The following is a 52639-nucleotide window of genomic DNA, read 5'->3' as shown; positions in this document are numbered from 1 at the left end:
GAACACCTTGTCTTTACAGAGGTAATTGTAGCGTTGCTTCCAGATTTCAGGGTGATTTCCTGATAGGCGGTTTCTGGCATGGGGCCATCGGGCGGCTCCACATCGATGGCGCCGGTGGAAAGTGCGTCAATATTGCCAGACGATACAATTTTTGTGAGAACTTCGGCGCTGGTTCCAGCGCGTTTTATGTTCCAGCTCTGCTGCGCTGATGCGACATTGGTGCCAAGCAATGAGCAGATCACCAGCCCAGTGAAAGTCAACGTACGGCGCAGGTTCATATTCATCAACATTCCAAATCCCGTGAAAAGCCAAAACAGATCACATGTAATGCGTATGCCAAAGGTAGAAAATTTAGGGCAATTTAAAGGCAGTTATCGCTTTGGTTGATTTATAGTGTGGTCCAGAGTGTCTGAAAACGGCTGCTCCCCCACCCTTTGGTAGCCGCACATGATCGATAAAAACCCGCGAAGCTGGGGCAATAGCGTTCCAGCATGGCACAACTGCCCATGCTCGATATAGGGGCGAAAGGTTTCTTACATTCCGAAGGTGATGCCGGCGCCTGCGCAGGCGAGCTTGATCATCAGTTGCATGTCGTTACGGGTTTTACGGCGGATGGTGAGTTCGTGAATGATGTGCTGTATCACGGGGGAATGATTTTTTATCGGGAGTTAGAAGCGCTCCCTCCGGCATCCCGTACTTGATACGGGATCCAGTGCGATCAAGTCTTTGATCGCAAGAGACTCTTTCTGCCGCGTAGACGCGCGGCAACTGGACCCCGGCTAAAGGCCGGGGTGAAGGAGGAAGGAGAGGCCCTACCGCCGCAAACTCCCCAAAATACCCCGCACCAATGCACGCCCCACCGAGCTCGCCACAGTGCGCGCCGCACTCTTCATCGCTGCCTCGATCACCGTTTCGCGCTGATAGCCGCCGCCAACCTTGCGTTTCGTGCCGGTGGTGGAGGCCTGTGTCGGCGCCTCGTCGCCAAAGCCGGGCAGCTTCCAGCGGCTGGCGGCAGCGTCCGGTTGGTTTGCCTGTTCCTCAGTGGCACGCTTCGCCGCTTCCGCATCGGCAGCTTTTTGCGCGCGGGCGGCGAGCAGTTCGAAGGCGGATTCGCGGTCCAGGTCGGTGTCGTAGATACCGGCTACGGGGCTGGTGCTCATGATGCTGCGGCGCTCGTCATCGCTGACGGGGCCGACGCGGCCGGATGGCGGGCGAACAAGCGTGCGCTCCACAATGGAGGGCGCGCCCTTGTCGCCCAGCGTCGAAACCAGCGCTTCGCCGGTGCCAAGCGTGGTGATGGCATCTGCCGTGCTGAAGGCCGGGTTCTGGCGGAATGTGTCGGCGGCGGTCTTCACCGCCTTCTGCTCGCGCGGCGTATAGGCGCGCAGCGCGTGTTGCACACGGTTGCCCAGCTGCGCCAGCACGGTTTCCGGCACGTCCAGCGGGTTCTGCGTGACGAAATAAACGCCCACGCCCTTGGAGCGGATGAGGCGGACGACCTGCTCCACGCGCTCCACCAGCACACGCGGTGCATCGTTGAACAGCAGATGCGCCTCGTCGAAGAAAAAGACGAGCTTCGGCTTGGCGGGATCGCCCACCTCCGGCAGTTCCTCGAAGAGTTCCGAGAGCATCCACAGCAGGAACGTGCCGTAAAGGCGCGGGTTCATCATCAGCTTGTCGGCGGCCAAAACCGAGATCGTGCCGCGACCATCGCTGGTGGTGCGCATGATATCGGAAATCTTCAGCGCCGGTTCGCCGAAGAAATGTTCGGCTCCCTGTTGCTCCAGCACCAGCAGCCCACGTTGCAGCGAACCGACGGAGGACTTGGAAATCAGGCCGAACTGGTTGGAAAGCTCCGACGCATGTTCACCCATATAGTTCAGCAGCGCCTGCAAATCCTTGAGATCCAGCAGCGGCAACCCGCCCTGATCGGCGATCTTGAAGGCGATGTTCAGCACGCCTTCCTGCGCCTCGGACGCATCCATGAGACGCGCCAGCAGAAGCGGCCCCATTTCGGCGATTGTTGCGCGCACGCGGTGACCTTTTTCACCGTAGAGATCCCAGAAAATCACCGGAAACTGCTCGAAGGCAAGGTCGGTAAAGCCGATCTGCTCGGCGCGTTTCGTCACCCAGTCCTTGCCCTCACCCTTGACGGCTATGCCTGAGAGGTCGCCCTTCACGTCGGCACAGAACACCGGCACGCCCGCCTTGGCAAATCCTTCGGCCAGCACCTGAAGCGACACGGTTTTGCCCGTGCCCGTCGCGCCGGTAATGAGACCGTGGCGGTTGCCGAAGCGCAGATCGAGATATTCGCCCTTGTTGAGGCTATCGTCGGCGTTGCGGCTCGTGCCGATGTAGAGCTTTCCATCCTGCAACATCAGGCCATTTCCTCCGGTCAGCGGGCATGGGTGCCCTTTATCCAATCTTTGCAATATTCTTATATGAACTGGCTGCGGGCTCAACAACTGTTTGATAAGGTTGTCGAAGCAGGGCCGCAAACTTCGCGGCGGCACCATTTCCCACCTTGTGTCCAAACTTCAGTTGTTTTACGTTGACGTTAACGTCATTTATTCGTTTTCAGGAGGAAACTATGAGCGAAATCGTTACCCAGGTTGCCGATAAGGTTGGTATCGAACACGACAAGGCCGAAAAGGCTTTGGGCATGATGCTGGGCTTTCTTCAGCGCGAAGCGGATGACGCACCCGTCGCCAAGATGATCGAAGCCATTCCCGGCGCGCCGGATCTGGTTGCCCGTTTCAACGGCGAAGGCCAGGGCGGCGGCGGTTTGCTGGGTGGCCTGATGAGCGCCATCGGCGGCGGCGGCATCATGGGTCTGGGCCAGCAACTGATGAGCCAGGGCCTCGGCATGAGCGAAATTTCCGCGCTGGCCAAGGAAACCATCGCCATCGCCCGCCAGCATGCAGGCGACGAAACCGTGGATCAGGTCATCGCATCGGTTCCGGGCCTCAGCCAGTTCGCCTGATCGCTGATTTCAAACTGTCGGGCGCGGAGGGTGTTCGCTGAACGCCTTGCGCGCCTTTTCTATGTCCGCATGGTGCGTTTCCGCCCAAATCCACACGCCGCAAAACGCACTGCCGAGGCTTCTGCCCAGCGTGGTCAGGCTGTAATCCACATGCGGAGGAATGACGGGGTGGATGACGCGGTTCACCAGACCGTCGCATTCCATCTGTCGCAGGGTTTTCGTCAACATTTTCTGGCTGATGCCTCTGACATGATGGCCGATCTGCGTGAAGCGCAGCGTGCCGTGCTCTTCCAGAGCCTCCAGAATGAGCATCGTCCACTTGTCCGCCACTTTGGCGATGATGTCGCGCACCAGCGCTTCGATCACCGGATCGGTCTCGGCAGGCGGTGGTGATTTTCGTTTCTCTTCGATGATCTCATCGGCCAGATACCTTTTCATCCAGACACTCTCCTTCGGGTGAGTATAAATCTTTTGGGTGCCTACTACCCATTGGAGATCAATCTACCTACGTTTTGTCCCAGTAACAAGGAAGGGCACTCCCATGAACGTCACAGGCAACACCATCCTCATCACCGGCGGCGGCTCTGGCATTGGCCGGGCGCTGGCGGAATCTTTCCATACTCTGGGCAATCAGGTCATCATCTCCGGCCGACGCGCCGAGGTCTTGCAGGAGGTCGCCAAGGCCAATCCGGGCATGGCATGGGCCACGATGGATGCGGCGGATGCCGACGGTATCAGAGCTTTCGCCGATAAGCTCATCGCAGATCATCCCGGCCTCAACGCTGTCATCAACAATGCCGGCATCATGAAGAACGAGGATATCAAGGCGGCACCCGATTATCTCGATGTGGCCGAAGAAACCATCACCACCAATCTTCTCGCCCCCATCCGCCTGACAGCGGCGCTGCTGCCGCATTTCCTGACGAAGCCGAAGGCTGCAGTCCTGACCGTTTCATCCGGTCTAGCCTTCGTGCCCATGGTGGCCACACCGACCTACACTGCCACGAAATTCGCCATCCACGGATATTCCATGGCCATTCGCGAACAGCTCAAGGGCACGTCCGTCGATGTCATCGAAATCATCCCGCCCTACGTGCAGACGACGCTTCAGGGCGACCACCAGGCCACCGACGAACGCGCCATGCCGCTGGATGCCTATATCTCGGAGGTGATGGACATTCTGACCAACCAGCCGGAAGCAACGGAAGTGGTGGTGGAGCGCTGCAAGCCGCTGCGCTTTGCGGCACAGAACGGCAATTTCGATCAGGTGTTTGCGATGGTGAATGGGATGCATTCTTGAGGTTGTGAGGGGACGAATAGGTCGCTCCCCTCTCTGGATGTCATCCTCGGGCTTGTCCCGAGGTTCCAATCACGTATCCAAATTTGCAACGTGGCAGATGCTCGGGACAGGCCCGAGCATGACGAAAAGCGGGCGTTTCAAACCGGATCAACCCGTTGACTGAGTTCGCATTTTGCTACTGCAAACCTACTTATCCCACTCCGGTGCCAGATGGCCCGGATTGACGATCCGCCCATCGGCCTTCGCCAGCGCAAAGATCGCCTGCATCTCGTCCCTGGATAGCTCGAAATCGAAAATATCGTAGTTTTCCTTCAACCGGCTTTCTGTCGCCGTCTTGGACAGCGCGATAACATCCGGCTGCTGCACGGCCCAGCGTAGCGCAACCTGTGCTGCGGTCTTGCCGTGTGTTGCGCCGATGTCCTTTAGCACCGCATCGTGTGGCACTTTGCCGTCTGCCATCAGATAATAGGCGGTGATCGAAACGCCGTTTTTGCGGGCGGCTTCGATGACTTTCGTCTGATCGAGATAGGGGTGATATTCGATCTAGTTGTTGGCAATCGGGGCATCGGAAAGTTTTACGGCCTCTTCCGTCAGCGCGACATTGAAGTTGGAAATCCCGATGTTGCGGACTTTGCCAGCCTTGTGCACTTCGTTTAGCGCGCCGATGCGCTCTGCCAGCGGCACATCACTCTTTGGCCAGTGCAGCAGCAGAAGATCGACATAATCGGTCTTCAGTTTTTTCAGGCTTTCGTCGACGGACTTGATGAAATCGGCGTGCTTGTATTGGTCGACCCAGACCTTGGTGGTCAGGAAAATATCGCCGCGCGCAATACCGGAATTGGCGATGACTTCACCGACCGATGCTTCGTTCTTGTAGATCTGTGCGGTATCGACATGACGAAAGCCGAGCTTCAAAGCCTGCGGCAAAATGCGGTGGACATCGTCATCGGGCATGCGGAATGTGCCGAAGCCTAGAGCAGGAATGTTTGCGCCATTGGCGTTCACTGTGTGCATGATTTTTCTCCGTTTTGGGAGTGGGCCCGCGTCGTAGCGGGGCAGGAATGTCATAGGGATAAGTGTGTCGTCTGCGGTTTTGTTCAAGCCGCTGGCACAAGATTCGCCAAATGACAGTCGCGCGCACCGCGCAAAAGCGTGAGTTTCCAAGACCACAGCCGGGTCCATGCAAGATGCGGGCACAAGGCCCGCATCATCGTTTGATCGAAAGACAGGAGTTTATCAGCTGGTCAAACGCGGCGATGTAATGATGCGCTTGAACAGGGCAGCCATGGCGTCGCTGATGCCTTCCGTCGGGCTGACTTCGAAGTAGAGGCCAGGGGAGGCGCATTCCTGCATGCGGGTGCTGATCTGAGACTGGAACGGGTTGATCCAGGTGTTGTACCAGTTGTCGTCAGGCAACGGCAGATAGGTGGTGTAGAGCACCGCTATTCTGTAGCCCTTGACCTTCAATGCTGTACAGAATGTCGTGTCGATCGGCTCCTGGCAGCGCCCGCCATTGAGCTTCTTGGTGCAGCCGACAGGCTTTCGGCTGTCACCGACACCATCCGACACGAAAAACACGACCTTGTCCGGCAAGGCAGAGCTTGTGCCGCTGCCGGCAACGCCCATTTTCGTACCAAGTTGCGTCAACGTCTTGTCGAAATCCGTCAGTTCGCTTTCTTCGGATTTTTTCGACAGCGCCGACATCAGGTCGATAGCCGCAGCCTTCTTTTTTGCCGAGGCAAGATCGGTCGTCAAAGGCACGACTTCCAGCAGTTTGGTATCCTGTGCCTTCTCGCCGAATGTGTAGACCGCCATGCGATACTGATTGCTGACTTTGCGCAGGTCGGTTGCCGTGTCCATCAGCGCTGCCGTTGCCTGCGCAACCACGTTGATGCGCGTGGTCACGCCGAGTTTCTTGGCCAGGTGATAATAGCTGTTGGGGTCATCGACACCGTCCTTGTTCACCACATGACAGGCGAAGGCGCATTTGTCCTTGGTGTTGTCCACCATCATCTTCACGTCTGCCGGTGTCGCGCCAACACCCATGGAGGGCGTGTTATCCAGCAGCAGGTAGAAATCGCTATAGGTCTCTGTCTCGTATTTCGCCGTTGCCATGCCCGATACAGTCACGAACTCCTTGCCGATGATCCGCGTCAGCGATGTCTGGACGGTAGCCTGAAAGGTCACCGATGCCTGTACGACATTGCCGACCTTCTCGACAAAAACGCCGACGGAGTCCACGTCGAAATCGTCACGGCCAACTGCATCGCTTTGAAAGAAATTCAGCGCGTCGTTATTGGCGATCTCTATTTTGCCGTTGCCCACCATTTTTCGGGCTGCCTCGACCTCTTTCGATGCCTTCGCAACAGAGGCCAGCACGGCGGCATCCGCTGCGTTCTGTAGGTCTGCCTTCACCGCCAGCGCCTGGCTGATATCGAGTGCAACACCCGCTGTCCCAAAAATCGGGACGACCATCAGCGCGGTCAAAATACCGAAATTGCCTGATTTTTCTCGCCAAAAATGTCGCACGTCTAAACCCCAGCATCTGAATATGCTGAAATCATACGCGTGCAAGATTGAAGACTGGTTTCGACAGATAACTAATATCTGGTGAAGTTATTGCTTCAATCTATTGTAATCGATGCGTTATCCGGCGCCGTTAAGGTTTCGCAGGAGCACCTATTCTCGCGCTAACCTTTGACCGCCACAATGAACAACCGTGGAAAACGCAGCAACCGCCGCCCGTCTGCCATGGGTGGATAGGCGGCGTCGATGCGGGACAGGTAGTCTGCAAGAAACGCTGCGCGGTTCTCTGCGCCCGCCGCCTCCAGATAGGGTCGGAGCCCGGTGCCCTTGACCCATTCGACGATGGCTTGCGCAGTCTGCATGGGGTGATTGTAGATGCTGTGCCACACATCGACGCGGGCTGATTTCGGGGAAAGCCTGTCGATATAGGTTGCGGGATAGGCGAGAGGTCGGCGGCGCAGCTTGCTGCCTTCGAACGCCGCCTTCCACGGCCCGGCAGCGCCGGTTTCTTCCATGGCAAGATGCGTCGGCTCATCCAGATTATCCGGCATCTGCACAGCCAGAACGCCGCCTGGCTTCAGGTGATCCATCAGCGCTTCCAGGATGTCGATATGGTCGGGTAACCATTGGAAAACAGCATTGGCATAGAAAAGATCGGCCTTTTGCTTGGGCCGCCATGTGGCCAGATCCACCTGCTGAAACTGGGTGTTGCGCAACCGCAGGCGCGCCTTTTCCAGCATGTCTGCATCACTGTCCACACCGGTGATGACGTTGACGCCGTAGCGTTCGGCCAGAAGCTCGGTGGAGTTGCCGGGGCCGCAACCCAGATCGTAACCCGCCGTCAAACGATCCAACGGCACCTGCGCCAGGAGGTCGCGGGCAGGGCGGGTGCGTTCGTCTTCGAATTTCAGATATTGTTGCGCGGACCAGGCCATATCGCACTCCTTCGTGACCTTAAATATCGCATGGCGACAGGTTGCGAGCCAGACGCTGACGCATCAAAAAACGTGATGGGTTGATCGATGCCGTTGCAGCATTGCGCAATAAAATCCCATCAAGGGAATGGTTTTCCGTAACTTTCCATCAAATCCCCGAATGGACCGATTTTGGTCTTGACGTCAAAGGCGAGGAGGCATTCATTCCCGGCCAACGCACAAGGAGAATGTCATGTCCGTCGATACAGCACCCCGCTCCCCCACCTGGACCTATGTCGATGGTCAGTGGCTACCCGGTAACCCGCCGCTGATCGGGCCGACATCGCACGCCATGTGGCTGGCCTCCACCGTGTTCGATGGTGCCCGTTCGTTCAACGGCCTGGCACCGGATCTGGATTTGCACTGCCAGCGCGTCAACCGCTCTGCCATCAATATGGGTCTGAAGCCCACCATGACGCCGGAAGACATCGAGCAACTGGCGCTTGAAGGCGTCACCAAGTTCGACGGCAACACGGCCATCTACATCAAACCGATGTATTGGGCAGAACACGGCGCGCCCGGCAGCGTCGTGGCACCCGATCCCGACTCCACCCGCTTTGCGCTGTGCCTGTTCGAAGCGCCGATGGATGCGGGCGCGCCCGTCACGCTCACCGTCTCATCGCTGCGCCGCCCTTCGCCGGAAACGGCCATGACCGACGCCAAGGCCGGTAGCCTCTACCCCAATAGTGGCCGCGCCATTGTGGAAGCCCGTTCGCGCGGGTTCAGCGGCGCGCTGATGCTGGACATGAACGGCAATGTCGCCGAGACATCCTCGGCCAACGTCTTCATGGTCAAGGACGGCGTGGTCTTCACGCCGGTCCCAAACCGTACCTTCCTCGCTGGCATCACCCGTTCCCGTGTCATGGGCCTGTTGCGCCAGGCAGGCTTCGACGTGCGCGAGGCAACGTTGTCGGTGCAGGATTTCCGCGAGGCGGACGAGATTTTCTGCTCGGGCAATTATTCCAAGGTCTCTCCGGTGACCAAGCTGGATGACCGGGAATTGCAGGCTGGTCCGGTCGCGCGCAAGGCACTGGATTTGTATATGGAATGGGCGGCGGGTTCCGGTGTCGAGGCGGAGTGAGGGGTTCCGCCCCTCGCTCCAACCTCTCAACCCTGCACCAAAACCCCGCGCGCCATATCCACCACCGCCTGCGTCAACGGCTTCAACCTCTCTGCCGCCAGCCGGTTCACCTGCCAGTACAGCGGAATATCCAGCGGCGTCTCCGGCATCAGTTCCACGAGACGGCCAGCGGCCAGGGGATCGCGCACCAGGATATCGGGGTTCATGCCCCAGCCGATGCCAAGCAACGCCGCATCCACAAAACTCTGCGTGGAGGGAAGCCAGTGGGTGGGGTGGACGACGGGTGCACCGAAGACTTTTGAGACCCAGACGTGTTGCAGCCGGTCTTTCTGGTTGAAGGTCAACGCCGGTGCCTGTGAAAGCCGCGCCTCCGTGACGCCACCGGCAAAATGTCGGGCCATGAACTGCGGACTGGCCGTGGCGCGGTAACGCAGGGACCCGAGCGATGTAACGCGGCACCCCTGCACTGGCTTGTCCAGACTGGTCACGGCCGCCAGAACCCGGCCGCGCTGGAGCCAATCTGCGGTATGATCCTGATCGTCCACGGCGATATTCATGAGATAATCCCCGTTGGCCGCAAACCCTGAGACGGCATTCAAAAACCAGGTGCCAAGACTGTCGGCATTGGTGGCAATGTGCAGTGTGACGCGCTGGCCCGGCTCGTCGGGTGCGATAAGCGCGGGCAACTGGCCGAAAAGCTCCGTCTCCAGCATGCCCACATGCTCCATATGACGGCAGACCCATTCGCCTTTTTCAGTGGCGGTGCACGGATTGCCGCGCAGGATCAGCACCGTCCCGAGCCGCTCTTCCAGTTGCTTCACCCGCTGCGAGATCGCGGAGGGTGTTACATGCAGGGCCAGTGCCGCCTTTTCGAAACTGCCGGTTTGCACGACAAAAGAAACCGCGCGAAGTGCTGCATAATCGAGCATTAAGTTAGCCTGCCTTAATCAACATAAGAAACCTTAACTGGATTAACCCAGGCGGTCCTTTTATTCAAAGCCTGAAACAAGGACAGGCTGATGGATTTTTCCACCTATATGACGGGCTTGACGATGGGTCTGACGCTGATCGTCGCCATAGGCGCGCAAAATGCCTTCGTGCTACGGCAGGGTTTGCGGGGCGAGCATGTGTTTGCTGTCGTGCTCGCCTGCGCCGTGTCGGATGCGATCCTGATCACGGTTGGCGTGACGGCCTTTCGCCAGATCGCCGCCGTCCTGCCGACATTGGAGCCCGCCATGCGCTATGCCGGTGCGGCCTTTCTGTTCTGGTATGGCGCAAAAAGCCTGCAATCGGCACTGGGCGCATCCAACGTGCTTGTCGCCGCATCAGGGACGATCACGTCTCTCGGCTCGACACTCGCCACCTGCCTTGCGCTGACATGGCTCAACCCGCATGTCTATCTGGACACGGTTGTCTTGCTCGGTACCATCTCCACCCAGTTTTCGGGCTCGGAAAAGGCCTTCTGGGCAGGTGCCGTCACCTCATCCTTCCTGTTCTTCTTCTGCCTCGGTTATGGGGCGCGCTGGCTGCGTCCGGTCTTTTCCAATCCCCAAGCGTGGCGGGTGCTCGAAGGCGTCATCGCGCTCACCATGTGGCTGATCGCCATCAAACTGTTGACCGGCGGCTGAGAGGGTGATTTCGATTTGAAATCAGGCACTGAGCATGCACAGTGTTGCGACCCGTATTCAGGACATCGACATGCATTCCCAGCCCAAATCCGCCGTCACCATCCGTCCCTGCGAAGAGAGCGATATTGCCGCCATTACCGAAATTTATCGCCACGCGGTGCTGCATGGCACGGCCAGTTTCGAGATCGAGCCACCATCTGTGGACACGATGATCGAGCGCAGACAGGCTCTTATTACGGGCGGCTTTCCCTATCTCGTGGCGGAAGTCGAGGGGACGGTTGCCGGTTATGCCTATGCCGGAGCCCACCGTGCACGCCCGGCCTATGGCGCGACGGTGGAGGATTCCATCTATGTCGATCCCGATCGAAAGGGCCTCGGCATCGGCAAGGCGCTGCTTTTGGCGCTGATCGATGAAGCGACCACACGCGGCTTTCGCCAGATGGTCGCAGTCGTCGGAGACGCCGACAACGCCGCCTCCATCGGTGTCCACCGCGCCGCCGGTTTCGAGATGGTCGGCACGCTGAAATCCGTCGGATGGAAACACGGACGCTGGCTGGACATCGTGCTGATGCAGCGTCCGCTCGGCGAGGCGGACACGACGCCGCGGTTTTGAAACGCCAAGATCATGGCGTGGTAGAGCCTGGCATCTCGACCTTGACCGTATCGCCGGAAAGTTCACCGCCGAGTTCTGCCGCCTTGGTCTTCTTGTCGTAAACGCAAATGTGGCTGACGGTCGTATCGGTGCCCTTCGCCTTGCCGGTTACAATGGCAAGCCCATAATGTTCGCTCCCAGTTGGATCAACCAGGGCCTTCGCGTCTGTTATCGCGCCTTTCGACGCAGCGAGGCATTTGGCCTGAACGTCTGCTGCAAATTCCTGCCATGCATCACCGGAGGATGCAGCGGCGGGTAAGGCAATGAGGCTGGCAAAAGATGCCGCCAGAAACTGTCGTCTCATGGTAATATCCCTGATCTATGATCCCTCGCAAAGCGAACGGATTTTCCTTAATCGGTACGCCAGCCTTGGGCTGAAAAGTGTTTTTCGAGGGGCATGAGAGGAATTTTCTCTTTTGCCGGAACATTTTGATATTTCACAGGTTGCCTCAGGAGACGTCCGCTCCTATGGTCCGCGCACAAGGTTTCTAGGAGCGGCAACGCCGCTGCAACAAGGAGTAACATCATGGCCTTTGAACTTCCCGCACTGCCTTACGATTACGATGCGCTGGCGCCTTATATGTCGCGTGAAACGCTTGAGCTGCACCACGACAAGCACCACAAGGCTTACGTAGACAACGGCAACAAGCTCGCGGCCGAAGCCGGTCTTGCGGATCTTTCGCTGGAAGAAGTGGTCAAGAAGTCCTTCGGCACCCATGCTGGCCTCTTCAACAACGCAGCCCAGCATTACAACCACGTTCATTTCTGGAAGTGGATGAAAAAGGACGGCGGCGGTAACAAGCTGCCGGGCAAGCTGGAACAGGCATTCGCGTCTGATCTGGGCGGCTACGACAAGTTCAAGACGGATTTCATCGCCGCTGGCACCACGCAGTTCGGTTCCGGCTGGGCATGGTTGTCCGTTAAGGACGGCAAGCTTGAAATTTCCAAGACGCCAAACGGCGAAAACCCGCTGGTTCATGGCGCGGAGCCGATCCTCGGCGTCGATGTTTGGGAACACTCCTATTATGTCGATTACAAGAACCTGCGTCCGAAGTACCTCGAAGCCTTCGTCGATAACCTCATCAACTGGGATTACGTTCTGGAGCGCTACGAAGCCGCTTCCAAGTAAGCTTCGCAGTCTGAACAATACGACACACCCGGCCTCAGTGCCGGGTGTTTTCGTTCTGTCATATGCGTGTCACTCACGCGTCCTATGCGGAGCATCATGACAGACACATCCGCACCGCTTTTCTCCTTCGGCATCGTTGCCGATCCGCAATATGCCGATAGCCCGGCGCGCCCGGAGATGGACCGTTATTATGCGGAAAGCCCGCGCAAGCTGGCGCAAGCCATCGATGTGTTCAATGCCCAAGACCTCGCTTTCGTTGTCACATTGGGCGATATCATCGACCACGGCTTTGAGAATTTCGATGCGATTCTCAGCTGCTACGACAAGCTGAGGCACCGCTCCATCCTGCTGGCGGGAAACCATGACTTTGCGGTCGCGCCTGAGCATCTCGGCACGATCCATGACCGTCTCGACATGCCGTCGCCCTGGTATGATTTTGCCATCGGCGGCTTTCGTTTCGTGGTGCTGGATGGCAGCGATGTCAGCCTGTTTGCGCCACCCGTGGACGATCCGCGTCGCGAACTGGCCATGCAGCGGCTTGCCGCGCTGAAAGAGGCAGGTGCCATCAACGCCCATGAATGGAATGGCTCATTCAGTGGCGAGCAAACGCACTGGCTCCGGCAAACGCTTGCCGCTGCGGATGCGGCGGACGAGACGGCGATCATCTTCTGCCATTACCCGCTCTACCCGCAAAACTCCCACGATATGTGGGATGCAGCGGAAACGCTGGAACTGCTGATGGCGCATAAATGCGCCAAGGCCTGGTTTTGCGGCCACAATCACAGAGGTAATTATGCTCAGTTGGGCCACACGCATCTCGTCAACTTCAAGGGCATGGTCGATACGCTCAGCGAAAACACCTTCGCGATTGCCGATCTCTATGAAGATCGCATCGATATCCGTGGCTTTGGCCGTGAAGACAGCCGCATATTGGTGCTTGAAACATCCGCAGACCAGCATCTGGCGGCTGCGGCGCAGCGCTAAAAGCAGACTGCGAAAGGCGACTTTATATCCCTGATTTCGCTCTGGAAATCACCGGAATGTGACTTCTTTTTGCCATGTCGAGCAGGCATCTTCTACGCGGTCGTTGAAGGTGTCGCAAAAGTGTGGCGCTGTTTTGCGATAAGCATGATGTGACGACACGAAGCATACACCCCGCTCGCGTGCGGACCCAGGAGAGAGATGATGAAGCTTAGAACCATTGCCGCTTCCATAATGATAGGCTGTCTGTGCGCCGGTGCGGTTTCCGCAGCCGGTGAGGTGGAAAAACGCGAAGGCCTGATGAAGGGCATTGGCGGTGCCATGGGCGCGCTGGGTGCCATCGCCAAGGGTGAAAAGCCCTATGATGCGGCCACCGTCAAAACTGCCGTGACGACCATCAGCGCCAACGCCAAGGCTTTCCCCGACCAGTTCCCGGCCGGTTCTGAAGGTGGCGCCGCATCTCCTGCCATCTGGCAGAACTTTGCAGACTTCAAGGCGAAGTCCGCAAAGCTCGGCACGGATGCCGACACGGTTCTGGCACAGTTGCCGACCGATCAGGCCAGCGTCGGTGCTGCCCTGAAAACGCTGGGTGCCGATTGCAGCAGCTGCCATCAGGCCTACCGCGTCAAGAAGTAATCCAGACCTCTGGTCCGCCGTGCATCTGGCGGGCCTTTTTTGACGATTTTTCAGAGAACGGAGACGGCGATGGCGTCCATCTGGGCAAAGCTGGCGGGTGGCGTTGTTGTTGCCGGCGTGGCCGGATTCGGCATTTTCATGTGGGTGACCGCACCGGAGCGCCAGCCGCCGAGCCACTGGGCCAATTTAGGCGAACCGAACCTTGCCAATGGCGAAACCCTGTTCTGGGCAGGCGGTTGCGCCAGTTGCCACGCGGCACCCGATGCCACGGGTGATGCGCTGAAGACGCTCTCCGGCGGGCAGGCGCTGCCCAGCCCTTTCGGCACTTTCCATATGCCCAACATCTCGCCTGATCCGCAACACGGCATCGGCAGCTGGACGGTGGCGCAATTCGGCGATGCCATGACCCGTGGTGTCGGCAAGGATGGCGAACATCTCTATCCGTCCTTCCCCTATGCGTCCTATGCGCGGATGACGCCGCAGGATATCAACGATCTCTTCGCCTATCTGAAAACGTTGCCCGCCAGCACAAATGATGCGCCGGGCCACGATCTGCCGTTTCCCTTCAACATTCGCCTCAGCCTCGGCGGCTGGAAGTTCCTGTACTTCGACAAGGGCCAACCGCGTGTCGAGCTTGCCAATGCGGGCGCGGATGTGGTGCGCGGGCAATATCTGGTGGAAGGCCCCGGCCATTGCGGCGAATGCCACACCCCGCGCGATGCGCTGGGTGGTTTTCTGAAAGGCCAGTGGCTGGCAGGCGGACCGAACCCGGAAGGCGAGGGCAAGATACCCGACATCCGTCCCGAATCCGCAACCATCGGCTCATGGACGCAAGCCGATATCGCCAACTACCTCGAAACCGGCTTCACGCCGGATTTCGACAGCGCTGGCGGCTCCATGGTCAAGGTGCAGCAGAACATGGCCCGCATCCCCGCCGAAGACCGCAATGCGATCGCGGCCTACCTCAAGGCGCTGCCATCTCCCTGATGGCCATTGACTCGGCGAAACTTCCGCCGGATAACAGATGTGTGATGGTCTTTCCGGGTTCGCCCGGAAAGTGAAAAGGGAACACGATAGAAGCGCAAAGCTTTGATTCGTGGCTGCCCCCGCAACTGTGAGCGGATAGCCTGAGAACGAAAAGCCACTGATCTGGCGCATCGACGCGAAATCGTCTTCGATTTCGTAAACTACGATGCGGATACAAAAGGATTGGGAAGGTGTTTTCAAGGTTACGACCCGCAAGCCAGGAGACCTGCCATCACGTGAAGTGTCGTCCAAACCGGCGGGGTGTCCGGAACAGCACGGTTGCGAGGTCTGATATTCCAGGCCTTAGGACCCTGTGTCTCTTTTCCCCGTGGTGAAATGTTGAATGCGGTCGTGTGGCGTTTGATCAGAATACGCCCACCCGCACAGGAAAGGGTCACCATGTCTATCCAGCAGAATACGGCGTCCTCAGCCGTTTCATCCAGAACATCGAAAATCGCGCAATCGTTGACGGCAGCCGCAATCGGCCTGTTCATCGTCGGCTTTGTCGGTTTTTCGCATGTCGAAGCCGTGCACAATGCGGCGCATGACACGCGTCATGCCAACGCTTTCCCTTGCCATTGAAGGGAGAGTATCAATGCCGTTTTTCCGTAACATCGTCTTTACCGCTGTTCTGGTGGGGCTGATTGCCGGCCTCGCCGTCAGCGCACTTCAGGCCATCGGCACCACGCCCCTCATTCTCCAGGCGGAAACGTTTGAGAACGCGGGTGGCGAAGCGGCCCCCGCTCACGCCCACGATGCGGCAACACCTGCCGACCATCACCACGATACCGAGGCATGGGCACCCGCCGATGGCTTCGAGCGCAACGCCTATACCCTTGCCGCCAACGTATTGACGGCTATCGGTTACGCGCTGGTGCTGACGGCACTCATCTCGCTGCGCAGCACCCAGGGCGGCTGGCGTGAAGGCCTGTTCTGGGGCCTTGCCGGTTTTGCCGCCGTCATGCTGGCACCCATGATCGGCCTGCCACCGGAATTGCCGGGCAGCCCCGCTGCTGCTCTCGAAGCACGGCAAATCTGGTGGGTTGCAACCGTTGCGGCAACGTCTGGCGGCATTGCGCTGCTTGCCTTCAAACGCAACGAACCATGGGCCATTATTCTTGCTGTGGTGCTCATCGTCGCACCGCACATCGTCGGCGCGCCACTGCCGCCAGAGGGTGAACATGCGCTGGCCCCGCTGCCGCTGGAGCGCCGCTTCATGGTGCTGGCAACGGTAACCAGCTTCGTGTTCTGGCTTATCCTCGGCTCGCTGAGCGGCCTGTTCCTCAAGCGTTTCGACGTTGCCCGATAAGATGGAAAACGCAGCGGAATGGAGTGACGAGCTCGACGCCCTGCGTTTTTCCATCCCCGGTCATGGCGCAACTTGCGCCATGCATCGCCTGGCCTTCAAGGCGCTTCTGGCAGAAGAACCCGGCAGGGAGGCCTGCCTCGCATTCTTTGCCGAAAACAGCGAGGCATTCTTCACCGCCGCCACCGCCAAGATCGCCCGTCTTGCGCTGCCCTTCGACCGCAGCCTGCACATCAACAGCCGCGATGTCAGACGCGCAATGGCGTTCAATCCCGCTGAGGGCGTAGCTCGCGCTTGTCGTATTCTCGACCAGAACTAACCTCGCGATATTCAGCTGAAAACACCTGAAACCGCGAAATCAATCCCCGCATGTATGCCACTCTATGCCAATGCCTGCATGAAGCGCATGCCGGTGACCGGGCGCGGCACGAAATCCATGTTTTCGTAGAATTTGTGGGCAGCGAAATTACCGGTAGCGGCACCCACCGACAGGAAGTCGCATCCGCAGCGCTTGGCGACATCGCGCGCGCGGCCCACCAGATGCTGGCCGGTGCCGTGGCCGCGATGTCCATCGCGCACAAACAGATGGTGCAACTCCATGCCGCGACGGCCTTCCTGCGCCCGGTAGAGCGGCACGAGAATGGCATAACCGATGAGATCACCCTCGGCCTCGGCCACCATCGCCGTGATCCACGGCACCTGTCCAAACAGATCGCGCTCCAGCTTTTCAGCCGTAATCGCCGCCGCATCACCATGGTGGGCGGCCAGCAGTGTGATCATTTCGTTGAGCTCAGGCAGATCGGCCTTGCGCGCACCACGAATGGTCACGACCGTCGGTCTGGGCAGGGTCAGAAGGCTGTCTTCGGTCATCGTCTCGTCCCTCGGGTTCTGTTTGTGCCGTCAGGACGTTTGAAAACAACAAAGCCGCCTGACGGCGGCTTGTTGACAAACTGATCTGTCGAGCCGCCCTTAAAGGAAGGCCCAAAAATACGTGCAGGAAATGGGTGCGCGTGCGTTGATCATGGCGTGAGTGATGCGCTGGAATTTGGAGGCTGTCAAGGGCGTTTGGGTTGCGAGTATTCCTTACCATCTTTCTGTCGCAGACAGTTGGCCATTATCGACGTCAACGACGAGATATGTTTCGGCCTCTGCGATAACACCAGACATAAGAAAGACTGCTGCCCAAAATTCGTCATCATTGGGCAGAATCTCTGAAATTTTCGAGGGGATAATATTATGGCAAAGGGATTTAGGAAAATTTCAATTTTTCTTTTCGTTTTGGCCGCAGTAGTTTTGGCTATTTTATTCCTTCTCAATACAAATCTCCTCGCGGCACGACCCACCGGCCAGGCGACTCTTCTCGCGCATCGTGGAATTGCGCCGCGATATGATATGACCGGGGTCACGGCCGACACCTGCACCGCCACGCGCATGCTGCCGTCCGGCGATGTTTTCATTGAAAATACTCTGTCTTCTATGAAGGCGAGCTTTGAAGCAGGTGCCGATGCGGTGGAGTTTGATATTCACCCCACCAACGACGGCGAGTTTGCAGTGTTTCATGACTGGACGCTGGATTGCCGCACGGACGGCCACGGAGTGACGCGCGAACATTCGATGGCGGAGCTTCGCAAACTCGATGTTGGTTATGGTTACACGTCTGACGGCGGCAAGACCTTTCCCTTTCGTGGCAAGGGGATCGGCATGATGCCGACGCTTCGTGAGGTACTCGACACGTTTCCGGGGAAGGGATTTCTGATAAATATAAAGAGCAATTCTCCGAAAGAGGGAGAGCTTCTGGCGGCCTATCTTAAGACATTTCCGGTAAGCGTAACGGACAAGCTGTTTGTTTATGGCGGCGAGCGGCCTAGTGCCGTTCTCAAGCAGTTGATGCCGAACATAAAGACAACAACGCGGGTCTCTGCCATGTCCTGCCTGAAGGACTACTCACGCTGGGGTTGGTCAGGTATAGTTCCTGCTTCCTGCGCCAATGGTGTTGTCTACCTGCCTATTAATTTAGCTCCCAAAATGTGGGGATGGCCTTATCGCTTGTTAAGTCGGTTTCGCGGCGCTGGTAGCGAGGTATTTGTCATCGGACCTTACTACGGTGGAAACTATTCTAACGGTGTCGACACCGTCGAGGAACTCAAGTCGCTTCCGGCTGATTGGTCCGGCGGCATTATGACCAACGAGTTGGAGCTACTTGCGCCGGTCATGGGGCGCAAGTAGCGGGCATCACGGAATTGATATGCCAAAAGCGCTCAAGGCCGCCATCCGATTTGAATTGCCTTGACGTTCCGGTTCATCGTCATTGATCTCTTCCAGAGTGGCACAAGATACTGAGTTTCAAAAACACTAGACACCACATCAATGCTCGTGCTCACACAAAGCATGGTTCGACAGCGCGCGGATAACATAACAATCCTCGATAGAATGCCCGTCGCAATGGGAGACAATGCGTTCCAGCTCGTGCTCCAGCTTCTTCAGCTTGGCGATCTTTTCGCGGACGGTCGTCAGGTGGTCGGCGGCGATGCGGTCGGCGTCGGTGCAGGGCATTTCGCGGTGCTGGCTGAGCGCGATCAGTTCTTTGATCGCATCGAGATTGAGGCCGAGGTCGCGGGCGTGGCGCACGAAGGCGAGGCGCTCGAGATCGGATTTTTCGTAGCGTCGTTGGTTGCCCTCGGACCGTTCGGCTGCCCGCAGCAGGCCCATCTGCTCGTAATAGCGAATGGTCGGCACCTTGACGCCGGTATTTCGAGACAGATCACCGATGGAGTACATACCCATTCCTCATAGCTATAGCTTCTGGAGATATAGATCTTTGGTGCCATGGTGACAAGACGTGGAGGCAGCACCTTGCGCACCGCATTACTTCCTTATAATATACCCCCCTATACTATTTTGAAAGAAACCAATGTCACATACTTCCCAGAACAAGGACAAGCTGCTTGCCCGCATCCGTCGCCTCAAAGGCCAGATGGAAGCAGTGGAGCGGGCGTTGGAAGGTGGCAAGCCGTGCGGGGAGGTGCTGCAATTGCTGGCGTCCGTGCGCGGCGCGCTGTCCGGGCTGACGGGTGAGGTGATGCAGGACCATCTGCATGAACATGTTCTGCATGCCGAAAATGACGAAGAGCGTGCCCGTGCCACGGAAGAACTGGCGCAGGTTCTGAAAACCTACATTCGATAGAGGTGTGCCATGACGGCAGCGACTGACCATTTACACCTGCATCCCCATCCCCATCCCCATCCCCACGGCACGCATAGCCATGTCTTTCTCGGTGATAACCACGAGCGCAATGAGCGCCGCGTCTGGGCCGTCATCGGCCTGACGACGGCGATGATGGTCGCGGAAATTGCCGCCGGTAGCTGGTTCGGCTCCATGGCGCTGACGGCGGATGGCTGGCATATGGCAACCCATGCGGGCGCGATGCTGATTTCGGCGCTCGCCTATCTCTATGCCCGTCGCCAGATCAAGAATGCCCGCTTCACCTTCGGCACCGGCAAGTTCGGGGATCTCGCCGGCTTCGCCAGCGCCGTCGTGCTGGGCGTTGCCGCTATCATGATTGCCTGGGAAAGCCTGTTGCGGTTTTTTGCGCCGGTGGAGATCGATTTCAACCAGGCGATTGCGGTTGCCGCCATCGGCCTCGTCGTCAACATCGTCAGCGCTTGGTTGCTGAAGGATGACCACCATCACCACCATCACCACGATCATGACCATGGCCACGACCATGGCAGTCATGCCCACCATGGCGATCACGCGCACCATGATCACCATGGGAGCAAGGATAACAACCTGCGTTCCGCCTATCTGCATGTGCTGGCCGATGCGCTGACATCGGTTCTCGCCATCGTCGCGCTGCTGTTGGGCAAATGGAACGGCTGGACTTTCCTCGATCCGGCCATGGGCATCGTCGGCGGCATTGTCATCGCGCGCTGGTCGTGGGGCTTGTTGCGCTCGACGGGCGCGGTTCTGGTAGACGCGGTTCCCCAAGCGCAAGGCCTGTCGTCGCAAATTCGCAGCAGGCTGGAAACGCCGGAAGAAAAGATCACCGATCTGCATGTCTGGCAGGTGGGGCCGGGGCATCACGCGGCCATCGTGTCGATCAAGTCGCCATCACCGCAAGCGCCGTCCTTTTATCGAGAAAAGCTGGAAGCGATCACGGAACTGTCGCACATCACAGTGGAAATCAACGCCGCCCATGGGGCCTGATCAGAGCAGGAGCACGACCACATCATCCTGCCTCGAAAAATAAGCCGTCATATCGCGGCTTCAACCAGCTCGTTAATGTGATCTTAACGATAAAACTGTCTGTTGATCACGCCTCGCTCAAGGCGTGATGGGATGTCAATGTTCTGTGTAGGCTTGGCGAAGCCACAGGGATTCGACCTGCGACATCGGCTGCGTGGCACTGCCCTGCGACGCCGCGTCATTGGCTGCGGCCTCGTTGTTCACGGTCCACAGAACGTTGGCAAGCGATGTCGCTTCCAGCGCGTTGACGAAGGATATCTTGCTGCCGCTGAGTGTTGTCTGCTGCTGTTCTGGTGCAACGGTCTCAGTCGATCGCTTTTCAATGTGCTGCGAACGGGCATGGTGCGCCGATCCGCCGATATTGTTATCGATATTCATAGCAAGCCTCTTTCTGCCTGATTAACGAAGTATTAACGGCCGAAGCTTGCGCGAGGCTTGCGTCACCCGGTTTCCTAGTGCTTTCAGCGCTTGACAGCGGTAAAAGTAGTGCTTCGTTTTTGCATTTTAGGGGCTTGCAATATGGGAAAAGGCTCAATTTCACCGATTCCCTTAGCGTGAACTGCCCTCCGCGACGTGAGTCACGAAGAGCAACGGGAATCACGCGATGCGCTTTTCCGCCTCCGTCGCCACTGCGGGCGGCGGCACATCTTCGGCAGGCGCTTCATCATCCTGCGTGGCAGGGGTCACCATGGCCGCCATCAGCGTTTCGATGCCGATGCTGCCGACCGTCTTGCCGTCTTCATCCACCACCTGTGCAGTTGTCTCGTTGGCGTCGGTCATATCGCGGGCGATGTTTTCCAGCGTGTCGGTTTCCAGAACCGACAGGTTTTCCAGCGCGGTCGTGGCCGGTTCCATCACAGTGGTTGCCTGCAACACGCGGCCACGGTTCACGTCGCGCACGAAGTCGCTGACATATTCATTGGCCGGATGCTGGATGATGCTCTGGCCATCGCCCTGCTGCACCATCTCGCCGTCTTTCAGGATCGCGATGTGATCGCCGAGACGCAGCGCCTCGTCCAGATCGTGAGTAATGAAGACGACGGTCTTCTTCAGCTCCTGCTGAAGGTCGAGCAGCATGGTCTGCATGTCCACACGGATCAGCGGGTCGAGCGCCGAATAGGCCTCATCCATCAACAGAATGTCGGCATCGTTGGTCAGTGCCCGGGCAAGGCCCACGCGCTGCTGCATGCCGCCGGAAAGCTGGTTCGGGTAATTGTCCTCGTAACCATCGAGGCCCACGCGGTTCAGCCAGTAGCGGCCTTTTTCTAGGCTGTCCTTGCGGGACACGCCCTGAATATCGAGACCATAGACGCTGTTTTCGAGAACCGTGCGATGCGGCAGAAGACCGAATTTCTGGAACACCATCGCTGTCTTGTGCCGACGGAAATCGCGAAGGGCGGACGTGCCCATCGAGCAGACGTCCTCACCGCCATACAGCACTTCGCCCGCACTCGGCTCGATCAGCCGGTTGATGTGGCGGATCAGCGTCGACTTGCCGGAGCCCGAGAGGCCCATGACCACGGTGATCTTGCCGCCGGGCATGGTGATGTTGATGTTGTTGAGACCGAGAACGTGGTTGTGCTTGTCGTTCAGCTCGGTCTTGCTCAAGCCGTTTTTAACGGCTTCGAGATGTCTCTCAGGGTGCTTGCCGAAGATCTTGTAAAGTCGGCGGATTTCAATGTCCTTAGCCATGTTGCACCTCGCGATATTTCTGCAAACGCTTGCCGAAGGCCTGGCTGGCACGGTCGAACATGATGGCGATGGCCACCAGCGCAAAGCCGTTCAGAAAGCCGATTGTGAAGAACTGGTTGTTGATGGCCTGAAGCACGTTCTTGCCCAGACCGCCGACACCGACCATGGAGGCGACCACGACCATGGCCAACGACATCATGATGGTCTGGTTGATGCCGGTCATGATGGTGGGCAGCGCCAATGGCAGCTGCACATTGAACAGCTTCTGGGTGTTGGACGAGCCGAAAGCGTCTGCCGCCTCAAGCGTTTCCCGGTCCACCATGCGAATGCCCAGATTGGTCAGCCGGATCATCGGCGGTATCGCGTAGATGACGACGGCAATCAGGCCCGGCACCTTGCCGATGCCGAAGATGACGACGACGGGGATGAGATACACGAAGCTCGGCATCGTCTGCATCACATCCAGACCCGGATTGATGAAACGCTGGAGACGCTCGGACCGCGCCATGAGAATGCCCAGCGGCAGGCCGATGGCAACGGCGATCAGCGTCGCAATCGCCACGATCGACAGCGTCGTCATGGCATCGCGCCACAGGCCGACTGCGCCGATCAGACACAGCGAAACGGCAGTGCCAAGCGTAATGCGGAAGCTGCGCCCGGCCAGATGCACCATGGCCAGCAGGCCGAGAAAGATGATGATCCACGGCGTCTGCGTGAAAAAGCGTTCGGATGCATTCAAAAACAGCTGCAGCGGGTGCATGACCGTATCGATGACATCGCCGTAGCTGTGAACGATATCACGGAAGCCGTCATCGATAGACTTGCGCGCCACGCGCATGGTGCTGTTGCCAATGGCCGGAAACTTGCACAGCATATCCGGCAGAAGATTACAGAGGGCCATTATTGTTTTTTCCCTTGTTGATTTTTGGGACGGTGCTTACCGGTTGATGCGGAGTTTGCGGCATACCCCCCTCTGTCCTGCCGGACATCTCCCCCTCAAGGAGGGAGATCGACTCGGGAAGACCTCTCGGTCACCTCAAACTTCGAGAGTGGAGCGATGTCGGCGCGCCCTGCTGATCTCCCCACCTGTGGGGGAGATGCCCGGCAGGGCAGAGGGGGGTGAGCCAAGACCACTAAGGATCATGGCCGCCCCACACTCACATCAAATCGAAGCCTTGATCTTCTCCGCCACTTCAGGCGAAACCCACTTCGTCCAGATGTCCTCATGGTTCTCGAGGAAGTACGCCGCACCGTCTTCATTGGTGCCCTGGTTTTCATCCATCCAGGCCAGAATCTTTGCCAGGGTTTCGTTATCCCACTGGCGCTTCTTGACGTATTCGCCTGAAGGGCCAGCCTTTTCGGCGAACTCCTTGGTCACGACGGTAAAGACGTCCGCGATGGGATAGGCGTTCGGCTTGGGGTCGGCGCAATCGGCCTTGGCGATGCAATTGTCATAGGCTTCGCGGTCGAGTTCGACGCCGTCATCCAGCTTGACCATGTCGTATTTGCCCATGATCGCCGTTGGTGCCCAGTAGTAACCGAGCCAACCCTGCTTCTTTTCGTAAGCGTTGGAGATGGAGCCATCGAGACCCGCAGCCGAGCCGGTATCGACGAGGGTAAAGCCCTTGTCTTCCGCCTTGCGCGCCTTGAACAGATTGGCCGTCGTTGGCTGGCAACCCCAGCCGGGCGGGCAACCGAACACGGCACCCTTGCTGGCATCTTCCGGGGCGGGGAACAGTTCAGGATGCTTCAACGCATCTTCAACCGTCTTGATGTCGGGATGTGCATCAGCCAGATATTTTGGAATCCACCATCCCTCGATGCCGCCATCGCTCAGAATCTTGACGTCCTGAATGAGATTGCCGGACTTGATGGCCTCTTCGTAAGGCGCGCCCAGCGTGTTCACCCACATTTCAGGCGCCATGTCCGGCTGGCCTTTTTCGTTCATGGAGGTGAAGGTCGGCGTGGTGTCGCCAGTCACAATATCGACCGTGCAGTCATAACCGTTTTCCATGATGAACTTATCGACATAAGCCGCGACGCCCGCGGATGCCCAGTTCATTTCGGCGATGGAGATATTGCCGCAGGTCTCAGCGGCGTTGGCGGTGCTTGCGCCAGCGGCGGCGGCAAGGGTGAAGCCCGTGACAAGAATGGTCGAGGCGAGGAGTTTCTTCATTGTAAGACCCCCAAGTCTAATGCAGTGTTTATGTGAGGCATACCGGGGCACTGCAAAGCCCGGCCTGCCAAAGCGCCGGCGCGACATCAACGATATCGGTTGCCAGAACGCAGAGCTAAAGCCATGGAGCGTGAATTCCGCCGGCATGCGCCAGCGAAAGCCCCAGGACGAAATGACATGCGCGGAAAGACGAGCGCAAACCCGTCAAAGAAAAGTCGCTCGACAGCGACGAAAAAAGCCGCAGTCACAGCGGCGAAAAAGCGCGTAAATATGTCAACGGGTTTTATAATACGGCGAGAAGATGATATTGCAACGCAAAATGCCGCATTGCAGCCATGCGCATTGCTGAGGAACCATTTTTGAGGATGGGCAATACTTATTGACGGCTATATTATACTGATAAAACGTAGATTTAAATTTCTTGAAAAATTAAAATGCAATTAATTTTGGAGATACATTCAAATAACCTGATGATTTGATTTTTTGTGGAAAAAAATCTCACATAAGTCATTTTAGGAGGTATTTTTCTCCAGGAAATCCCGAGTTCGTCATCCTCGGGCTTGTTCCGAGGATCCAATCACGCTTCTGCGGATGCGACGTGGTTAGATGTTCGGGACAGGCCCGAACATGACGATCCGCGTGGGTTCGGGCGTCAATGGAACCTCACATTTAACCACTCCGGCCACCGTCTCCCCGCCGCACGACTGACAATGCAGCTTTGTCTAGAAGCGTACATCCACACTCCCCTCATTCCTGTGCTTGTCACAGGAATCCAGCCAGCCCAAGTCGTTGCGCTGAAAAGACTCTGCCCGCCGCGCAGACGCGCGGCGACTGGATTCCTGTGACAAGCACAGGAATGAGGGGAGCGAGGTGCTGGCACGAACCTTAAGGCCAGCCTATTACCTCTATCGGCGCTTCGTCACGCAACCCGGTCGTATGCACAAAACTTCAAACCGCAGCCTTACCCGCCACCTTCAACGCAAACGCATACTCAAAAGCAATCTCTTCCAACCGCTGGAACCGCCCGGACTTGCCGCCATGCCCCGCCGCCATATTTGTCTTCAGCAGAATGGGCGCTTCACCCGTGGTGTGCTCGCGCAGCTTTGCCACCCACTTGGTCGGTTCCCAATAGGTCACGCGCGGGTCGGTCAGGCCGGAAATGGCCAGAAGCGGCGGATAGGGTTTCGCACCGACATTGTCATAAGGCGAGTAGGCGGCGATCCACTGATATTCCTCTTCCGATTCCAGCGGATTGCCCCATTCCGGCCATTCCGGCGGTGTCAGAGGCAGAGTGTCGTCCAGCATGGTGGTCAGTACGTCGACAAAGGGAACGGCAGCGATGATACCAGCGAATTTCTCCGGTGCCATATTGGCAACAGCACCCATCAGCATGCCACCAGCGGAACCGCCCTCGGCAATGATGCCGGAATAGGAGGTAAAGCCGTCCTTCACCAGATGGTCGGCAGCGGCGATGAAGTCTTTGAACGTGTTCTGCTTGTGCTCCATCTTGCCGGTTTCGTACCATTCGAAACCCTTGTCCTTGCCGCCGCGAATATGGGCCACGGCATAGACAAAGCCGCGATCGGCTAGCGACAGGTTGTTGGTGCTGAAGGACGCAGGAATGGAAATGCCGTAAGCGCCGTAACCATAGAGCAGGCAAGGGGCCGAACCATCCAGCGGCGTGTCCTTGCGGTAGAGCAGCGACACCGGCACCTGCGCGCCATCATGTGATGTCGCCATGATGCGGCGGGTTACATAATCATCAGGGTTATGGCCTGATGGCACTTCCTGGGTTTTGAGAAGCGTGCGCTCACGCGTCACCATGTCGTAATCGAACAGCTGGCTCGGCGTCGTCATGGAAGAGTAGCTGAAGCGGATAACGTTGGTGTCGTATTCGGCAGCGCCATGCAGGCCCAGCGAATAGGCTTCCTCATCAAATGCAACGCTGTGCTCTTGCCCGCTCACACGGTCGCGGATGACGATGCGCGGCAGGCCATCGCGGCGCTCCAGCCAGATCAGGTGGCGGGCATAGGCGTCGATATCGAGAATGAGGCGGCCCGGCTCGTGCGGCACGACCTCGGTCCAGTTCTCCTTGCCCGGAGCCGTCACCGGCGTCTGGCAGATGCGGAAATCCTTGGCGTCGCCGTCATTGGTCAGAATGTAGAAGACATCACCGCCCTCGCACAGCGAATATTCGATGCCTTCCTCACGCTCCGCCACGATCTGCGGCTCGGCTGTCAAATCCTTGGTGGAGAGAAGGCGGTATTCGCTGGTCTCGTGGTCGTGAATATCGATGAATATGAAATCATCCAGCACGGAAGCGCCCACGCCCATGAAGAAGCCGGGGTCTTTTTCCTCATAAACCAGCCGGTCGGAAGATTGCGGCTCACCGATAATGTGGTGGAAGACCTTGGACGGACGGTGGTTTTCGTCCTGAAGCGAATAGAAAAAGCTCTTGCCATCCGGTGCCCATGCGCCACCACCCGCAGTGTTTTCGATCACGTCGGCCAAGTCTTCGCCGCTTTCCAATTCGCGAATACGCAGCGTGTAATATTCCGAACCCTTGTCGTCATAACCCCAGATGCCGCGACTGTGATCGCTCGTTTGATCGAGACCGGCGAGGCGGAAATAATCCTTGCCTTCGGCTTCCTTGTCGCCGTTCAACAAGACGTGCTTTTCGCCACCGCCGCGCGGCGTGCGGAAATAATGCGGCTGCTCGCCACCGGTCACGAACAGCGTGCCATAGGCATAGGGACCGTCATTCACCGGCACGGATGAATCATCCTGCTTGATGCGGCCTTTCATCTCCTCAAACAGCTTTTCCTGAAGCGGCTTGGTATCGGCCATGGCCGCTTCCATATAGGCGTTTTCCGCCTCCAGATGGGTGCGGATGGCCGGGTCCAGCAGCGTCGGGTCCTTGAACATGGCCTGCCAGTTGTCGGCGCGAAACCAAGCATAATCATCCGTGCGCGTTATGCCGTGATGCGTATCGGTGGTCGGCTTTTTCGCTGCAGCGGGCGTTGCGGGCAGGTTCTTGAAAATGGACAAGGGAAACTCGCTTTCATGGGAAATCAGTCTGCGTAGCCAAAGATGTAGAGTGCCACCGCAGGTGGATCAAGGTCGAAATCTTGTCGTGGTGAAACCGGACACGGGCACAATTCTGTCAGCTTTCCATCACAATTTCATACTAGATCGCAAATCTGACACATCCATGTCGATGCTGTCGATCAGTGGGTTTGCCCAGCGAATCAAAAAGAAGAAACGAAGAGCCCGAACAGGATCCCATGCAAAAGCTTCTCCCCGTCGCCCTTCTTGCAACCTTGGCTGGCCTGCCTGCGGCCATGCCCGCATTTGCCATCGATGCCAATGTTCTCAGACAATTGAACGTGCTTGCCCCGGAAGAACGCCTTGAGCAGCGTTGCGATATCGAAGCCATGGAGCGCATCGCCAAGGAACAGAAGGGCATGAAGCCCGACAAGGTCATCGCCTATGCCTTCGGCGACCCGGATGTAACCTCCGACAGCATCAAGGCCTCCGGCGCCGTGTTCAGAAGCGGCGGCGAATGGTTCCGCCTGCGCTACAAATGCCAGATCACGACGTCTACGCTTGGCATCAAGGATTTTGATTACAAGGTGGGAGACAAGGTGCCGGAAGCGCAGTGGGCGAAGCATTATTTGTATGATTGAGCCAAAACGTCCCTCATTCCTGTGACGAGCACAGGAATGAGGGCAGAGAACCTGCCAGTTGCCAATCCGCAACGATATATAACTGATTTCATATTGATATTGCCGCCTGCTGAAATGCCGCTTAATCCTTTTCCCAGAGGGTTTTGGGGATAGGTCTATGGATGTGGGTTTTCACGGGCTTTCGGCGTTTCCGCTGACACCGGCAGATGAAGAGGGCGTCGTCGATGCCGAGGCATTGTCGCGGCTGATCGAGCGGCTGGATGCGGCTGAGGTCGATAGCATCGGCCTTCTCGGCAGCACGGGAAGCTATGCCTATCTGTCCCGAGCAGAGCGCCTGCGTGCCATAAGGGCAACGGTCGAATCCCTGAAAGGCAAACGGCAGCTGATCGTCAGTGTCGGGGCGCTTCGCACCAGTGAATCCGTGGCGCTCGCGAAGGATGCGGAAGCTGCCGGTGCCGATGCGTTGCTGCTGGCGCCCGTATCCTACACGCCGTTGACGCAGGAAGAAGCCTATCATCATTTCGCGGCTGTCGCCGGCTCTACCAGCCTGCCGCTCTGCATTTATAACAACCCGTCAACCACGAAGTTCTCCTTCGGTGACGAACTGCTGGTTCGGCTTGCCTATATTCCGCATATCCGCGCCGTCAAAATGCCGCTGCCAGCAGACATGGCCTTCAAGGACGAGCTGGAGCGCCTGCGCCCCCGGTTGGGCGAAGGCTTCGCCATCGGTTACAGCGGTGACTGGGGTGCGTCACAGGCGGTGATGCAAGGTGCAGATTGCTGGTACAGCGTCATCGGCGGTCTGCTGCCGGTGCCGAGCCTTCGCCTGCTGCGCGCCGCACAAGCGGGGGATGCGACCGAAGTTGAGCGGATCGAAGCGTATTTTCATCCGCTCTGGTCGCTGTTTCAGGAATTCGGCAGCTTCCGCGTGGTCTATGCCGCAGCAAATCTGTTGTCGCTTACCCATCGCCAGCCGCCTTTGCCGGTCATGCCTCTCAGCGTCAGCGATTGCGCACGGGTGGAAGAGGCGCTGGCCAAGCTCTCCGAACTGGATGGCCTGCCCGCCGCTACGCCATAATTCCGGCACTTTGCAGGCAGAATGGCCTTGGGCTCCTGATCGAAAAAGGCATCCGACAATGCTGAAGACACTTGCTTTTGCCGCACTGCTGGCTGCGTCCGCGTCCCCTGTTTTTGCAGGCAATGGCCTCGTGGAGCCGACGCTGAAAATGCAGCCCGGCAAGGCGCATGCAACACGCGTGGCCATCACGCTCGACGCCTGCATGGGCAAGACGGATTTTCGGATTCTCGATACGCTCGTCAACGAGAAAATCCCCGCCACCATCTTCGTCACCGCTCGCTGGCTGAAGCACAATCCGGAAGCGCTGGCGATCATGATGGCGCATCCCGACCTGTTCGAACTGGAAAACCACGGCGAAAACCACATTCCAGCCGTCGATAAGCCCGTCTCGATCTACGGGATCGAAGCGGCAGGCTCGACTGATGCGGTCGAACAGGAAGTCGAAGGCGGCAGTCTCGCCGTCTCCGCCGCCACCGGCCATCAACCACACTGGTTCCGCGGCGCCACCGCCAAATATACTAACTCCTCCATGGCCACCATCAACCAGCTTGGAGAACGCGTCGCAGGCTTTTCCATCAATGGCGATGGCGGCTCGCTGCTGGGCGCTGGCACCACGGCCAAACACATCGCATCCGCCAAAGACGGCGACGTCATCATCTCCCACATCAACCAGCCTACCCACGAAGCAGGCGAGGGCGTGGTGCGCGGTTTGCTGGCACTGAAAGCCCGCGGCGTGGTGTTCACCCGCCTGGATGATCCGGCCTTTAACGCGCCGTCGAACTGATCATCACGAGACCGCGCGCTCCAACGCCGCCGTCACCCATTTGTTAAGGCTGACTCCATCTTTTCGGGCGGCGTTGGAAACGGCTTTGTGCAATCGGGGTTCGGTGCGGACGACAAACTGGCCGGAAAACGGCTTTTCCGGCTCTTCGCCGCGCTCGGCGCAAAAAGCGAGATAATCTTCGACCGACTCAGCAAGTGCCGTCTTCAGTTCGCTGGCAGACGAGCCTTGGAAGGTTATGACGTCGCGCAGATCGATGACCTCTCCGTGAAACAGATCAACGTCCTCATCGAATTCGATAACCGCTTCATATCCCTTGTAATGCATCACACTCATGGTCTTATCCCTGCTTCACTCAGGAAACGCCGGATGGATTTGACCGCGCCCTTGTCTGTTTCCTTTTGCGGATGCGGCCGATGAAATACCGCTCGCACGCCGTTGAGAGCAACACGCACCCGCGAGCCTTGTCCCTCGCTCACATCCGCGCCGCAGGCTTGAAACAGTGCCTCGACATCGCGCCACACGATGCCAGCTTTGACGGGATCAGAGAAAATGGCCTCAAGCACTGCCTGGTGTCGTCTGCTCAAGTTCATATAGTATCACTTTTTGATATCATTTCAATATCTGCTCTGATGAGCTTTCGGTTGAAGAGATATAAAAAGCAATCTGAGGAGGCGTTGGCAAGTCCCGCGGAGTTTACGACGGCAAGTTCGGAACCACGCGGCGCGAAGGAAAGAGTTCGCGGGCGACGGTCATGCCGATGAGGGAGAGCGGCAGAGCGAGCATCGCACCGGCGGCGCCCCACATCCACGTCCAGAAAATGATGGCGACGAAGACAAGGAACGGGTTGATTTCCATGTTGTTGCCGATGACGGCTGGGAACGCCAGGTTTTCCATCAAAAGGTGGATGGTGAAGAAGATGATGGCTGGCATCAGCGCCAGAAACAGGCTGTCATGGGTCAAAATCCCGGCAACCGTCAGTGCTAGCGTCATGGCCGTGATGCCGAGGAAGGGCACGAAGCTGGAGAGAAAGGCGAACAGCCCCCACAGGAACGGCATGGCAAGACCGCCCACATAGGCGATGACCACCATTGTTGTGCCGAGTGCAGCATACATCATCGAGGCCGTGGCGAAGTATGAGCTGAGCACATGCTCGATGGAGCCGATGGTGCGAATGGTTCTAAGGCGCTGGTGGCGCTGCGGAAACGCCATGATCATCGCCTTGCGAAGCCGGATGCGGCTGTAGAGAAACAACAGCAGCGCGGCGAAGAAAATCAGGCCCTGCACGATGGCGGGCGTTATGTTCGAACCCACCACGGCAAGGATGTCGCCGCTGCGCGAAATGAGCGATTCCATCGAGACCGAGTTGAGACTGAAGGTTGCTGCGGAAAAGTTGAGCCAGCGTACGCTTTGCAGATAGGGCACGATGCGATCGATGGCCTTCTCGGCAATCCCGGGGCCTTCTCGCGCCAGTGTCGACAGCGGGTCGATCAGCGAGTTGATGACGAGAAACACCACCAGAGCCACGGCCGAAGACAGGATCAACGCGACCGCAAAGCCGGGAATGCCATAGGCATTGAGCTTGCTGGCGGCCACGCCGAGGATCATGCCCACCACGATGGCCATGACGATGGGGATGAGAATGATCGACAGCGAATGGATGACGCCCATCAAAACGATCAGAAACAGGCCGACGGTGGACCACGCAACTGCCACGTCCAACGCCTCGCGGCCCAAAGGCTGCTGGCTGCGCTCTTCTTCATGGGCCGAAACGAGAGCCGTCTGCATCACCGGGTCGCGATGATCGTTGCTCTCGATGATTTTCGCAGCCTTTTTGCGATTGTTCGTCGCCTGATCATTCATTTATCATGCCCCCATCAAACCGTATAACGCCTCGCTTATATTGCGGTTCCCGCGGGGGCAAGATTTAGAGTTGCAATGGCTTAAGCGGACAGCTTGAGGCCGATACCCCAGGGATCCGTGATGGCAATGCCGTCGCTGTGGCGTTCGGTTGCGATTTCCAGTCGGTCGAGGGCGGCAATCGCGCTATCCAGCACGCCTTTGTCGTTGAACTTCAGCGAATAGCCGGACAGGCCACTCATCTTGGCGGTACGCGGCTGTGCGCCGCGGCTGTTCCAGATGTTGGCAGCAACATGGTGGTGATAGGCACCCGAGCCGAAGAAGCTCGCGCCCGGATATCGCGCCATGATCTTCAGGCCCAGCACGTCTTGATAAAACGCGTCGGCCTGGGGAATATCGCCCACCTGCAAATGAATGTGACCGATGGCAGTCCCCTCTGCCGCCTTGGCAAACGTCGCCTTCGGGGCGCTGTCGTAAAGCGCTTGCAGGTCAAGGCGCTCCGTGGCCATGGCAACGGTGCCGTCGGGTTTGTAAGTCCACTCCTCCGGCGCGCGGTCGCGGTAGACCTCGATGCCGTTGCCCTCGGGGTCGGCCAGATAAATCGCCTCGCTGACGAGGTGATCGGACGCGCCCTGAAGCTGCACATTGTTATGCGCCACATTCGTCAACCACAGGGCCAGATCGCTGCGGCTCGGCATCAGAAACGCGGTGTGGAAAAGACCGGCAGCGCCACCCGGTGCACGCTGGGTGTCGGTCCCAGTCGTCAAGGTCAGCAAGGGCTGGCCATTGACGCCCAGCACATGGCCGCTCGGCGTCTTCTCGATGACCGAGAGGCCGATGATCTTCTGGTAGAAATCCGATACGCGCGGCAAATCCAGAACCACCAGATGGGCCTGGCCGACATAGGCTGGCCGCGTCAGCGCAAATTGTTTTTCACTCGTCATATTTCATGCACTCCATCTCGGTGCGCCGCTCCGCGGCTGTTGACACGAATATGCGCGCGATTCATCGTTCAGAAAAGATGCCCATTCGGCGATTGAGTGTCCAATATTCGTTGACGGTGAAAACCAATTCCTTGTCGCGTAGGCTGCTGAAAGGTGTCACAAAAGCATTGCCTGTTCCAGAGCGCTGATGGCGTTCGCGACGCCGTTTTCCGCGCGCAGCTTCTCACCAAGTGCTTGCGCCGCCTGATGCCGGGCGGGGCTGTCGGCCTCCAGAATGGCATTGCTCAGAGCCTCTGCGGTCAGCGCTTCGCGCGGCGGCGTGTGACCGGCAACGCCGAGCTTTCGCAGACGCGATGCCCAGAAGGGCTGATCGCCGAAGACCGGAATGACGACGGAGGGAATACCGGCGCGGCAGGCGGCATTGGTCGTGCCAGCGCCGCCATGATGGACCGCAAGCGCCATGCGCGGGAAAAGCCAGTCATGCGGTGCCCGGTCGATTGTCATGATATCGTCACTCGCCTCGGCCTGATGGTGCAGGCCTCCCCATCCGCTGGCCAGAAGAAGACGTTTGCCCGATGTTTTGACCGCCCCGCGCACAAGCGCCGTGAAGGCTTCTGCATCATGGTTGAACATGCTGCCGAAGCCCACATAAACCGGCGGCGGTCCGGCTTCGAGGAAAGCGGAGAGTTCCGCCGACGGTTTGAAGGTTTGCGCCTCTTCCAGAGACCAGGGACCGGTTACTTTGACCGTGTCCGGCCAGTTGCGACCGGGCTCCACCATGGTTGGACTGAAGCCGAAAAGGCTCAACCGCTTCGTCTGCGGACCGTGATACGGCCCACGCCGGGCATAGGGTGGAAGGCCGAGATTCGGCCGCACCACCTCGTTATAGGCGGGTCGGTACACCCGCCAGACGGTCTTGCGCATGAACTGCCCGAGCAGGTGATTGACCGCTGGCGGCAAATCATAGGCCCAGTTCGGCAGCGGCATCAAAGGCGGGTTGTGCGAGGGAAGCGTCGGAACCAGTTGCGTTTCGACGACCGGCAGGTGAAGCTTCTGCCCGAGCGCTTCCGCCAGCAGATAGACGATCCCGTTGCCGATCAAGAGACCCGCCCCGTCAGCGGCGGCAAGACCCTGCTGCGGCCAGACGGCTGCGATATCGCGAAGCTTGTTCTGAAACGCCTTCACCATCGCAAATGTACCGAGCCCGCGCCGTTGCAGCCCCTCGTTCTTCTGCATCCAGTCGAGAAAATCCCCGGCAAGCGGCGCAAATTCCAGCCCCTGCGCGGTAATCAAACTGGCGCAGGAGGGGTCGGAAGCGATGCGGACATCATGGCCAGCCCGTTTCAGCCCGGCACCCAGCGCCACGAGAGGACGCACATCGCCTTCGGTTCCGATGGTGAAAATGACGATCCGCATGGCAATGACCTTTTTTTAAAAAAATGCATCGTTGCGCACTACAAAACAGGATCGGCAAAAGCACAATCCCAGAAAATTGCCCTTTCAAACCTCTTGGATTCTCTTGGGTCATGTGCCCGTAAAGGAGGCGGATTTTCGCGTCGTTCGCTACTTCGTGACAGAAACGAAAAGGGATGATGTCAAGATTTACGGCAACGCCGAATGCAAAGTGATCTCGTCTGCCGCGCCGCCGTCTTGTTCCCGTCTCATATTGCTTGCATAGTGTCGGCGATATCAGACGGGAATGGACTATGAGTGAGACTTGGCGCTTTGGACGCCGTTACGACCTTCATGAAATCGTGGCAGATGGCATCGTGCATGGTGTCGGCATCGTGTTTGCGCTGATTGGCGCCACGGCGCTGATTTTCTACGTCACCCTGTGGGATAGTCTCAGCGCTATCGCCGCCGTCTGGATTTACGCGCTGGGCCTCGTCCTGTGCCTGTCCATTTCGTTCACCTATAACATCTGGCCGCATTCCAACGTCAAATGGTATCTGCGCAGGCTGGATCATTCCGGCATCTTCATCCTCATTGCCGCCACCTACACGCCCATCCTCCAGCGCGGCATCGAAGAGCCGTTGATCGCCTTGACGCTGGTCGGAATATGGGCGGCAGCGATTTCCGGCATTCTGCTGAAATGCTTCTTTCCGGGCCGGTTCGATCGTTTGACGATCCTGCTCTATCTCGGCATGGGCTGGAGCGGCGTGATGGTTGCAGATCGCCTGTCCTACCATCTGCCACCGCTCAGCCTCTGGCTGATCGTCATCGGCGGCATCATCTATTCCATGGGTGTGATTTTCCACGTTTGGGAACGTCTGCGGTTTCAAAATGCCATTTGGCACGGCTTTGTCGTGGTTGCCGCCGCGGTGCATTACACGGCTGTCATGACCAGTTTCAGCCTCGCTCCGGTCGCCACGTAAAATCGCTGCACGGTCCGAAAACTTGCTTTATGCTGCCCGCAGACTTTGATTTGCAGCGGATAGACAGCATGACAATAGAGCTACGCGACGCCACCCTCGACGACCTTCCCATCATCATGGACATCTATAACGACGCGGTCTTTAACACGACCGCGATCTGGAATGACGTTCTGGTCGATCTGGACAACCGCACGGACTGGTTCGAGGCCCGTAAGGAGCGCGGCTTTCCGGTCCTCGTCGCGGTAAAGGAGGGAGCGGTCGCGGGCTACGCATCTTACGGAGACTGGCGCGCATTCGATGGTTATCGCCACACCCGCGAACATTCCGTCTATGTCCACAAGGATGCGCGCGGTGCCGGCATCGGCAAGCTGCTGATGCAGGGGCTGATCGAACATGCCAAAGCCAGTGGCGTGCATGTGCTGATCGGTGCCATCGAATCGGAAAACACTGCATCCATCCGCCTGCACGAGGCGCTGGGCTTTCGCGTTGCCGGGAGATATTCGGAGGTCGGGCGAAAATTCGACCGCTGGCTGGACTTGACCAGCATGGAACTCAAGCTTCCGATATCGTGAGATTTTTCGCGCCGAAGCGTTCGCGGTAGGCTGCGGGCGTGGTGGAAAAATGCTGGCGAAAATGGTGCCGCAGATTGGCGGCGCTGCCGAGCCCGCTGGTTTCAGCGATGGTGTCGATGCCAAGCCTTGATGTTTCCAGGAGGTCCTTGGCCTTGGAAAGGCGTTGCAGCAAGAGCCACTTGGCAGGCGTCGTGCCGGTGGCGGCTTCGAACCGGCGCAAAAAGGTGCGGCTGCTCATGCCCGCCATGCTTGCCAGCTTTGCCACGGTATAATCCTGGCAGAGATCAGCCTGCATCGCATCCAGAAGGGGGCCAAGCCTTGCCTTTTCATGTGGCTCCGGAACGGCCTTGTCGATGAATTGTGCCTGCCCGCCATCGCGGTGTGGCACCACCACCAGCCGTCGCGCCACGAGATTGGCAGCCTTTGTGCCGAAATCGCGGCGGATGAGATGCAGGCAAAGGTCGATGCCCGCCGCACTGCCTGCCGCCGTCAGCACGGTGCCGCCATCGACATACAGCACATCCGGCAACACCTCGATCTCGTTGAACCGAGCCTTCAGCGCATCGGTATAGCGCCAATGGGTGGTGGCTTGCCTGCCGTTCAGCAATCCCGCGGCAGCCAGAACGAACACGCCGGAACAGAGCGACAAAACCCGCGCGCCATTGTCATGCGCCTTGCGCAGGGCCGCGCATAACGCTTCAGGTACCGGCTCATGGATGCCGCGCCAGCCCGGCACGATGATGGTGCCAGCCTGCTCGATCAGTTCCAGCCCACCATCGGTGACAAAGCGCAGGCCCCCCACGGCGCGCATCTCGCCATCATCCACGGCAGCAACGGCAAAGCGATACCAGTCATCGCCCATCTCGGGTCGGGCCAGACCGAAGATTTCGACGGCAACGCCGAATTCGAAGGTGCACAGGCCGTCATAGGCAAGCGCGACGACAAGACGGTTGGGTGGTGTCTGGTGTTTTGGCATGATATTGATGATATATGGCAATCATGCCATCTGCCAGTCTTTTCCTGCACGGCGTAATGTTCAGCATCCACACCGCACAGGAGACGCCCATGAGCTACGTATCGGACATTCCCGCCGCCCCATCGCAGGTCGTGATCGACCATGTTTCGCACAGGCTGTCGCTCGAGACGGATTGCGCGGATGTATCGGCATCAATGAAAAAAGGAGAGCAAGATTTCGTTCTGCTCCACGTCGTCGGTTCCGCAGAGACCTTCGCCCGCAAGCACATTCCCGGTGCCATTCACCTGCGCCACGCGGACATGACGGCAGAGCGCCTGGCGCAGTGGCCGGACGACACCCTGTTCGTGGCCTATTGCGCTGGCCCGCACTGCAATGGCGCCGACCAGGCCGCCCTGAAGCTCGCTAGGTTGGGACGACCAGTGAAGATCATGATCGGCGGGATCACCGGCTGGGAGGATGAGGGGTTTGCGTTTGCGTCGGAGCAGTCTGTCGCAGCGTAAAGCTCGCCTTTTCCGCCGTAATTCCGACCTTGCGCCGGAATCCAGCATCCATGCGTCTGTATGGAGAAAAGCTTCTCTCAGCCCGAGGACTTGGGCTGAGGGGATACCGCATCAAGCGCGGTATGACGGCATGTGCCACCATCAATCCTGTGGTTCGAACACCATCGAATGGCCGTTGATGCAGTAACGCAGACCGGTGGGTGGTGGACCATCAGGGAAGACGTGGCCGAGGTGGCCGCCGCAATTGGCGCAGCGGATTTCCGTGCGCACCATGCCGAAGGCGGTATCGCGATGTTCGGTCACGGCATCGGCTTTCACCGGTTCGAAATAGCTCGGCCAGCCGCAACCGGCATCGAATTTCGTGTCCGAGATGAACAACGGCTCATCGCAGGCGGCGCAGCGGTAGAGGCCTTTTTCGGTGCTGTTCCAATAGGGACCGGTAAACGGACGCTCGGTGCCGTGTTCGCGCAAAATGCGGTACTGGTCCGCCGTCAGTTCTTCGCGCCATTGCGCATCGGACTTGGTGATTTTCGGTGATGTGAGATCGCTCATCAGGAGATCCTTTCGTTTGTCCCCAGAGATAGTGACTCGGCTTTGCCGTTAAAAGAGGACGCGGCTTTAACAGGGGATAAAGACCTTGTTATCCTGCGCACAATCGAAAAGAGTTGAGGCTCATGTCGCCTTGCCCTAGTTAAGAGGTAACAAAAAAGTAGCGGGGCTGGGAGACGAGATGATTGCCAATGTCACGCTGCTGACATTCGTCGTGCTGTTTTTGCCTTTCATCGCGGCACTGTGCGCTCCTCTGGCGATTGGCCGGCTTGGGCATAAGGGCGTCTGGCTGCTGGCGCTTGCGCCCGCCTTTGCCTTCATTCACTTCATAGGCTTTCTTCCGGAAATCGCCGCAGGCGAGGTCGTGACCGGTGGTTATGCCTGGGTGCCCAGCTTCAATCTTAGCTTTTCCTGGTTCATCGATGGCCTGTCGCTGACCTTTGCGCTGCTCATCACCGGCATCGGCACGCTGATCGTGCTCTACGCGGGCGGTTATATGAAGGGTCATCTACAGCAGGGCCGGTTCATGGCCTTTTTGCTGCTGTTCATGGGCGCGATGCTGGGCGTGGTGGTGTCGGATAGCCTGATGATGCTGTTCGTCTACTGGGAACTCACCTCCATTACCTCCTTCCTGCTGATCGGCTTCGATCACCGGCGCGAAGCGGCACGTCGCGCTGCCTTGCAGGCACTGGTCGTGACGGGCGGGGGCGGGCTGGCGCTTCTGGCGGGGCTCATCTTCATCTGGAACATCAGCGGCACCACGCAGCTGTCACTTCTCGTTCATGGCGATGACGTGCTGCGCCAGAGCCCGTTTTATTTCGTCACCCTGCTGCTGGTGCTGGGCGGTGCCTTCACCAAATCCGCGCAATTCCCGTTCCACTTCTGGCTGCCCAACGCCATGGAAGCACCCACACCGGTGTCGGCCTATCTGCATTCCGCCACAATGGTGAAGGCAGGCGTCTATCTGCTGATGCGGCTCAACCCGGTCATGGGCGAAACGGCGGCTTGGGAAATTCTGCTGCCCTTTTTCGGTGGTTTGACGATGCTGACCGGCGCATTCCTCGCCATCCGCCAGACCGATCTCAAGCTGATGCTGGCCTATACCACCGTGTCGTCGCTCGGCCTTCTGGTCATGCTCACGGGCTTCGGTTCGGACCACGCCATCGAGGCGGCGGTGCTGTATCTGGTCGCCCACTCGCTGTTCAAGGGCGCGTTGTTCATGGTCGCAGGCATCATCGATCACGAGGCGGGAACACGCGATGTGACGAAGCTGGGCGGCCTGGGCAAGGCCATGCCCATCACCTTTATCGCGGCTGTGGCTGCGGCCATCTCCATGGCGGGCCTGCCGCCGTTTCTTGGTTTTCTCGCCAAGGAAGAAATCTACTACGCGCTGGCGCACCCTGATCCCCGCGCTATCCTCTTCACCGGCATCGCCATCATCGGCAACGCCTTGATGCTGGCGGTCGCTTTTGCGGTCGCGCTCAAACCCTTCGTCGGAAAGCTGAAGAAAACGCCGAAACACGCCCATGAAGGCCCGGTCCTGCTGTGGCTCGGCCCCGCCGTGCTGGCGCTCGGCGGACTTCTGGCTGCGCTGTTCTCCGGCGTCTTTCACGCAGGTTTCTCAACGCCCATGGCATCTGCCATCGCTGGCGAAAGCCGGCCCGTGGAGATGTCGCTGATCCCGCATATTGGTATTCCCTTGGCGCTCTCGCTGTTCACCATCGCGCTCGGCGTCCTAGTCTTTACCAAACTATCGGCTGCTCGCCTCCTCATGAATCGCGCGCTTGTGGCTGCCGGACCGGGGCCGGACAGGGCTTTCGATGCCGCCATCTCCGGCCTCGTAAAACTGTCCTTCCATGTCACCCGCATGATCCAGCCGGGCAGGCTGGAATTCTACGTCACCGTCACCTTCGCCATCATCGCGCTCGTGTTATTGGTGCCGCTCTTTGCCTATGGCGAGTTGCCCGCCATCCCTGTTTGGCCCGCCGATATCCAGCTGCATGAATTCACCTTCATCGCTATTGCCGTCATCGGCCTCATCGCGGTGCTGACGGCGGCCAGTCGCCTCACGGCCATCGTCGCGCTCGGCATTCAGGGCTTTGCCGTGGCGGTTCTGTTCCTACTGTTCGGCGCGCCGGATTTGTCGTTCACGCAGTTCATGGTGGAAACGCTCTCCGTCGTCATCTTCACGCTGGTGATGACCCGCCTGCGCCTCTCGCCATCCGATCACCGCAGCCTGCGCCAGAAACTGCTGGATGGCACAATCGCGCTTGCCTGCGGCACGGGCTTTGCCCTGATGCTGATGAAAGCCACCGAGCGCCCCTTCAACACCAGCCTCACCGAGTTCTTCAGCGCCTATTCCAAGCTCATCGCCCACGGAAACAACGTGGTGAACGTCATCATCGTCGACTTTCGCGGCACCGATACGCTGGGAGAAATCGCCGTGGTGATGATCACCGGTCTTGCCATTCTGGCACTCATCCGCATCCGCCCAAAACCGACAACGGGTGCTGACAAGGAGGGCAGGGCATGAACACGGTGATTTTCCGCACCGTCGCACCCGTCATCACCAGCCTCATGCTGCTGTTTTCCGTCTTCGTGCTGCTGCGTGGCCATAACGAACCGGGTGGTGGCTTCATCGGCGGGCTGATTGCCGTGTCGGCGCTGGCGGTTTACGGCATCGCCTTCGGGGTAGGAACCGTGCGCCGTGCCATCGTCTTTCACCCGCTGTCCATTGCCGGTTTCGGCCTGCTGCTGGCGACGCTCTCCGGCATGCTCTCGGTCTTTTTCGGTGTGCCCTTCATGACCGGCCTTTGGGTCACACCTAGCCTTGCGGGCGTAGAGGTGCCGCTGGCCACCGTCATCTCCTTCGATATCGGCGTCTATCTTGTCGTGGTCGGTGGCTTCACGGCCATTGCGCTGGCACTGGAAGAAAGGGAGCGCGACTGATGGAAGCGATCTTCTCTGTCCTCGTCGGCATCTTCTTTTCGGTGGCGATCTATCTCATGCTGTCGCGCCACAGCGTGCGCCTGTTGCTCGGCATCGCCATCCTCGGCAATGCCGTCAATCTCTTGCTGTTCACCGCAGGTAGGCTAACGCGCGAGGTGCCGCCCATCATCGGCGCGGGTGAAGACACACTTGCGCCAACCGCAGCCAATCCGCTGCCGCAAGCGCTCATCCTCACGGCCATCGTCATTTCCTTCTGCTTCTTCTGCTTCCTAGCGGTACTGGTCTGGCGGGCGTTCCAGGCGTTGAAAACCGACGACACCAACGACATGCGCGCCGCAGAACCGCGAAGCGAACCGCTTCCGCCGCTCGGCTACTGAGAAACGGACAAGACACATGGCCGTTTTCGGCTCCGCCCCCATCGATCTCACAGCCGCGCTTGTCGTGCAGCCAACCGCGCTTGCCGATTGGCTGATCATCCTGCCCGTCGCGCTCTGCATCAGCGTCGGTGCCATCCTGATGATGGTGCGTTACACCACGCGCCTCCACGCTTGCATCGCCATTGCTGGCCTCGGTCTGCTGGTCCTCATCGATGCCGCCCTGCTGTGGAAGGTGGCAACGAACGGCCCTTTCACCATGGTCATGGGCCGCTGGCTGCCACCCTTCGGCATCGCCTTCACCGCAGATTTGACCGGAGCGGCGCTGGCGCTGGCCGGTGCCATCGCAGCCCTTGCCTGCGCCGTGCATGCCAGCGCCGATATCGATGACAGCGGTCGCCGCTATGGCTTCTATCCGTTCCTGATGCTGCTCATGGCCGGTGTCAGCGGCGCGTTCCTGACCGGCGATATCTTCAACCTCTATGTCTGGTTCGAGGTGCTGCTGGTGTCGTCCTTCGGGCTCATCGTGCTAGGCTCGACGAAGGAGCAGATCGATGGCGCGCTGAAATATGCCGTGCTCAATCTCATTGGCACCACGCTGTTTCTGATCGCGGTCGGCTACCTCTACGCCATCTTCGGCACGCTCAACATGGCCGATATTGCCGGGCGGGTGACCGGGGCAGGTGGGCAAGCGCCGCTGATGACGCTCGCCGCACTCTTCACGCTGGCCTTTGCCATGAAGGCGGCGGCCTTTCCGGTCAATTTCTGGCTGCCCGCCTCCTATCACACGCCGAAAATCGTCGTGTCTGCCCTGTTCGGCGGTCTCCTGACCAAGGTCGGCATCTATGCGCTGCTGCGCGTCATGATCATGTTGTTTCCGGTGCAGCGGGAAGAGCTGAGCTTTGTCATCGCCATCGTCGCATCCCTCACCATGATCCTGGGTGCCATGGGCGCTCTGGCGCAAAACGATCTCCGGCGGATGATGGGCTACATCGTCATATCCGGCATAGGCACCATGCTGGCAGGCGTGGCCATCGGCTCGCCATCATCAGTCGGTGGTGTCGTGTTTTACGCGCTGAATTCCGTGGTGGTCATGACGGCGCTCTATCTCACCATCGGCCACGCCGCCCGCATCGGTGGCGCCTGGACTTTATCGGATCTCAGCGGCCTTTACACCAGGGCACCCTGGTTTTCCGCACTGGCTTTGGCGCTGTTTTTCGCAGGCTCCGGCCTGCCGCCCTTTTCCGGCTTCTGGCCCAAGGCCATGCTGACCAAATCCGCCATCGACATCGGCGCATGGTGGCTGGCGGCCTCCATCTTGGTCTCCGGCTTTCTCTGCACCATCGCCTTCGCCCGCGTCTTCCTGCTCTGCTTCTGGCGCCCTTCGCCCGCAGGCATGAAGGCGGTCGCAGAGGTCGCCAACCCGCCAAGCCTTGCGCCTGTGGTGGCGCTGACCCTGCTCGTCATTGTCGTTGGCCTGTTTCCTGAACAGGTCATGAAGCTCAGCCAGCAGGCGGCCGATGGTCTGGCCGATCCGACCGCCTATATCCGCTCCGTCTTTCCGGGAGGGACCGCCCGATGAGCCTTTATGTGCTGGGAGCGCTCTTCACCCTCATCTGGCTCGCCATCTCCGGCAGCTACACGGTGCCCAATCTTCTGTTCGGCATGCTGGTTGCCGCCCTGTCTCTTGGCATCGTGCGTCATCAATTGCGGTCAAGCGACACCCACTGGACGCGCATCTGGGCCATCCTGTCATTGGGCCTTTCGTTCTTGAAGGAATTGGCGCTGTCGGCGTGGACGGTGGCAAAAACCGTAGTGAAACCGAAGATGGCTCTCACCCCCGGAATATTTGCCTATCCTCTGGCGGTAAACAGCGATTTCGAGATTACCCTTCTCGCCAACCTCATCACGCTCACCCCCGGCACGCTGTCCGTCGATGTGTCTGACGATCGCTCGATCCTCTATGTCCACGCGCTGGATTGCAGCGATATCGAAGCCACCAAGCGGTCGATTGCCAACGGGTTCGAGCGCAAGATCATGGAGGCGTTTCGCAAATGACACCGGAAGCACTGATCTCTTACGCCACCATCGTCGCATCCGTCATTCTGTCTGTCGCCTTCCTGCTCGCCGTCTACCGGGTGGTGGCGGGGCCGACCTTGCCGGACCGAATCGTCGCGCTGGATACGCTGGTTGGTATCGCCATCGGATTTATCGCCGTCATCGCCATCCGCACGGGCTTTGATCTTTATGTGGATATCGCCATCGCGCTGTGCCTCCTCGGCTTTCTTGCAACGGTTGCATTCGCCCGTTTCGTCCTGTCGCGCACGCCACAGCAGGGGCAACGGGCCTGCGAGGTACTGGATGGTACGGACGTGGTGCCGGCAGTCTCACCGCAGTTTCGCAGAAAACCGAAACGGAAAAAGGCAAGGGGAGCGAAAAAATGAACTGGTTTGTCGCCGTCATCGTCACGGTGCTGCTACTGGGTGGAGCAACGTTTTCCCTCATCGCTGCCATTGGTATAAACCGCTTTCCCGACCTTTATACTCGCATGCATGCGGCCTCCAAGGCCGGTACTGTCGGCTCGGGACTGCTTCTTCTTGCGGTGGGCATCAATGCACTGGAGGTTGCTGTTTTGGTTCGCTCTCTCGCGGGGTTTTTCTTTGTCGTGCTGACTGCCCCAGTATCCGCACATTTGCTTGCCAAAGCTTCCCACCAAGTCGGTTATCGACTGTCGTCTGTAACCGTAATAGATCAACGCAAAGCAGACCTTAAGTTGAGTTGATCCGTTTGCTAGATTATTACCCTATTCGCGTTTTGAACATATTCTAGTTTTGTCATCTACGATTTCTAATAGATGGAATAAGCCCGATTTCCTTTGAAATAGTCCAAAATACTAATTGGACTTTTTTTGGTTTGGTGTTATCCACGATAGGTAAAGTAGATGATGTTGATTTGCGTTTTGCGAAACCGGTAGTCCAGTTAGACATTTTATTGATGGCTAAACTATCTCTGTCAGAGAATATCTGGATATCTATTGCGATCTTCGCAGTTGCTGAGGGAAGTTCTGTTCGCGGCAAAAGATAGGCCCGGACCTCTCAGTCGAGCGCAAACCAATGGTTTGGGGTTAACTTCACTTCCCAGGCAAAGGCTCAAGGCCTTGTGCCGGTGAAGGCATGAATAGGAGAGATATAGATGACGGAAACTACATATGGCGGCGCTCAGGATTTGCTCGTCGAACTGACGGCGGATATCGTTGCTGCCTATGTTAGCCACCACGTCGTTCCGGTCACGGAGCTTCCAGGCCTCATTTCAGACGTCCACACAGCCCTCAGCGGCACCTCGACTCCTGTCGTGGCAGCGGTCAACGTCGAAAAGCAGAAGCCTGCGGTGTCTGTGCGCAAATCGGTTCAGGATGATCAGATCATCTGCCTGGAATGTGGCGGTTCGTTCAAGTCGCTCAAGCGTCATTTGACGACGCATCACAGCATCACTCCGGAAGAATACCGCGAGAAGTGGGACCTGCCGGTGGATTACCCGATGGTCGCCCCGGCCTATGCAGAAGCGCGCTCGCGCCTCGCCAAGGAAATGGGCCTCGGCCAGCGTCGCAAATCCGCGCGTTGATATCGACAATTTCATACGTTCAGAAAGCCGGTCCCTGTGGCCGGCTTTTTTGTGCGCAGAGGTAACGGGAAATAAGAAAATAGTCCTTTCCTTGTTTTGGTTGAAATAGTTTTCAGTGATTTCAATTTGTTACGAAGCGCCTGAAATTCGAAGATTGTAGGCGTGTTTTTGATGGTGTATGAATTAATTCCTATTTATGAGGAGTTACACCATGTCGCTTTACCCATCACCCCACGGGCCAGACCCCGCTGAAAGTCATTGCACATCGCTGCCCAGCGTCACGGCGGCGCAGCGTGAAGCCTGCCAGCGCGTCCGCCAGATCACCTGCGATATGTTTGCCGAGATCGTCGAGCGCAACACGGTGCGCCGGGACCGGCGGCACGCCATGTCGCATATCCGCCAGATCGCCATCTATGTCTGCCACGTGGTGCTATCGCTGCCGCTGCCGGAGGTCGCGGTGTGTTTCGGGCGCGACCGGTCCACCGTCAGCCTCACATGCCAGCATGTTGAGGATCGCCGCGACGATCCCGGTTTCGATGCCTTCGTGACCGCCGTCGAGGAGAAGTCCAAAGCTCTGATTGTCATGCTGGAGGCCGATGCCCATGGTTGAGAACCCCAACAAGCCGGATCGCGCACTCATCCGCCTGCTGCGCTTCATCGGACGCAACACGGCGCGCGTCACCGAGACCGGCGGCAGTCTGGACATCCATATCGACAACGCGCCCCAGCCACTGGCGATTACCAGCTCTTTGCTTGCCAAGTCGATTTCGATGGGCTTGCTGCGCCGGGAGGCGGACAGACTGTCATGCGAAAACACCGTCAGCGCCTATCTCAAGCGCGCCATGGTCAAGGACCGCGACGAGATTTTTCAGGAGCAGCATCGCGTGTCCGAGCCCGTGTCTCTAGAGGTGGATGGCACGCGCCAGACGGTACGCCGCAATGAATTATCCGCGCCACTTCTGGCGCTGGCGCGTCTGAAGGACCGTGATGGACAGGCCTTCTTCTCTGCAGAGGCTTTGGACGCGGGCGAACGATTGGCCAGCGATTTCCACCGCGGCCATTTGAGCCCCCGTATCACCGCCTCATGGGAACCGCGCCTGGCAAAGCGGACCAAAGGCCATGCCAACGGTGCTCAGGATCTCAGCGATACCGCCATGTCCGCCCGCCTGCGCTTCTCCAGGGCCGCAGATGCCATGGGCCCGGAACTCTCCGGCGTCGCCATTGATGTCTGCTGTTTCGAAAAAGGCCTGGAACTGGTGGAACGCGAACGCCAATGGCCAGTCCGCTCCGCCAAGCTCATGCTGCGCACCGCCTTGCTCGTGCTCTCGCGACACTACGCCCCACCGCAAGGCCCTAGCCGCAGACGAGACGGACACCATTGGGGTGCAGAGGATTATAGACCGGTGTGAGGTGCTTTTGCTTCTATGCCTCATCCCGTTTTGCCGAGACAAAGGCACTGTCAAGTCGCTGTTCGCCGCCGCCTTCCGATGTCGCTTTCATCAACGTTTCCCAGTCATCGGGTGGATTGCCATCATTCAGCATGGTCTTGAAAACGGCATAGGTATCCGTTTTGGAGCCATATGTTCGCAGGGTATTTTCATCGTTCACCCAGGCAAAGATGATGACCTTGGCCCGGGTGCTGTAGCGGAAAAAAAGACGAAACCGCCCACCACCGAACTTTACCCGAAACCAGTGGCGGCGGCTGGTGCCCAGCGTATTTCCCTGAACATAAGAGGTCGATGTCGGGTCTTGTGGTATCTTGTCGAACAGAAGTGACTGGAGCGCCGCGAGCAACTTGGCATTGGCGCTATTGCGATACGCGTCGGGGTCTTTTCGCGCCTGCTTTTCCACCGCCGCTGTCAATTTTTCGAGCTGATCGAGGAGAAGCGGATGCGCGCGGACTGTCCAGCCATTGATGACAGGCATGGTCAGAGGGCCACATCGCCGGTGATCGGCTCATCCACATCGACCTGCATACCCTCGGTCAGTTCCATCATCCGCTGGCGCAGAGCGTCTGGAAATTCCATGATATGGTCCGGGTGCTTTTCCATGTCCTTGGACAGGAAGGCGAGGAAGCCATCGACGACCGGATCGTCCTCATCCTCGATTTCCTTCTCGATGGACACATGCCTGTTTTCATCGATATAGAACGCGATCCGCCCGCCATAACCCAGCCCCAGCGCATCGCGAACGGATTTGGGAACCGTGACCTGGCCCTTTTCGGTGATTGTGCTGACTTTTTTCAACAAAGCAGGCATGGGCGCTCCTTGATAGCATCGCAAAAGTAAGGAGAATTCCTTACTTTGTCAATACCTCAAGCCGCCAGAACCTGCGCTTCTGCGCGGATGCGGTTGATCATCGAGCGCAGGCCGTTGGCGCGTTGGGAGGACAAGTGTTCCACGAGGCCGATTTTGCTGAAGACGTCGAGGGCGTCGAGTTTGGCAATATCGGAGGCTTTTTTGCCGGAATAAACGGCCATGACGATGGCGACGAGGCCGCGCACGATGTGAGCGTCGGAATCGCCCTCGAAGGTCAGCACCGGATCGGCGGCGCCGTCGCTGTGGCTGACGAGCCAGACCTGGCTGGCGCAACCTTGTACTTTGTTGTCGGCGGTCTTCTTGTCTTCGGCCAAATCCGGCAGTTCCTTGCCCAGCTCGATCACATAGCGGTAGCGATCCTCCCAATCGTCGAGAAAGGCAAAGTCGTCCATGATCTTGTCGAGAGAAGCCATCTGTTCGTCATCCATTGTGTCTACGCCAGCATATAGGTCAAACCACCGACGAATTGAACCGCCATGTTTGCGAAAAAAAGCCCTGCGACGAAGCGATTTCGTGCAGGGCTTGGCAAGTCGGGCAGTCAGGCGGCCCTCAGATGGACCGCAAGCGGAGGTGCGCGAGGTGGGTGCCTCGGCAGAATTTGTCTAATGCGTCGTGTTGCTCAAGGGGCCGGGCGGCGCTGGGGCAGGGGCACGTAGGGCTGCGATTTTATGGTGCCGGTTTTGATGTCGTCGCTTTCGAGCGCAACGTCGATCTTCTCGGCAGGCATGGTCACGGCGGGTGTCGCAGGTGCGGCGTCGGCAATCTTGGTGGAGGGCGCGCTGCTGGCAAGCTGCGCATCGATCAGCTGGTAGGCGACTTTGGCACCTTCACGGGCTCTCTCACCCAAGGCGTGGAAGGTTTCGGCGCCCTTGACGCAGACCTCTGGCTTTTCGACGCAGATGGCGCTGACATAACGGTAGGCTTCGCTGGCAGCAGAGACGGCGCCTGCAACATTCATCTGCGAGGTCTGCGACGTGCTGTCGTTGGATCCGCCGAAGTAGGACAGCGCCACCAGAACCAGCGAAAAGAAGATCGATGACTTGATCAAGAACCACATAGCGAAACTACCCCGTTAAAACGCCGCCCTTTTCGGGTCATCCGTATCTGCCCTGTTTCGTTTGCTTCGTTTCGGGCTTGCAAACACCCTATCCCCAACAGACCAACAGCCATTTGCGAAAACCGTCGGGATTTAATTCAAATTGTAGCTATTTGTTCCGCCGCTGGACGGCTCATCGCATTTCGTTCAACTTTTAACGGACCATGTTAAGCATAATTGCGGCGGTCCCCAACAAATGCAGGGGATAGGGCGCCAAAGCACTGCCTTAAAGATTAACGCAATGAGAAAAATATAACGAAATCCTTCGCTTACCTGCCATTAACCATGAAATGCAAAGTCTGGCCCAAATGCTCCGAAATGGGATTCACCGCGGCATTAACCGGGGGAGGAGAGCTTCCTTTTAGCCTTTCCTTAAGCCGCGCCGCCCTATTGTCAGCCATGGTTAAGGGCTCTTTCGCCCCTTTGGAATTCGGTGTTCAGGTATTGCGTAACATTACGGAAAAAGCGATTGCGTTGATCGATCATGCCACTGGCATGTGGCTGTCGCGCATGGAAGAAGACGCCAGCGTGCGGGTCGCCACGGTGCAGGCTTTGCGCAGGCTGGTGACATCGGGCGTTGCCGCCGTCTTTATCGTTCCCGTCGTTTTCTGCTTTGCCTTCCCGGTTTCCGTCGCACTGCCTCTGGGTGTCGCCACCGTCTTTGCCGTCTTCCTTGCCGCCGCCGCTTGCCTCCTTGCGCTGCGCAGGCCGCAGACGCGCGACACCATTGCCGCACCCGCTGGCACGCCATCGGTATCGACCACGCATATGCCCGGCCTCGTCGTGTTTTTCGATGAGCATGGCATCGTCAAGGGCGTGTCGGGTCGCGATCTCAAGCAGTTTCCCGCGCATTTCCAGAATTGCACCGGCCACGTTTTTGCCGAACTGGTGCATGTGTCCGATCGGATTGGCCTGATGCAGGCTTTCGATGAGCTACGCCAGGGCCACGAGAATGCCGTTGCGGATTTGCGCTTCGAAAACGCCATCGGCCCGCGCCAAAACCAGTTTCTCTATGCCCGCATCGACATTACCGCCGAGCGCGACCGCAATGGCCGTCTGACCGGCGTTATCGGCCAGATGCGCGACATCACCGAAAAGGAAATTCTGCGCAAGGAAGTGGCGCGCAAGGCAGCGGAAGCCGAATCCGCCAACGATGCCAAGTCGCGTTTTCTGGCTGCCGTCAGCCACGAGTTGCGCACGCCGCTCAATGCCGTGCTGGGCTTTTCAGATATTCTGGCGGGCGAATATTTCGGCAAGCTGGAAAACGATCGCCAGCGCGAGTATGTCTCGCTCATCCGCCAGTCCGGCGCCCATCTTCTGTCGGTGGTCAACACCATGCTGGATATGAGCAAGCTGGAAGCGGGCCGTTATGAGTTGATCATGGAGCCCTTCCGCATCACCGATGCCATCGCCACCTGCGAAGGCATGTTGGGCCTTCAGGCAAGACAGAAGGGCCTGACCCTGACCAGCCGGGTGCAGCGCGACATCGGCGAAGTCGTGGCCGATCAGCGCGCCATCCAGCAGGTTCTCATCAATCTGGCCGGCAACGCCATCAAGTTTACCGAATCGGGTGGTGTGGTGTCCATGGATGCGTCCTTGGAGGGAAGCACCCTGAAGCTCACCGTCAGCGATACCGGCATCGGCATCGCCGAAGACAAGATCGCGTTTCTGGGCCAGCCCTTCATGCAGGTGCAGAATGAATTTACCCGCCGCTATGAAGGCACGGGTCTGGGCCTCGCACTGGTCAAGGGGCTGGTGGAACTGCATGGCGGCAGCTTTGCGATTTCCAGCCGCGCCGGTGAAGGCACCGTGGTCACGATCCTTTTGCCTGCGGATGGCTCCGGCCATGTTGCCGGTTCGGATCGCGACGATGCGAAGGGTCCGGTGGAGTTTCCGCCGCGCCTCAAGCCACAGGCTGCGGGCACGAGCAAGATGATCAAGGAGGATGTTGCGGATGGCCGCGCCAAAGCGAAAATCGCCTAGGAAAACACCGGCGCGCAAGGAGCCCGGTTTCGTTTCTGTGGCAGCACTCGCCATGGGGCATCAGATCCTGCGGCATCCCAAACTGGTGGGCGGCACCGCCGCCTTTCTCGTCGTCTTCGGCTTTGTAGCCGCCAATGCGTTATGGTATCAGCCGGGCCATCACCCGTCGCCTTTCCTGCGCACCCGCGATGAGGAAAACCCCAACGGCATTCCCGGTTATCGCGTCGCGTCGGGACTAGCCGAGCATGGCAATGTCACCACCTTCCGCATAGAGCGGCAGGCCGATGCACCGCAGCAGCCCGTTGAAACGACGCCCGCTGCCCAACCTGCCGATGTGGCAGATGTCATCGCCCAGTCAGCACCGCAAGCGACGCCGCATCAGCCATCCGAACTGGTGGCCGAAATCCAGCGCGAACTTGCCCGCCGTGGCCTCTACGAAGGTCCGGCAGACGGCATGCCGGGGCCGCGCACGACGGCGGCCATTCTGTTTTTCGAGGAAACCGTCGGCATGGAGCAGACGGGCGAGCCGACAAGCCGCGTATTGTCGGCTATGAAGATCGATAGCGCCACCACGGTTGCCGCCATTCCCAAAGCCCTGCCGAAGGACCGCCCCGCCGAGCCCAATTCCGGTGGCGTCGCCATCGATCCGGTGGCCGCCGCCATTCGCAACGCCGAATCCGGTTCAACGAAGCCACAATCGGTCTCGCTGACTTCCGGCAACACGCCTAAGTCTGCGCCGAAGGATATGGTCGCGAAGATACAGCAGGGCCTTGTCAACATCGCCTATGCGGATGTGAAGGTGGATGGCGTTCCCGGCGAACAGACCCGCACCGCCATCCGCAATTTCGAAAAGCACTATCGCTTGCCTGAAACCGGCGAGCCCAACGAAGCGGTGCTGAAAAAGCTGAAATCCATCGGCGCTTTGTGATACCTGTCTATCATGCGCCTCAAATCCGAGATTTTCGTCTCCGCCCTTATCCGCCGCGTATTCTCGGTCGGTGATTTCGCCGCTGTGGAACGCAAGGGCGCGGACGCCGCCGGTGCCATCTTCATCCGCCAGCGCCTCCGCGGCGGCCTGGAAAACCTCTACGCCCCAGCACCCCAAAGCTTTTCCGACGACGAAGAGGAGAGGGCCGAACGCCGCTTCGAACAACGGCTGTCGGGCGCTGAGGCGCAGGAGGTCGAAGTGTTGCTGGAGAAAGAGCGTCGTTTCGACAGCGATCTTTGGGTGGTGGAGTTGGAAACGGAAAGCGTCGATGGGCTGTTTACGGTTGTGGGCGGTTGAGAGCTTTGGATCGCAAGCCGTAGCGTGTGGCTCGCCCCCTCTGTCCTGCCGGACATCTCCCCACAAGGAGGGAGATCAGAAAGACGCACTCTCTTCAATTTATTTGCAGCCTTGAAGATGGGCGAGAGCTACCCGCGAGTCGATCTCCCCACCTGTGGGGGAGATGCCTGGCAAGGCAGAGGGGGGTAGGCCCCACACGCTGCCGGCAACGTTCGTCCTACCGCCGCACCACCAACCGCTCACGCGCATCGTCGCGCATATCCACGCTCTCCCTGGTGGGGTCGGTCGTGGAACTGTCGGCACGCCGCCAGCTTTCGATGCGATCTTCGCATTGCGCGGCGTCGAGATTGTCGAGCATGACTTCGGCGCGGGTCATATCGCCATCGCGAACCTTCAGATGCGGATAAAAGCTTTCCAGCACGAAGGCGGCGTCAACGATGTCGACGCCAAGGCCGACCATGGTCGTGGCCAGTTTCTGGCCGGAAATATCCAGCATCACCTGTTCCGACAGCCAGTGGCTGGCAGACAGAGAGTCCGACAGTGCCCGGGAAAACTGCCGGGCATCACGGGCTCGAGCAAAGCGAACCAGCAAGGCTTCCTGCACATCGGTCAGGCGGCGGCGCCCCAGCGTATCGCCATGGGTGCGGTTGAGCTGCCGCGCCATGGTGCGCAGCTGGCGGCGCAAATCTTCTTCGCGCTCGGCAATCGTCTTTTGGGTAAACAGCGAAACATCCGGGGTCGCCTCGTCTGCCCTGCCTTGGGTATTGACCGGCGGGCGCGAATGGCGAAGGCCGACCAGCGCATCGATGACGGTCGGGGAAAGGTCATCGCGACGCACGATGGTGCGCGCATGCGCGCCACCTTGGGTGCGGGCAATGGTGATCAGCGTGTCGTCATCCAGACATCTGGACGAAACAAGGAACGGCGCAGATAGCGCAATCGGCTGGCTGGCGATGAAGAAAGCAACGGCCGATGGCACATTCGGGTTTTGAGACAGAGCCGCGATCGCATCCCGCTTCGCCTCGGCCGTGGAGGCGGTAAACAGCGGCAGAAACAATTCCGCAAACTGCCGAAGCTCTGATCTGGAGGGATGAGAAAGGCCTTCGAAACTCGATATAGTGGCCATCAGCACCACGTCTTTCTTCCTCTCGGCCCTTGGCCTTTCTAATTCTCGAAACCGGTCGGTCAACGCAATACCCAACAGACGCAAAACAAAACACTATGATCAAATTACATCAAACGTGTTGACGCCCTGTTAACCAGCGAAGGGGCAAAGCTTTTTTTGGTTTTATTCACAGTGAATTTTTAAGAATTTATTTTTGAAAAAAGTTTGGAACCCCGCTTGGGGCTCTCGCG

Annotated in this window: 60 protein-coding genes, 3 pseudogenes and 1 riboswitch (1 of these 64 cut by a window edge); of the genes and pseudogenes, 35 read left to right on the top strand and 28 right to left on the bottom strand. The window is 58.5% G+C overall.

Annotation, left to right across the window (positions count from 1 at the left end):
* Both RRU01S_RS15835 and RRU01S_RS26485 read right to left on the bottom strand, forming a co-directional pair.
* A protein-coding gene (locus RRU01S_RS15835; protein ID WP_111840694.1) for a hypothetical protein crosses the window boundary here: on the bottom strand, positions 1 to 284 show its 5' portion. The gene continues 160 nt to the left of window position 1, outside the view; the window shows 284 of its 444 coding nt (coding positions 1-284); the start codon lies at positions 282 to 284; the stop codon falls past the left edge of the window.
* A 170-nt stretch (positions 285 to 454) separates the two neighbouring features.
* Positions 455 to 602, bottom strand: a pseudogene (locus RRU01S_RS26485) (LysR family transcriptional regulator); the annotation flags it as partial.
* Between RRU01S_RS26485 and RRU01S_RS26765 the strand changes: the two are divergent.
* Positions 597 to 701 (top strand): annotated as a pseudogene (locus RRU01S_RS26765) (Atu4866 domain-containing protein); the annotation flags it as partial. The pseudogenes RRU01S_RS26485 and RRU01S_RS26765 overlap by 6 nt on opposite strands.
* 111 nt (positions 702 to 812) lie before the next feature.
* Here RRU01S_RS26765 and RRU01S_RS15825 read toward each other — a convergent pair.
* Complete coding sequence (locus tag RRU01S_RS15825) at positions 813 to 2378, bottom strand: helicase HerA-like C-terminal domain-containing protein (protein ID WP_045231255.1); 1566 nt, start codon at positions 2376 to 2378, stop codon at positions 813 to 815.
* A 212-nt stretch (positions 2379 to 2590) separates the two neighbouring features.
* Here RRU01S_RS15825 and RRU01S_RS15820 point away from each other — a divergent pair, with 212 nt between their 5' ends.
* Entirely contained in the window at positions 2591 to 2983 is a 393-nt protein-coding gene (locus RRU01S_RS15820; RefSeq protein ID WP_045231254.1) for a DUF937 domain-containing protein, read from the top strand.
* Positions 2984 to 2992: 9 nt separating this feature from the next.
* On the opposite strand, the gene RRU01S_RS15815 is transcribed toward RRU01S_RS15820, so the two are convergent.
* Positions 2993 to 3421 (bottom strand): winged helix-turn-helix transcriptional regulator, encoded by a 429-nt coding sequence (locus RRU01S_RS15815; protein WP_045231253.1) that lies wholly within the window; start codon positions 3419 to 3421, stop codon positions 2993 to 2995.
* Positions 3422 to 3524: 103 nt separating this feature from the next.
* Here RRU01S_RS15815 and RRU01S_RS15810 point away from each other — a divergent pair, with 103 nt between their 5' ends.
* A complete protein-coding gene (locus tag RRU01S_RS15810) occupies positions 3525 to 4283 on the top strand; it encodes an SDR family oxidoreductase (RefSeq protein ID WP_045231252.1) in 759 nt (252 codons plus the stop codon).
* Positions 4284 to 4469: 186 nt separating this feature from the next.
* On the opposite strand, the pseudogene RRU01S_RS15805 reads toward RRU01S_RS15810, so the two are convergent.
* From RRU01S_RS15805 to tam, 3 genes and pseudogenes are all read right to left on the bottom strand, one after another.
* A pseudogene (locus RRU01S_RS15805) lies at positions 4470 to 5297 on the bottom strand (aldo/keto reductase).
* A gap of 222 nt (positions 5298 to 5519) precedes the next feature.
* A complete protein-coding gene (locus RRU01S_RS15800; protein ID WP_045231251.1) occupies positions 5520 to 6812 on the bottom strand; it encodes a TadE/TadG family type IV pilus assembly protein in 1293 nt (430 codons plus the stop codon).
* A 161-nt stretch (positions 6813 to 6973) separates the two neighbouring features.
* Positions 6974 to 7744 carry a trans-aconitate 2-methyltransferase gene (gene tam / locus RRU01S_RS15795; RefSeq protein ID WP_045231250.1) on the bottom strand — a complete coding sequence of 257 codons (771 nt, stop codon included), beginning with the start codon at positions 7742 to 7744 and terminating at the stop codon, positions 6974 to 6976.
* Between the two features lie 232 nt (positions 7745 to 7976).
* On the opposite strand from tam, the gene RRU01S_RS15790 reads away from it, so the two are divergent.
* The gene (locus RRU01S_RS15790) at positions 7977 to 8864 is read left to right on the top strand and encodes a branched-chain amino acid aminotransferase (protein ID WP_045231249.1); all 888 of its coding nucleotides are present in this window, start codon (positions 7977 to 7979) and stop codon (positions 8862 to 8864) included.
* 26 nt (positions 8865 to 8890) lie between these two features.
* Here RRU01S_RS15790 and RRU01S_RS15785 read toward each other — a convergent pair whose 3' ends face one another.
* The gene (locus tag RRU01S_RS15785) at positions 8891 to 9793 is read right to left on the bottom strand and encodes a LysR family transcriptional regulator ArgP (RefSeq protein ID WP_045231248.1); all 903 of its coding nucleotides are present in this window, start codon (positions 9791 to 9793) and stop codon (positions 8891 to 8893) included.
* A gap of 90 nt (positions 9794 to 9883) precedes the next feature.
* Between RRU01S_RS15785 and RRU01S_RS15780 the strand changes: the two genes are divergently transcribed.
* Positions 9884 to 10492 carry a LysE/ArgO family amino acid transporter gene (locus RRU01S_RS15780; protein ID WP_045231247.1) on the top strand — a complete coding sequence of 203 codons (609 nt, stop codon included), beginning with the start codon at positions 9884 to 9886 and terminating at the stop codon, positions 10490 to 10492.
* A 34-nt stretch (positions 10493 to 10526) separates the two neighbouring features.
* Complete coding sequence (locus RRU01S_RS15775) at positions 10527 to 11105, top strand: GNAT family N-acetyltransferase (protein ID WP_045231246.1); 579 nt, start codon at positions 10527 to 10529, stop codon at positions 11103 to 11105.
* Positions 11106 to 11115: 10 nt separating this feature from the next.
* Here RRU01S_RS15775 and RRU01S_RS15770 read toward each other — a convergent pair whose 3' ends face one another.
* Entirely contained in the window at positions 11116 to 11448 is a 333-nt protein-coding gene (locus tag RRU01S_RS15770; RefSeq protein WP_045231245.1) for a hypothetical protein, read from the bottom strand.
* 222 nt (positions 11449 to 11670) lie between these two features.
* On the opposite strand from RRU01S_RS15770, the gene RRU01S_RS15765 reads away from it, so the two are divergent.
* The 7 genes from RRU01S_RS15765 to RRU01S_RS15735 all read left to right on the top strand — a co-directional run bounded on the left by RRU01S_RS15765 (position 11671) and on the right by RRU01S_RS15735 (position 16541).
* The gene (locus RRU01S_RS15765) at positions 11671 to 12273 is read left to right on the top strand and encodes a superoxide dismutase (RefSeq protein WP_045231244.1); all 603 of its coding nucleotides are present in this window, start codon (positions 11671 to 11673) and stop codon (positions 12271 to 12273) included.
* A 96-nt stretch (positions 12274 to 12369) separates the two neighbouring features.
* The gene (locus tag RRU01S_RS15760) at positions 12370 to 13257 is read left to right on the top strand and encodes a metallophosphoesterase (RefSeq protein WP_045231286.1); all 888 of its coding nucleotides are present in this window, start codon (positions 12370 to 12372) and stop codon (positions 13255 to 13257) included.
* A gap of 201 nt (positions 13258 to 13458) precedes the next feature.
* Positions 13459 to 13890 carry a c-type cytochrome gene (locus RRU01S_RS15755; RefSeq protein WP_045231243.1) on the top strand — a complete coding sequence of 144 codons (432 nt, stop codon included), beginning with the start codon at positions 13459 to 13461 and terminating at the stop codon, positions 13888 to 13890.
* A gap of 69 nt (positions 13891 to 13959) precedes the next feature.
* On the top strand, positions 13960 to 14877 hold the full coding sequence (locus tag RRU01S_RS15750) for a cytochrome c (RefSeq protein WP_045231242.1): 918 nt from the start codon (positions 13960 to 13962) through the stop codon (positions 14875 to 14877).
* A 28-nt stretch (positions 14878 to 14905) separates the two neighbouring features.
* Positions 14906 to 15164: riboswitch (cobalamin riboswitch) on the top strand.
* 151 nt (positions 15165 to 15315) lie between these two features.
* Complete coding sequence (locus RRU01S_RS15745) at positions 15316 to 15498, top strand: CbtB domain-containing protein (RefSeq protein ID WP_045231285.1); 183 nt, start codon at positions 15316 to 15318, stop codon at positions 15496 to 15498.
* 13 nt (positions 15499 to 15511) lie between these two features.
* Entirely contained in the window at positions 15512 to 16225 is a 714-nt protein-coding gene (locus tag RRU01S_RS15740; RefSeq protein ID WP_045231241.1) for a CbtA family protein, read from the top strand.
* 1 nt (position 16226) lies between these two features.
* Positions 16227 to 16541 carry a hypothetical protein gene (locus RRU01S_RS15735; RefSeq protein WP_045231240.1) on the top strand — a complete coding sequence of 105 codons (315 nt, stop codon included), beginning with the start codon at positions 16227 to 16229 and terminating at the stop codon, positions 16539 to 16541.
* Between the two features lie 62 nt (positions 16542 to 16603).
* Here RRU01S_RS15735 and RRU01S_RS15730 read toward each other — a convergent pair whose 3' ends face one another.
* Entirely contained in the window at positions 16604 to 17092 is a 489-nt protein-coding gene (locus RRU01S_RS15730) for a GNAT family N-acetyltransferase (protein WP_045231239.1), read from the bottom strand.
* 366 nt (positions 17093 to 17458) lie between these two features.
* Here RRU01S_RS15730 and RRU01S_RS15725 point away from each other — a divergent pair, with 366 nt between their 5' ends.
* Positions 17459 to 18448: a glycerophosphodiester phosphodiesterase family protein gene (locus tag RRU01S_RS15725; protein WP_045231238.1), complete on the top strand. Its 990-nt coding sequence runs from the start codon at positions 17459 to 17461 to the stop codon at positions 18446 to 18448.
* A 138-nt stretch (positions 18449 to 18586) separates the two neighbouring features.
* On the opposite strand, the gene RRU01S_RS15720 is transcribed toward RRU01S_RS15725, so the two are convergent.
* The gene (locus RRU01S_RS15720; protein WP_045231237.1) at positions 18587 to 19000 is read right to left on the bottom strand and encodes a MerR family transcriptional regulator; all 414 of its coding nucleotides are present in this window, start codon (positions 18998 to 19000) and stop codon (positions 18587 to 18589) included.
* 133 nt (positions 19001 to 19133) lie between these two features.
* Between RRU01S_RS15720 and dmeR the strand changes: the two genes are divergently transcribed.
* On the top strand, positions 19134 to 19406 hold the full coding sequence (dmeR, locus tag RRU01S_RS15715) for a Ni(II)/Co(II)-sensing transcriptional repressor DmeR (protein ID WP_045231236.1): 273 nt from the start codon (positions 19134 to 19136) through the stop codon (positions 19404 to 19406).
* Positions 19407 to 19415: 9 nt separating this feature from the next.
* Positions 19416 to 20429: a CDF family Co(II)/Ni(II) efflux transporter DmeF gene (gene dmeF / locus RRU01S_RS15710; protein ID WP_081880096.1), complete on the top strand. Its 1014-nt coding sequence runs from the start codon at positions 19416 to 19418 to the stop codon at positions 20427 to 20429.
* Between the two features lie 135 nt (positions 20430 to 20564).
* Here dmeF and RRU01S_RS15705 read toward each other — a convergent pair whose 3' ends face one another.
* From RRU01S_RS15705 to RRU01S_RS15685, 5 genes are all read right to left on the bottom strand, one after another.
* Positions 20565 to 20846 (bottom strand): hypothetical protein, encoded by a 282-nt coding sequence (locus tag RRU01S_RS15705; protein WP_045231235.1) that lies wholly within the window; start codon positions 20844 to 20846, stop codon positions 20565 to 20567.
* Between the two features lie 219 nt (positions 20847 to 21065).
* Positions 21066 to 22160 (bottom strand): quaternary amine ABC transporter ATP-binding protein, encoded by a 1095-nt coding sequence (locus tag RRU01S_RS15700; RefSeq protein WP_045231234.1) that lies wholly within the window; start codon positions 22158 to 22160, stop codon positions 21066 to 21068.
* Positions 22153 to 23061: an ABC transporter permease gene (locus RRU01S_RS15695; protein ID WP_045231233.1), complete on the bottom strand. Its 909-nt coding sequence runs from the start codon at positions 23059 to 23061 to the stop codon at positions 22153 to 22155. The genes RRU01S_RS15700 and RRU01S_RS15695 overlap by 8 nt, the downstream gene beginning before the upstream one ends.
* 261 nt (positions 23062 to 23322) lie before the next feature.
* Complete coding sequence (locus RRU01S_RS15690) at positions 23323 to 24336, bottom strand: ABC transporter substrate-binding protein (RefSeq protein ID WP_045231232.1); 1014 nt, start codon at positions 24334 to 24336, stop codon at positions 23323 to 23325.
* Positions 24337 to 25284: 948 nt separating this feature from the next.
* The gene (locus RRU01S_RS15685; protein WP_045231231.1) at positions 25285 to 27384 is read right to left on the bottom strand and encodes a S9 family peptidase; all 2100 of its coding nucleotides are present in this window, start codon (positions 27382 to 27384) and stop codon (positions 25285 to 25287) included.
* Between the two features lie 236 nt (positions 27385 to 27620).
* On the opposite strand from RRU01S_RS15685, the gene RRU01S_RS15680 reads away from it, so the two are divergent.
* The 3 genes from RRU01S_RS15680 (at position 27621) to RRU01S_RS15670 (ending at position 29884) form a co-directional block, all read left to right on the top strand.
* The gene (locus tag RRU01S_RS15680) at positions 27621 to 28022 is read left to right on the top strand and encodes a DUF930 domain-containing protein (RefSeq protein WP_045231283.1); all 402 of its coding nucleotides are present in this window, start codon (positions 27621 to 27623) and stop codon (positions 28020 to 28022) included.
* A 157-nt stretch (positions 28023 to 28179) separates the two neighbouring features.
* Entirely contained in the window at positions 28180 to 29100 is a 921-nt protein-coding gene (locus tag RRU01S_RS15675) for a dihydrodipicolinate synthase family protein (protein WP_045231230.1), read from the top strand.
* A gap of 58 nt (positions 29101 to 29158) precedes the next feature.
* Positions 29159 to 29884, top strand: coding sequence for a polysaccharide deacetylase family protein (locus RRU01S_RS15670; RefSeq protein ID WP_045231229.1), 726 nt, complete (start codon positions 29159 to 29161; stop codon positions 29882 to 29884).
* 3 nt (positions 29885 to 29887) lie between these two features.
* Here RRU01S_RS15670 and RRU01S_RS15665 read toward each other — a convergent pair whose 3' ends face one another.
* The 5 genes from RRU01S_RS15665 to RRU01S_RS15645 form a co-directional block, all read right to left on the bottom strand.
* Positions 29888 to 30217 carry a type II toxin-antitoxin system HicB family antitoxin gene (locus RRU01S_RS15665; RefSeq protein ID WP_174447692.1) on the bottom strand — a complete coding sequence of 110 codons (330 nt, stop codon included), beginning with the start codon at positions 30215 to 30217 and terminating at the stop codon, positions 29888 to 29890.
* Entirely contained in the window at positions 30214 to 30474 is a 261-nt protein-coding gene (locus tag RRU01S_RS15660; protein ID WP_045231228.1) for a type II toxin-antitoxin system HicA family toxin, read from the bottom strand. The genes RRU01S_RS15665 and RRU01S_RS15660 overlap by 4 nt, the downstream gene beginning before the upstream one ends.
* 103 nt (positions 30475 to 30577) lie before the next feature.
* Positions 30578 to 31744, bottom strand: a complete 1167-nt coding sequence (locus tag RRU01S_RS15655; protein ID WP_045231227.1) for an AI-2E family transporter — start codon at positions 31742 to 31744, stop codon at positions 30578 to 30580.
* Positions 31745 to 31824: 80 nt separating this feature from the next.
* Entirely contained in the window at positions 31825 to 32685 is an 861-nt protein-coding gene (locus RRU01S_RS15650) for a VOC family protein (RefSeq protein ID WP_045231226.1), read from the bottom strand.
* 156 nt (positions 32686 to 32841) lie between these two features.
* On the bottom strand, positions 32842 to 34101 hold the full coding sequence (locus RRU01S_RS15645; protein ID WP_045231225.1) for a glycosyltransferase: 1260 nt from the start codon (positions 34099 to 34101) through the stop codon (positions 32842 to 32844).
* Between the two features lie 290 nt (positions 34102 to 34391).
* Here RRU01S_RS15645 and trhA point away from each other — a divergent pair, with 290 nt between their 5' ends.
* On the top strand, positions 34392 to 35060 hold the full coding sequence (gene trhA, locus RRU01S_RS15640) for a PAQR family membrane homeostasis protein TrhA (RefSeq protein WP_045231224.1): 669 nt from the start codon (positions 34392 to 34394) through the stop codon (positions 35058 to 35060).
* Positions 35061 to 35128: 68 nt separating this feature from the next.
* Complete coding sequence (locus RRU01S_RS15635) at positions 35129 to 35632, top strand: GNAT family N-acetyltransferase (protein WP_045231281.1); 504 nt, start codon at positions 35129 to 35131, stop codon at positions 35630 to 35632.
* Here the strand turns inward: RRU01S_RS15635 and ftrA are convergent.
* Complete coding sequence (gene ftrA / locus RRU01S_RS15630) at positions 35613 to 36608, bottom strand: transcriptional regulator FtrA (protein WP_045231280.1); 996 nt, start codon at positions 36606 to 36608, stop codon at positions 35613 to 35615. The genes RRU01S_RS15635 and ftrA overlap by 20 nt on opposite strands.
* 89 nt (positions 36609 to 36697) lie before the next feature.
* On the opposite strand from ftrA, the gene RRU01S_RS15625 reads away from it, so the two are divergent.
* Complete coding sequence (locus RRU01S_RS15625) at positions 36698 to 37108, top strand: rhodanese-like domain-containing protein (RefSeq protein WP_045231279.1); 411 nt, start codon at positions 36698 to 36700, stop codon at positions 37106 to 37108.
* A gap of 141 nt (positions 37109 to 37249) precedes the next feature.
* Here RRU01S_RS15625 and msrB read toward each other — a convergent pair whose 3' ends face one another.
* Positions 37250 to 37660: a peptide-methionine (R)-S-oxide reductase MsrB gene (gene msrB / locus RRU01S_RS15620; protein ID WP_045231223.1), complete on the bottom strand. Its 411-nt coding sequence runs from the start codon at positions 37658 to 37660 to the stop codon at positions 37250 to 37252.
* 178 nt (positions 37661 to 37838) lie between these two features.
* On the opposite strand from msrB, the gene RRU01S_RS15615 reads away from it, so the two are divergent.
* The 10 genes from RRU01S_RS15615 to RRU01S_RS15570 all read left to right on the top strand — a co-directional run bounded on the left by RRU01S_RS15615 (position 37839) and on the right by RRU01S_RS15570 (position 46010).
* Entirely contained in the window at positions 37839 to 40190 is a 2352-nt protein-coding gene (locus RRU01S_RS15615; RefSeq protein ID WP_045231222.1) for a putative monovalent cation/H+ antiporter subunit A, read from the top strand.
* Positions 40187 to 40606 (top strand): Na(+)/H(+) antiporter subunit B, encoded by a 420-nt coding sequence (locus RRU01S_RS15610; protein ID WP_045231221.1) that lies wholly within the window; start codon positions 40187 to 40189, stop codon positions 40604 to 40606. Before RRU01S_RS15615 ends, RRU01S_RS15610 begins: the two co-directional genes overlap by 4 nt.
* Positions 40606 to 40983, top strand: coding sequence for a Na+/H+ antiporter subunit C (locus RRU01S_RS15605; RefSeq protein WP_045231220.1), 378 nt, complete (start codon positions 40606 to 40608; stop codon positions 40981 to 40983). The genes RRU01S_RS15610 and RRU01S_RS15605 overlap by 1 nt, the downstream gene beginning before the upstream one ends.
* Positions 40984 to 40999: 16 nt before the next feature.
* Positions 41000 to 42562, top strand: coding sequence for a Na+/H+ antiporter subunit D (locus RRU01S_RS15600; protein ID WP_045231219.1), 1563 nt, complete (start codon positions 41000 to 41002; stop codon positions 42560 to 42562).
* Positions 42559 to 43038, top strand: a complete 480-nt coding sequence (locus RRU01S_RS15595; protein ID WP_045231218.1) for a Na+/H+ antiporter subunit E — start codon at positions 42559 to 42561, stop codon at positions 43036 to 43038. Before RRU01S_RS15600 ends, RRU01S_RS15595 begins: the two co-directional genes overlap by 4 nt.
* The gene (locus RRU01S_RS15590; RefSeq protein WP_045231217.1) at positions 43035 to 43424 is read left to right on the top strand and encodes a cation:proton antiporter; all 390 of its coding nucleotides are present in this window, start codon (positions 43035 to 43037) and stop codon (positions 43422 to 43424) included. The genes RRU01S_RS15595 and RRU01S_RS15590 overlap by 4 nt, the downstream gene beginning before the upstream one ends.
* Entirely contained in the window at positions 43421 to 43762 is a 342-nt protein-coding gene (gene mnhG / locus RRU01S_RS15585; RefSeq protein WP_045231216.1) for a monovalent cation/H(+) antiporter subunit G, read from the top strand. Before RRU01S_RS15590 ends, mnhG begins: the two co-directional genes overlap by 4 nt.
* Before the next feature lie 410 nt (positions 43763 to 44172).
* On the top strand, positions 44173 to 44601 hold the full coding sequence (locus RRU01S_RS15580) for a Ros/MucR family transcriptional regulator (RefSeq protein ID WP_045231215.1): 429 nt from the start codon (positions 44173 to 44175) through the stop codon (positions 44599 to 44601).
* Between the two features lie 211 nt (positions 44602 to 44812).
* A complete protein-coding gene (locus RRU01S_RS15575; protein WP_045231214.1) occupies positions 44813 to 45211 on the top strand; it encodes a helix-turn-helix domain-containing protein in 399 nt (132 codons plus the stop codon).
* Complete coding sequence (locus tag RRU01S_RS15570; protein WP_234936164.1) at positions 45204 to 46010, top strand: DUF6456 domain-containing protein; 807 nt, start codon at positions 45204 to 45206, stop codon at positions 46008 to 46010. The genes RRU01S_RS15575 and RRU01S_RS15570 overlap by 8 nt, the downstream gene beginning before the upstream one ends.
* Before the next feature lie 13 nt (positions 46011 to 46023).
* On the opposite strand, the gene RRU01S_RS15565 is transcribed toward RRU01S_RS15570, so the two are convergent.
* The 4 genes from RRU01S_RS15565 to RRU01S_RS15550 form a co-directional block, all read right to left on the bottom strand.
* Positions 46024 to 46527 (bottom strand): type II toxin-antitoxin system YhaV family toxin, encoded by a 504-nt coding sequence (locus tag RRU01S_RS15565; protein ID WP_045231212.1) that lies wholly within the window; start codon positions 46525 to 46527, stop codon positions 46024 to 46026.
* A 2-nt stretch (positions 46528 to 46529) separates the two neighbouring features.
* Entirely contained in the window at positions 46530 to 46859 is a 330-nt protein-coding gene (locus tag RRU01S_RS15560; RefSeq protein WP_045231211.1) for a type II toxin-antitoxin system PrlF family antitoxin, read from the bottom strand.
* Positions 46860 to 46915: 56 nt separating this feature from the next.
* Positions 46916 to 47332 carry a SufE family protein gene (locus RRU01S_RS15555; RefSeq protein ID WP_045231278.1) on the bottom strand — a complete coding sequence of 139 codons (417 nt, stop codon included), beginning with the start codon at positions 47330 to 47332 and terminating at the stop codon, positions 46916 to 46918.
* A 206-nt stretch (positions 47333 to 47538) separates the two neighbouring features.
* Positions 47539 to 47976, bottom strand: a complete 438-nt coding sequence (locus RRU01S_RS15550; RefSeq protein ID WP_045231210.1) for a DUF5330 domain-containing protein — start codon at positions 47974 to 47976, stop codon at positions 47539 to 47541.
* 438 nt (positions 47977 to 48414) lie between these two features.
* On the opposite strand from RRU01S_RS15550, the gene RRU01S_RS15545 reads away from it, so the two are divergent.
* Genes RRU01S_RS15545 through RRU01S_RS15535 form a run of 3 tightly spaced genes read left to right on the top strand, consistent with a single transcriptional unit; the run spans position 48415 to position 51283 of the window.
* On the top strand, positions 48415 to 49998 hold the full coding sequence (locus RRU01S_RS15545; protein WP_174447693.1) for a sensor histidine kinase: 1584 nt from the start codon (positions 48415 to 48417) through the stop codon (positions 49996 to 49998).
* Positions 49970 to 50926: a peptidoglycan-binding domain-containing protein gene (locus RRU01S_RS15540; protein WP_045231209.1), complete on the top strand. Its 957-nt coding sequence runs from the start codon at positions 49970 to 49972 to the stop codon at positions 50924 to 50926. The genes RRU01S_RS15545 and RRU01S_RS15540 overlap by 29 nt, the downstream gene beginning before the upstream one ends.
* Before the next feature lie 12 nt (positions 50927 to 50938).
* Positions 50939 to 51283, top strand: a complete 345-nt coding sequence (locus tag RRU01S_RS15535; protein ID WP_045231208.1) for a DUF1491 family protein — start codon at positions 50939 to 50941, stop codon at positions 51281 to 51283.
* 217 nt (positions 51284 to 51500) lie between these two features.
* Here RRU01S_RS15535 and RRU01S_RS15530 read toward each other — a convergent pair whose 3' ends face one another.
* Positions 51501 to 52418 (bottom strand): hypothetical protein, encoded by a 918-nt coding sequence (locus RRU01S_RS15530; protein WP_045231207.1) that lies wholly within the window; start codon positions 52416 to 52418, stop codon positions 51501 to 51503.
* Positions 52419 to 52639: the final 221 nt, after the last annotated feature.

The sequence above is a fragment of the Agrobacterium rubi TR3 = NBRC 13261 genome (genome assembly GCF_000739935.1).
Lineage (GTDB): Bacteria > Pseudomonadota > Alphaproteobacteria > Rhizobiales > Rhizobiaceae > Agrobacterium > Agrobacterium rubi.
Note: the sequence above shows the minus strand (reverse complement) of the source record. Positions and strands in the feature narration are given on the sequence as shown.

Bases quoted from the DNA above. Each gene is read 5' to 3' on its own strand.
- RRU01S_RS15825 (WP_045231255.1), bottom strand. From the start codon at position 2,378: ATGTTGCAGGATGGAAAGCTCTACATCGGCACGAGCCGCAACGCCGAC.
- RRU01S_RS15820 (WP_045231254.1), top strand. From the start codon at position 2,591: ATGAGCGAAATCGTTACCCAGGTTGCCGATAAGGTTGGTATCGAACAC.
- RRU01S_RS15815 (WP_045231253.1), bottom strand. From the start codon at position 3,421: ATGAAAAGGTATCTGGCCGATGAGATCATCGAAGAGAAACGAAAATCA.
- RRU01S_RS15810 (WP_045231252.1), top strand. From the start codon at position 3,525: ATGAACGTCACAGGCAACACCATCCTCATCACCGGCGGCGGCTCTGGC.
- tam (WP_045231250.1), bottom strand. From the start codon at position 7,744: ATGGCCTGGTCCGCGCAACAATATCTGAAATTCGAAGACGAACGCACC.
- RRU01S_RS15790 (WP_045231249.1), top strand. From the start codon at position 7,977: ATGTCCGTCGATACAGCACCCCGCTCCCCCACCTGGACCTATGTCGAT.
- RRU01S_RS15785 (WP_045231248.1), bottom strand. From the start codon at position 9,793: ATGCTCGATTATGCAGCACTTCGCGCGGTTTCTTTTGTCGTGCAAACC.
- RRU01S_RS15780 (WP_045231247.1), top strand. From the start codon at position 9,884: ATGGATTTTTCCACCTATATGACGGGCTTGACGATGGGTCTGACGCTG.
- RRU01S_RS15775 (WP_045231246.1), top strand. From the start codon at position 10,527: ATGCACAGTGTTGCGACCCGTATTCAGGACATCGACATGCATTCCCAG.
- RRU01S_RS15770 (WP_045231245.1), bottom strand. From the start codon at position 11,448: ATGAGACGACAGTTTCTGGCGGCATCTTTTGCCAGCCTCATTGCCTTA.
- RRU01S_RS15765 (WP_045231244.1), top strand. From the start codon at position 11,671: ATGGCCTTTGAACTTCCCGCACTGCCTTACGATTACGATGCGCTGGCG.
- RRU01S_RS15760 (WP_045231286.1), top strand. From the start codon at position 12,370: ATGACAGACACATCCGCACCGCTTTTCTCCTTCGGCATCGTTGCCGAT.
- RRU01S_RS15755 (WP_045231243.1), top strand. From the start codon at position 13,459: ATGAAGCTTAGAACCATTGCCGCTTCCATAATGATAGGCTGTCTGTGC.
- RRU01S_RS15750 (WP_045231242.1), top strand. From the start codon at position 13,960: ATGGCGTCCATCTGGGCAAAGCTGGCGGGTGGCGTTGTTGTTGCCGGC.
- RRU01S_RS15745 (WP_045231285.1), top strand. From the start codon at position 15,316: ATGTCTATCCAGCAGAATACGGCGTCCTCAGCCGTTTCATCCAGAACA.
- RRU01S_RS15740 (WP_045231241.1), top strand. From the start codon at position 15,512: ATGCCGTTTTTCCGTAACATCGTCTTTACCGCTGTTCTGGTGGGGCTG.
- RRU01S_RS15735 (WP_045231240.1), top strand. From the start codon at position 16,227: ATGGAAAACGCAGCGGAATGGAGTGACGAGCTCGACGCCCTGCGTTTT.
- RRU01S_RS15730 (WP_045231239.1), bottom strand. From the start codon at position 17,092: ATGACCGAAGACAGCCTTCTGACCCTGCCCAGACCGACGGTCGTGACC.
- RRU01S_RS15725 (WP_045231238.1), top strand. From the start codon at position 17,459: ATGGCAAAGGGATTTAGGAAAATTTCAATTTTTCTTTTCGTTTTGGCC.
- RRU01S_RS15720 (WP_045231237.1), bottom strand. From the start codon at position 19,000: ATGTACTCCATCGGTGATCTGTCTCGAAATACCGGCGTCAAGGTGCCG.
- dmeR (WP_045231236.1), top strand. From the start codon at position 19,134: ATGTCACATACTTCCCAGAACAAGGACAAGCTGCTTGCCCGCATCCGT.
- dmeF (WP_081880096.1), top strand. From the start codon at position 19,416: ATGACGGCAGCGACTGACCATTTACACCTGCATCCCCATCCCCATCCC.
- RRU01S_RS15705 (WP_045231235.1), bottom strand. From the start codon at position 20,846: ATGAATATCGATAACAATATCGGCGGATCGGCGCACCATGCCCGTTCG.
- RRU01S_RS15700 (WP_045231234.1), bottom strand. From the start codon at position 22,160: ATGGCTAAGGACATTGAAATCCGCCGACTTTACAAGATCTTCGGCAAG.
- RRU01S_RS15695 (WP_045231233.1), bottom strand. From the start codon at position 23,061: ATGGCCCTCTGTAATCTTCTGCCGGATATGCTGTGCAAGTTTCCGGCC.
- RRU01S_RS15690 (WP_045231232.1), bottom strand. From the start codon at position 24,336: ATGAAGAAACTCCTCGCCTCGACCATTCTTGTCACGGGCTTCACCCTT.
- RRU01S_RS15680 (WP_045231283.1), top strand. From the start codon at position 27,621: ATGCAAAAGCTTCTCCCCGTCGCCCTTCTTGCAACCTTGGCTGGCCTG.
- RRU01S_RS15675 (WP_045231230.1), top strand. From the start codon at position 28,180: ATGGATGTGGGTTTTCACGGGCTTTCGGCGTTTCCGCTGACACCGGCA.
- RRU01S_RS15670 (WP_045231229.1), top strand. From the start codon at position 29,159: ATGCTGAAGACACTTGCTTTTGCCGCACTGCTGGCTGCGTCCGCGTCC.
- RRU01S_RS15665 (WP_174447692.1), bottom strand. From the start codon at position 30,217: ATGAGTGTGATGCATTACAAGGGATATGAAGCGGTTATCGAATTCGAT.
- RRU01S_RS15660 (WP_045231228.1), bottom strand. From the start codon at position 30,474: ATGAACTTGAGCAGACGACACCAGGCAGTGCTTGAGGCCATTTTCTCT.
- RRU01S_RS15655 (WP_045231227.1), bottom strand. From the start codon at position 31,744: ATGAATGATCAGGCGACGAACAATCGCAAAAAGGCTGCGAAAATCATC.
- RRU01S_RS15650 (WP_045231226.1), bottom strand. From the start codon at position 32,685: ATGACGAGTGAAAAACAATTTGCGCTGACGCGGCCAGCCTATGTCGGC.
- RRU01S_RS15645 (WP_045231225.1), bottom strand. From the start codon at position 34,101: ATGCGGATCGTCATTTTCACCATCGGAACCGAAGGCGATGTGCGTCCT.
- trhA (WP_045231224.1), top strand. From the start codon at position 34,392: ATGAGTGAGACTTGGCGCTTTGGACGCCGTTACGACCTTCATGAAATC.
- RRU01S_RS15635 (WP_045231281.1), top strand. From the start codon at position 35,129: ATGACAATAGAGCTACGCGACGCCACCCTCGACGACCTTCCCATCATC.
- ftrA (WP_045231280.1), bottom strand. From the start codon at position 36,608: ATGCCAAAACACCAGACACCACCCAACCGTCTTGTCGTCGCGCTTGCC.
- RRU01S_RS15625 (WP_045231279.1), top strand. From the start codon at position 36,698: ATGAGCTACGTATCGGACATTCCCGCCGCCCCATCGCAGGTCGTGATC.
- msrB (WP_045231223.1), bottom strand. From the start codon at position 37,660: ATGAGCGATCTCACATCACCGAAAATCACCAAGTCCGATGCGCAATGG.
- RRU01S_RS15615 (WP_045231222.1), top strand. From the start codon at position 37,839: ATGATTGCCAATGTCACGCTGCTGACATTCGTCGTGCTGTTTTTGCCT.
- RRU01S_RS15610 (WP_045231221.1), top strand. From the start codon at position 40,187: ATGAACACGGTGATTTTCCGCACCGTCGCACCCGTCATCACCAGCCTC.
- RRU01S_RS15605 (WP_045231220.1), top strand. From the start codon at position 40,606: ATGGAAGCGATCTTCTCTGTCCTCGTCGGCATCTTCTTTTCGGTGGCG.
- RRU01S_RS15600 (WP_045231219.1), top strand. From the start codon at position 41,000: ATGGCCGTTTTCGGCTCCGCCCCCATCGATCTCACAGCCGCGCTTGTC.
- RRU01S_RS15595 (WP_045231218.1), top strand. From the start codon at position 42,559: ATGAGCCTTTATGTGCTGGGAGCGCTCTTCACCCTCATCTGGCTCGCC.
- RRU01S_RS15590 (WP_045231217.1), top strand. From the start codon at position 43,035: ATGACACCGGAAGCACTGATCTCTTACGCCACCATCGTCGCATCCGTC.
- mnhG (WP_045231216.1), top strand. From the start codon at position 43,421: ATGAACTGGTTTGTCGCCGTCATCGTCACGGTGCTGCTACTGGGTGGA.
- RRU01S_RS15580 (WP_045231215.1), top strand. From the start codon at position 44,173: ATGACGGAAACTACATATGGCGGCGCTCAGGATTTGCTCGTCGAACTG.
- RRU01S_RS15575 (WP_045231214.1), top strand. From the start codon at position 44,813: ATGTCGCTTTACCCATCACCCCACGGGCCAGACCCCGCTGAAAGTCAT.
- RRU01S_RS15570 (WP_234936164.1), top strand. From the start codon at position 45,204: ATGGTTGAGAACCCCAACAAGCCGGATCGCGCACTCATCCGCCTGCTG.
- RRU01S_RS15565 (WP_045231212.1), bottom strand. From the start codon at position 46,527: ATGCCTGTCATCAATGGCTGGACAGTCCGCGCGCATCCGCTTCTCCTC.
- RRU01S_RS15560 (WP_045231211.1), bottom strand. From the start codon at position 46,859: ATGCCTGCTTTGTTGAAAAAAGTCAGCACAATCACCGAAAAGGGCCAG.
- RRU01S_RS15555 (WP_045231278.1), bottom strand. From the start codon at position 47,332: ATGGCTTCTCTCGACAAGATCATGGACGACTTTGCCTTTCTCGACGAT.
- RRU01S_RS15550 (WP_045231210.1), bottom strand. From the start codon at position 47,976: ATGTGGTTCTTGATCAAGTCATCGATCTTCTTTTCGCTGGTTCTGGTG.
- RRU01S_RS15545 (WP_174447693.1), top strand. From the start codon at position 48,415: ATGGTTAAGGGCTCTTTCGCCCCTTTGGAATTCGGTGTTCAGGTATTG.
- RRU01S_RS15540 (WP_045231209.1), top strand. From the start codon at position 49,970: ATGGCCGCGCCAAAGCGAAAATCGCCTAGGAAAACACCGGCGCGCAAG.
- RRU01S_RS15535 (WP_045231208.1), top strand. From the start codon at position 50,939: ATGCGCCTCAAATCCGAGATTTTCGTCTCCGCCCTTATCCGCCGCGTA.